Source organism: Pseudomonas sp. CAM1A, assembly GCF_047501685.1.
Lineage (GTDB): Bacteria > Pseudomonadota > Gammaproteobacteria > Pseudomonadales > Pseudomonadaceae > Aquipseudomonas.
This window is the reverse complement of the sequence record NZ_JBFNXP010000003.1, coordinates 626,001-680,217: the sequence shown is the minus strand read 5'-3', so window position 1 is coordinate 680,217 and position 54,217 is coordinate 626,001. Positions and strand designations below refer to the sequence as shown.

The 54,217-nt window shown below is 63.5% G+C and carries 59 protein-coding genes, 3 tRNA genes and 1 pseudogene (2 of these 63 only partly in view); 17 read left to right on the top strand and 46 right to left on the bottom strand.

All coding sequences use genetic code 11. The annotated features are described in order from the left end of the window. The 16 genes from queE to ABZO33_RS11520 all read right to left on the bottom strand — a co-directional run. Window positions 1-154 carry the start of a 7-carboxy-7-deazaguanine synthase QueE gene (queE, locus tag ABZO33_RS11595; protein ID WP_414536127.1) on the bottom strand. Its footprint begins 494 nt before the window's first position, so only the first 154 of its 648 coding nucleotides appear in the window; it begins with the start codon at window positions 152-154; the stop codon falls past the left edge of the window. Window positions 155-319: 165 nt separating this feature from the next. After that, window positions 320-1,129, bottom strand: a complete 810-nt coding sequence (gene ybgF / locus ABZO33_RS11590) for a tol-pal system protein YbgF (RefSeq protein ID WP_414536126.1) — start codon at window positions 1,127-1,129, stop codon at window positions 320-322. A gap of 6 nt (window positions 1,130-1,135) precedes the next feature. Continuing rightward, entirely contained in the window at window positions 1,136-1,633 is a 498-nt protein-coding gene (pal, locus tag ABZO33_RS11585; RefSeq protein WP_008090230.1) for a peptidoglycan-associated lipoprotein Pal, read from the bottom strand. 54 nt (window positions 1,634-1,687) lie between these two features. Continuing rightward, window positions 1,688-2,938, bottom strand: coding sequence for a Tol-Pal system beta propeller repeat protein TolB (gene tolB / locus ABZO33_RS11580; protein WP_046856761.1), 1,251 nt, complete (start codon window positions 2,936-2,938; stop codon window positions 1,688-1,690). A gap of 47 nt (window positions 2,939-2,985) precedes the next feature. Then, the gene (tolA, locus tag ABZO33_RS11575) at window positions 2,986-4,062 is read right to left on the bottom strand and encodes a cell envelope integrity protein TolA (RefSeq protein WP_414536125.1); all 1,077 of its coding nucleotides are present in this window, start codon (window positions 4,060-4,062) and stop codon (window positions 2,986-2,988) included. Further along, window positions 4,062-4,514 (bottom strand): protein TolR, encoded by a 453-nt coding sequence (gene tolR, locus ABZO33_RS11570; RefSeq protein ID WP_046856763.1) that lies wholly within the window; start codon window positions 4,512-4,514, stop codon window positions 4,062-4,064. The genes tolA and tolR overlap by 1 nt, the downstream gene beginning before the upstream one ends. 14 nt (window positions 4,515-4,528) lie before the next feature. Then, entirely contained in the window at window positions 4,529-5,224 is a 696-nt protein-coding gene (gene tolQ / locus ABZO33_RS11565) for a protein TolQ (RefSeq protein ID WP_023628695.1), read from the bottom strand. 2 nt (window positions 5,225-5,226) lie between these two features. After that, the gene (ybgC, locus tag ABZO33_RS11560; protein WP_414536124.1) at window positions 5,227-5,679 is read right to left on the bottom strand and encodes a tol-pal system-associated acyl-CoA thioesterase; all 453 of its coding nucleotides are present in this window, start codon (window positions 5,677-5,679) and stop codon (window positions 5,227-5,229) included. Window positions 5,680-5,804: 125 nt separating this feature from the next. Next, complete coding sequence (gene ruvB, locus ABZO33_RS11555; protein ID WP_414536123.1) at window positions 5,805-6,851, bottom strand: Holliday junction branch migration DNA helicase RuvB; 1,047 nt, start codon at window positions 6,849-6,851, stop codon at window positions 5,805-5,807. Beyond that, window positions 6,848-7,465 (bottom strand): Holliday junction branch migration protein RuvA, encoded by a 618-nt coding sequence (gene ruvA / locus ABZO33_RS11550; protein ID WP_414536122.1) that lies wholly within the window; start codon window positions 7,463-7,465, stop codon window positions 6,848-6,850. Before ruvA ends, ruvB begins: the two co-directional genes overlap by 4 nt. A gap of 108 nt (window positions 7,466-7,573) precedes the next feature. Continuing rightward, window positions 7,574-8,098 carry a crossover junction endodeoxyribonuclease RuvC gene (gene ruvC / locus ABZO33_RS11545; RefSeq protein WP_414536121.1) on the bottom strand — a complete coding sequence of 175 codons (525 nt, stop codon included), beginning with the start codon at window positions 8,096-8,098 and terminating at the stop codon, window positions 7,574-7,576. Between the two features lie 133 nt (window positions 8,099-8,231). Continuing rightward, window positions 8,232-8,984 carry a YebC/PmpR family DNA-binding transcriptional regulator gene (locus ABZO33_RS11540; protein ID WP_414536120.1) on the bottom strand — a complete coding sequence of 251 codons (753 nt, stop codon included), beginning with the start codon at window positions 8,982-8,984 and terminating at the stop codon, window positions 8,232-8,234. Between the two features lie 93 nt (window positions 8,985-9,077). Next, the gene (gene aspS, locus ABZO33_RS11535; RefSeq protein ID WP_414536119.1) at window positions 9,078-10,853 is read right to left on the bottom strand and encodes an aspartate--tRNA ligase; all 1,776 of its coding nucleotides are present in this window, start codon (window positions 10,851-10,853) and stop codon (window positions 9,078-9,080) included. A 94-nt stretch (window positions 10,854-10,947) separates the two neighbouring features. Continuing rightward, window positions 10,948-11,169 (bottom strand): FmdB family zinc ribbon protein, encoded by a 222-nt coding sequence (locus tag ABZO33_RS11530; protein WP_046856766.1) that lies wholly within the window; start codon window positions 11,167-11,169, stop codon window positions 10,948-10,950. Between the two features lie 88 nt (window positions 11,170-11,257). After that, window positions 11,258-11,584, bottom strand: coding sequence for a ribbon-helix-helix domain-containing protein (locus ABZO33_RS11525; protein ID WP_414536345.1), 327 nt, complete (start codon window positions 11,582-11,584; stop codon window positions 11,258-11,260). Between the two features lie 196 nt (window positions 11,585-11,780). Then, window positions 11,781-12,254 (bottom strand): Dps family protein, encoded by a 474-nt coding sequence (locus ABZO33_RS11520; RefSeq protein ID WP_028690591.1) that lies wholly within the window; start codon window positions 12,252-12,254, stop codon window positions 11,781-11,783. A gap of 280 nt (window positions 12,255-12,534) precedes the next feature. On the opposite strand from ABZO33_RS11520, the gene ABZO33_RS11515 reads away from it, so the two are divergent. Continuing rightward, window positions 12,535-13,128 carry a cold shock domain-containing protein membrane protein gene (locus tag ABZO33_RS11515; RefSeq protein ID WP_414536118.1) on the top strand — a complete coding sequence of 198 codons (594 nt, stop codon included), beginning with the start codon at window positions 12,535-12,537 and terminating at the stop codon, window positions 13,126-13,128. Between the two features lie 19 nt (window positions 13,129-13,147). Here ABZO33_RS11515 and ABZO33_RS11510 read toward each other — a convergent pair whose 3' ends face one another. Together ABZO33_RS11510 and ABZO33_RS11505 are read right to left on the bottom strand one after the other, a co-directional pair. Then, complete coding sequence (locus ABZO33_RS11510; protein WP_046856768.1) at window positions 13,148-13,360, bottom strand: SlyX family protein; 213 nt, start codon at window positions 13,358-13,360, stop codon at window positions 13,148-13,150. A 2-nt stretch (window positions 13,361-13,362) separates the two neighbouring features. Beyond that, window positions 13,363-13,782, bottom strand: coding sequence for an HIT family protein (locus tag ABZO33_RS11505; RefSeq protein WP_414536117.1), 420 nt, complete (start codon window positions 13,780-13,782; stop codon window positions 13,363-13,365). 762 nt (window positions 13,783-14,544) lie between these two features. On the opposite strand from ABZO33_RS11505, the gene ABZO33_RS11500 reads away from it, so the two are divergent. The 3 genes from ABZO33_RS11500 (at window position 14,545) to ABZO33_RS11490 (ending at window position 18,675) form a co-directional block, all read left to right on the top strand. After that, a complete protein-coding gene (locus ABZO33_RS11500) occupies window positions 14,545-15,828 on the top strand; it encodes an OprD family porin (protein ID WP_414536116.1) in 1,284 nt (427 codons plus the stop codon). Between the two features lie 156 nt (window positions 15,829-15,984). Beyond that, window positions 15,985-17,700 (top strand): proline--tRNA ligase, encoded by a 1,716-nt coding sequence (locus ABZO33_RS11495; protein WP_414536115.1) that lies wholly within the window; start codon window positions 15,985-15,987, stop codon window positions 17,698-17,700. 21 nt (window positions 17,701-17,721) lie between these two features. Further along, entirely contained in the window at window positions 17,722-18,675 is a 954-nt protein-coding gene (locus ABZO33_RS11490; protein WP_414536114.1) for a hypothetical protein, read from the top strand. A 31-nt stretch (window positions 18,676-18,706) separates the two neighbouring features. Here ABZO33_RS11490 and dinB read toward each other — a convergent pair whose 3' ends face one another. After that, window positions 18,707-19,765 carry a DNA polymerase IV gene (dinB, locus tag ABZO33_RS11485; protein ID WP_414536344.1) on the bottom strand — a complete coding sequence of 353 codons (1,059 nt, stop codon included), beginning with the start codon at window positions 19,763-19,765 and terminating at the stop codon, window positions 18,707-18,709. A gap of 210 nt (window positions 19,766-19,975) precedes the next feature. Between dinB and ABZO33_RS11480 the strand changes: the two genes are divergently transcribed. The 5 genes from ABZO33_RS11480 (at window position 19,976) to ABZO33_RS11460 (ending at window position 24,646) form a co-directional block, all read left to right on the top strand. After that, window positions 19,976-20,052: transfer RNA gene (locus ABZO33_RS11480), tRNA-Met, on the top strand. Between the two features lie 136 nt (window positions 20,053-20,188). Next, window positions 20,189-20,265 (top strand) — tRNA-Met (locus ABZO33_RS11475). Between the two features lie 124 nt (window positions 20,266-20,389). Continuing rightward, window positions 20,390-20,466 (top strand) — tRNA-Met (locus ABZO33_RS11470). A 245-nt stretch (window positions 20,467-20,711) separates the two neighbouring features. After that, window positions 20,712-23,354, top strand: coding sequence for a bifunctional lysylphosphatidylglycerol flippase/synthetase MprF (gene mprF / locus ABZO33_RS11465; protein WP_414536113.1), 2,643 nt, complete (start codon window positions 20,712-20,714; stop codon window positions 23,352-23,354). Continuing rightward, window positions 23,354-24,646, top strand: coding sequence for a virulence factor family protein (locus ABZO33_RS11460; RefSeq protein ID WP_414536112.1), 1,293 nt, complete (start codon window positions 23,354-23,356; stop codon window positions 24,644-24,646). Before mprF ends, ABZO33_RS11460 begins: the two co-directional genes overlap by 1 nt. A gap of 101 nt (window positions 24,647-24,747) precedes the next feature. On the opposite strand, the gene ABZO33_RS11455 is transcribed toward ABZO33_RS11460, so the two are convergent. After that, window positions 24,748-26,658: a potassium transporter Kup gene (locus tag ABZO33_RS11455; protein WP_023631037.1), complete on the bottom strand. Its 1,911-nt coding sequence runs from the start codon at window positions 26,656-26,658 to the stop codon at window positions 24,748-24,750. Between the two features lie 235 nt (window positions 26,659-26,893). Between ABZO33_RS11455 and rimO the strand changes: the two genes are divergently transcribed. The 5 genes from rimO to tsaA all read left to right on the top strand — a co-directional run bounded on the left by rimO (window position 26,894) and on the right by tsaA (window position 30,955). Next, on the top strand, window positions 26,894-28,225 hold the full coding sequence (rimO, locus tag ABZO33_RS11450; RefSeq protein ID WP_414536111.1) for a 30S ribosomal protein S12 methylthiotransferase RimO: 1,332 nt from the start codon (window positions 26,894-26,896) through the stop codon (window positions 28,223-28,225). An 85-nt stretch (window positions 28,226-28,310) separates the two neighbouring features. Then, window positions 28,311-28,769 (top strand): GNAT family N-acetyltransferase, encoded by a 459-nt coding sequence (locus ABZO33_RS11445; RefSeq protein WP_414536110.1) that lies wholly within the window; start codon window positions 28,311-28,313, stop codon window positions 28,767-28,769. A 264-nt stretch (window positions 28,770-29,033) separates the two neighbouring features. After that, the gene (locus ABZO33_RS11440) at window positions 29,034-29,744 is read left to right on the top strand and encodes an rRNA pseudouridine synthase (RefSeq protein ID WP_414536109.1); all 711 of its coding nucleotides are present in this window, start codon (window positions 29,034-29,036) and stop codon (window positions 29,742-29,744) included. 50 nt (window positions 29,745-29,794) lie between these two features. After that, window positions 29,795-30,256, top strand: coding sequence for a DUF1456 family protein (locus ABZO33_RS11435; RefSeq protein WP_094010097.1), 462 nt, complete (start codon window positions 29,795-29,797; stop codon window positions 30,254-30,256). 6 nt (window positions 30,257-30,262) lie between these two features. After that, window positions 30,263-30,955, top strand: a complete 693-nt coding sequence (tsaA, locus tag ABZO33_RS11430) for a tRNA (N6-threonylcarbamoyladenosine(37)-N6)-methyltransferase TrmO (RefSeq protein WP_414536108.1) — start codon at window positions 30,263-30,265, stop codon at window positions 30,953-30,955. Between the two features lie 173 nt (window positions 30,956-31,128). Here tsaA and fpr read toward each other — a convergent pair whose 3' ends face one another. Beyond that, window positions 31,129-31,908, bottom strand: a complete 780-nt coding sequence (gene fpr, locus ABZO33_RS11425) for a ferredoxin-NADP reductase (protein ID WP_046856781.1) — start codon at window positions 31,906-31,908, stop codon at window positions 31,129-31,131. Window positions 31,909-32,028: 120 nt separating this feature from the next. Between fpr and finR the strand changes: the two genes are divergently transcribed. Beyond that, window positions 32,029-32,955 carry a LysR family transcriptional regulator FinR gene (finR, locus tag ABZO33_RS11420; RefSeq protein WP_414536107.1) on the top strand — a complete coding sequence of 309 codons (927 nt, stop codon included), beginning with the start codon at window positions 32,029-32,031 and terminating at the stop codon, window positions 32,953-32,955. 3 nt (window positions 32,956-32,958) lie between these two features. Here the strand turns inward: finR and ABZO33_RS11415 are convergent, their stop codons facing one another. The 3 genes from ABZO33_RS11415 to ABZO33_RS11405 all read right to left on the bottom strand — a co-directional run bounded on the left by ABZO33_RS11415 (window position 32,959) and on the right by ABZO33_RS11405 (window position 35,020). After that, window positions 32,959-33,324 carry a diacylglycerol kinase gene (locus ABZO33_RS11415; protein ID WP_023631044.1) on the bottom strand — a complete coding sequence of 122 codons (366 nt, stop codon included), beginning with the start codon at window positions 33,322-33,324 and terminating at the stop codon, window positions 32,959-32,961. Between the two features lie 77 nt (window positions 33,325-33,401). Further along, window positions 33,402-34,052, bottom strand: a complete 651-nt coding sequence (erdR, locus tag ABZO33_RS11410; RefSeq protein WP_023631045.1) for a response regulator transcription factor ErdR — start codon at window positions 34,050-34,052, stop codon at window positions 33,402-33,404. 257 nt (window positions 34,053-34,309) lie between these two features. Continuing rightward, window positions 34,310-35,020, bottom strand: a complete 711-nt coding sequence (locus tag ABZO33_RS11405; protein WP_414536106.1) for a tRNA-uridine aminocarboxypropyltransferase — start codon at window positions 35,018-35,020, stop codon at window positions 34,310-34,312. A 213-nt stretch (window positions 35,021-35,233) separates the two neighbouring features. On the opposite strand from ABZO33_RS11405, the gene ABZO33_RS11400 reads away from it, so the two are divergent. Then, window positions 35,234-35,653: a quorum-sensing-regulated virulence factor family protein gene (locus tag ABZO33_RS11400; RefSeq protein WP_414536105.1), complete on the top strand. Its 420-nt coding sequence runs from the start codon at window positions 35,234-35,236 to the stop codon at window positions 35,651-35,653. Window position 35,654: 1 nt separating this feature from the next. Here ABZO33_RS11400 and ABZO33_RS11395 read toward each other — a convergent pair whose 3' ends face one another. Next, window positions 35,655-35,861 carry a hypothetical protein gene (locus ABZO33_RS11395; RefSeq protein ID WP_414536104.1) on the bottom strand — a complete coding sequence of 69 codons (207 nt, stop codon included), beginning with the start codon at window positions 35,859-35,861 and terminating at the stop codon, window positions 35,655-35,657. A 305-nt stretch (window positions 35,862-36,166) separates the two neighbouring features. Between ABZO33_RS11395 and ABZO33_RS11390 the strand changes: the two genes are divergently transcribed. Next, a complete protein-coding gene (locus tag ABZO33_RS11390) occupies window positions 36,167-37,285 on the top strand; it encodes an LOG family protein (RefSeq protein ID WP_414536103.1) in 1,119 nt (372 codons plus the stop codon). 52 nt (window positions 37,286-37,337) lie between these two features. On the opposite strand, the gene recX is transcribed toward ABZO33_RS11390, so the two are convergent. The 21 genes and pseudogenes from recX to ABZO33_RS11285 form a co-directional block, all read right to left on the bottom strand. Beyond that, complete coding sequence (gene recX, locus ABZO33_RS11385; RefSeq protein WP_414536102.1) at window positions 37,338-37,808, bottom strand: recombination regulator RecX; 471 nt, start codon at window positions 37,806-37,808, stop codon at window positions 37,338-37,340. 8 nt (window positions 37,809-37,816) lie between these two features. Continuing rightward, the gene (gene recA, locus ABZO33_RS11380; protein WP_028690616.1) at window positions 37,817-38,893 is read right to left on the bottom strand and encodes a recombinase RecA; all 1,077 of its coding nucleotides are present in this window, start codon (window positions 38,891-38,893) and stop codon (window positions 37,817-37,819) included. Window positions 38,894-38,997: 104 nt separating this feature from the next. After that, a complete protein-coding gene (locus ABZO33_RS11375; protein WP_414536101.1) occupies window positions 38,998-39,480 on the bottom strand; it encodes a CinA family protein in 483 nt (160 codons plus the stop codon). 61 nt (window positions 39,481-39,541) lie between these two features. Further along, window positions 39,542-40,003 (bottom strand): lysis system i-spanin subunit Rz, encoded by a 462-nt coding sequence (locus ABZO33_RS11370; RefSeq protein WP_414536343.1) that lies wholly within the window; start codon window positions 40,001-40,003, stop codon window positions 39,542-39,544. 32 nt (window positions 40,004-40,035) lie between these two features. Then, a complete protein-coding gene (locus tag ABZO33_RS11365; protein WP_414536100.1) occupies window positions 40,036-40,587 on the bottom strand; it encodes a glycoside hydrolase family 19 protein in 552 nt (183 codons plus the stop codon). Between the two features lie 218 nt (window positions 40,588-40,805). Beyond that, entirely contained in the window at window positions 40,806-41,840 is a 1,035-nt protein-coding gene (locus ABZO33_RS11360; protein ID WP_414536099.1) for a phage late control D family protein, read from the bottom strand. A 16-nt stretch (window positions 41,841-41,856) separates the two neighbouring features. Beyond that, entirely contained in the window at window positions 41,857-42,063 is a 207-nt protein-coding gene (locus tag ABZO33_RS11355) for a tail protein X (RefSeq protein WP_414536098.1), read from the bottom strand. Next, window positions 42,038-42,883 (bottom strand): phage tail protein, encoded by an 846-nt coding sequence (locus ABZO33_RS11350; protein WP_414536097.1) that lies wholly within the window; start codon window positions 42,881-42,883, stop codon window positions 42,038-42,040. Before ABZO33_RS11350 ends, ABZO33_RS11355 begins: the two co-directional genes overlap by 26 nt. A gap of 9 nt (window positions 42,884-42,892) precedes the next feature. After that, complete coding sequence (locus ABZO33_RS11345; RefSeq protein WP_414536096.1) at window positions 42,893-45,187, bottom strand: hypothetical protein; 2,295 nt, start codon at window positions 45,185-45,187, stop codon at window positions 42,893-42,895. Window positions 45,188-45,312: 125 nt separating this feature from the next. Further along, window positions 45,313-45,615 carry a phage tail assembly protein gene (locus ABZO33_RS11340; RefSeq protein ID WP_414536095.1) on the bottom strand — a complete coding sequence of 101 codons (303 nt, stop codon included), beginning with the start codon at window positions 45,613-45,615 and terminating at the stop codon, window positions 45,313-45,315. A gap of 12 nt (window positions 45,616-45,627) precedes the next feature. After that, the gene (locus ABZO33_RS11335; RefSeq protein ID WP_023628885.1) at window positions 45,628-46,137 is read right to left on the bottom strand and encodes a phage major tail tube protein; all 510 of its coding nucleotides are present in this window, start codon (window positions 46,135-46,137) and stop codon (window positions 45,628-45,630) included. A gap of 13 nt (window positions 46,138-46,150) precedes the next feature. After that, window positions 46,151-47,317, bottom strand: coding sequence for a phage tail sheath subtilisin-like domain-containing protein (locus ABZO33_RS11330; RefSeq protein ID WP_414536094.1), 1,167 nt, complete (start codon window positions 47,315-47,317; stop codon window positions 46,151-46,153). 83 nt (window positions 47,318-47,400) lie between these two features. Then, window positions 47,401-47,832 (bottom strand): phage tail protein, encoded by a 432-nt coding sequence (locus tag ABZO33_RS11325; protein ID WP_414536093.1) that lies wholly within the window; start codon window positions 47,830-47,832, stop codon window positions 47,401-47,403. Window positions 47,833-49,217: 1,385 nt separating this feature from the next. Continuing rightward, a pseudogene (locus tag ABZO33_RS11320) lies at window positions 49,218-50,285 on the bottom strand (phage tail protein); the annotation flags it as partial. Further along, a complete protein-coding gene (locus ABZO33_RS11315; protein ID WP_028690639.1) occupies window positions 50,278-50,886 on the bottom strand; it encodes a phage tail protein I in 609 nt (202 codons plus the stop codon). The pseudogene ABZO33_RS11320 and the gene ABZO33_RS11315, both read right to left, overlap by 8 nt. A gap of 1 nt (window position 50,887) precedes the next feature. Next, the gene (locus ABZO33_RS11310) at window positions 50,888-51,769 is read right to left on the bottom strand and encodes a baseplate J/gp47 family protein (RefSeq protein WP_414536092.1); all 882 of its coding nucleotides are present in this window, start codon (window positions 51,767-51,769) and stop codon (window positions 50,888-50,890) included. Continuing rightward, complete coding sequence (locus ABZO33_RS11305; protein WP_414536091.1) at window positions 51,766-52,092, bottom strand: GPW/gp25 family protein; 327 nt, start codon at window positions 52,090-52,092, stop codon at window positions 51,766-51,768. Before ABZO33_RS11305 ends, ABZO33_RS11310 begins: the two co-directional genes overlap by 4 nt. A 104-nt stretch (window positions 52,093-52,196) precedes the next feature. After that, window positions 52,197-52,529: a hypothetical protein gene (locus ABZO33_RS11300; RefSeq protein WP_110738424.1), complete on the bottom strand. Its 333-nt coding sequence runs from the start codon at window positions 52,527-52,529 to the stop codon at window positions 52,197-52,199. Between the two features lie 137 nt (window positions 52,530-52,666). Next, on the bottom strand, window positions 52,667-53,311 hold the full coding sequence (locus ABZO33_RS11295; protein WP_414536090.1) for a hypothetical protein: 645 nt from the start codon (window positions 53,309-53,311) through the stop codon (window positions 52,667-52,669). A gap of 19 nt (window positions 53,312-53,330) precedes the next feature. Further along, on the bottom strand, window positions 53,331-53,891 hold the full coding sequence (locus ABZO33_RS11290) for a phage baseplate assembly protein V (RefSeq protein WP_414536089.1): 561 nt from the start codon (window positions 53,889-53,891) through the stop codon (window positions 53,331-53,333). Next, on the bottom strand, window positions 53,888-54,217 hold the 3' portion of the coding sequence (locus ABZO33_RS11285) for a hypothetical protein (RefSeq protein ID WP_414536088.1). It continues 168 nt past the right edge of the window; only the last 330 of its 498 coding nucleotides appear in the window; its start codon lies off the right edge, out of view; the stop codon is at window positions 53,888-53,890. The genes ABZO33_RS11290 and ABZO33_RS11285 overlap by 4 nt, the downstream gene beginning before the upstream one ends.

The window sequence follows — 54,217 nt, the reverse complement described above, 5'->3', positions numbered from 1 at the left end:
GGATAGTGCCGCCACTGAAGGCATAGGCACTGTCGCAGTACTGGCAGCGCAGGGGGCAACCGGTCAAGCGCACGAAAACCGTGGGCAGGCCGGCCGTTCGCGTTTCACCCTGCAACGAGTAAAACACTTCGGTGATGCGTAATGTGTCTTGCATGATCGCCACGGGCGTGACAGCTAAACAGGCTGTCCGCCTCCTCAGGCACTGGCACGGACTCGACAAAGCGTTATCCGCAGCAGCGTGTTTACGAAAAAAGGGCCGTGATTCTAACGAAAAAACCCGCGACAAGCGCGGGTTTCTTTTAAACGGTACCGCCGAAGCTTAAAGCTTCTGCAAGTCACGTTGCGCCAGTTGCGCGGCGGAAGTGCCGGGGTACTGGGTGATAACCTGCTGCAGGATACCCTTGACCTTGTCGGTGTGGCCCATGCGGCGCTCGACGTCGGCCAGTTTGTACAGCGAATCCGGCACCTTGCTGTGTTTCGGGTACTTCTGGCCGACTTCGGCAAACGCCTGGCTGGCACCTGGCAGGTCGCCCTTGGCCAGGTTGACCTCGCCAAGCCAGTACTGGGCATTGCCGGCGTACTGGCTGTTGGGGTACTTGCGCAGGAAGGCGTTGAAGGCTTGGCTGGCCTTGTCGAAGTCCTTCTGCTTGATCAGGTCGAAAGCGGCGTCGTAATACAGCTTCTCTTTCGCCGGATCACCCGGCTCGCTGCTGGCGGCCGGTGGCTGCGCGGCGCTGGCGCCGGCAGCGGCACCCGTGGCTGCGTTGTTCGCGCCACCGGTGGAGGAATTGTCGGGAGTCGCGGCAGGTGCGGCACCGCTGCTGATGCGGCGGTCGAGATCCTGATAGCGCTCAAGGTTTTCCTGCTTCATGCGCGACACATCGTTCTGCAACTCTTCGATGATGCCTTGCTGGCGGGAAATCTGGTCCTGCATCTGCTGCAGCTGCATGAACAGCTGGCCATTTGCAGAAGCAGGGGCCGAAGCCCCTGCTCCGGCATAGGCGCCGCTCGTGCCATAACCCGCAGGTGGATAACCACCCGCGTTGTCATCTACTACGGGAACCGCAGCCCACGCCGAAAGGGGCAGGCTGAGTGCGAGGACGGTTACAGCACGACGGCACATACGCATAGGAACTTACTTACGCAGTTCTACGCGACGGTTTTGAGCCCAGGACTGCTCGTCGTTGCCGGTGGCAACTGGACGCTCTTCGCCGTAGGAAACCAGTTCCAGCTGAGCAGGGGAAACGCCCTGCAGAACCAGGTAGCGCTGAACGGCCTTGGCACGACGCTCACCCAGAGCCATGTTGTACTCGCGGGTGCCGCGCTCGTCGGTGTTGCCTTCCAGGACAACGCGGTTGCCGTTGGACTTCAGGTCCTTGGCGTGAACGTCCAGAGCGCGCATGGCTTCTGGCTTCAGGTCCGAGCTGTCGTATTCGAAGTAGAAGGTGGTGATTGCGCGCAGGGCGGCTTCTTCGCTCAGGGAACCGTCGACAGCGCCAGTGTTGGCACCGTAGCCAGCGTTCGGATCAACAGCGCCTTCACCAGCGTTGTCACCGCCTTTCGAGGAGCAACCTACAGCTACAGCCATGGCCAGAGCCAGCGCAGCGAATTTACCAAACTTCAGCATTTCCATCGTGAAACTCCTAATGAAACCCCAGTGTGTTAAGCAAAACGTGTTACGCCGCAATCAGTTCAGGTAAGGGGACCAGGACGGTTCTCTGACTTCGCCTTGAGCGGTAGGAAGTGGGAGCCTCACGCGGCCGTTAAGCGACACGAGCATCAAGACTCCCCGGCCCTGCTGGCGGGTGGCGTAGATTAGCATGGTGCCGTTTGGCGCAACAGTGGGAGACTCATCAAGACTGGTCTCGGAGAGAATCTTTACACTTCCACGTTGCAGGTCCTGCGCAGCCACCTTGAAGTTGGTGAAACCCTGCTGGCGATGAATCATCACAAGGGTCTTTTCATCCGCCGACAGTTTCGGGTTGGCATTGTAGTTACCCACGAACGTCACGCGCTCGGCACCACCGCCACCGACCGACTGTTTGTAGATCTGCGGCTTGCCGCCACGGTCGGAGGTGAAGTACAGGGTGTTGCCATCCTTGCCCCAGAACGGCTCGGTATTGATACCTGGGCCGGCGGTGACACGGGTGATCTGGCGCGAAGCCACGTTCATCACATAGATGTCCGGGTTACCGTCTTTCGACAGCACGAACGCCAGGCGCGAGCCGTCAGGCGACCAGGCCGGCGCACCGTTCAGGCCTTCGAAGTTGGTGATCTGCTCGCGGCGACCGGTGTCGATGTGCTGGATGAAGATGCGCGGGCGCTTCTGCTCGAACGAGACATAGGCGATACGCTTGCCATCCGGCGCGAAACGCGGCGACAGGATCGGCTCACGCGACTGCAGCAGGGTCACTGCACGGGCACCGTCATAGTCCGAACGCTGCAGGGTGTAGCGGGTGTTGTTGGTCGAGAAACGCTCGGCGGTCACGTACAGCATGCGGGTCGAGAACGCACCCTTGATGCCAGTGAGCTTCTCGAACGACTGGTCGGCGATGTAGTGCGACATGTCGCGCAACTGGTCGACACCACCGGCGACGCTGCCGGTCAGTACCTGCTGTTCGGTGGCAACGTTGAACAGGGCGTACTGCACCTGAAGGCGACCACCGGCCGGCACGATGCTGCCGACCATGACGTACTGGGCGCCCAGCGCTTTCCAGTCGCGGAAGATCACTTCGCTGGCCTGACTTGGCTGGCTGATCATGTTCTGCCGCGGGATCGGCGCGTAGTAGCCGGAGTTGCGCAGGTCGTTGCCGATGATATCGGCCATGTCTTCCGGCAGCACGCTGCCGCCCTGGACACCGAACGGCACTACCGCAATGGGAGTTGCCCGGTCGCTACCGCTGGTGACCAGGATGTTCTTTTCCTCTGCCATTGCCATGCCTGCCACGCAGCAGAGCAAGACCAGGAGTCCTCTCAGACGTTTAATCACAACGCTAGATCCTCAGGTGTAAATGTCATCTTGAATGAACGATACGGATTGAACTCGTTCGGCTTCAAGCCCTGCATTTCGGTCAACCGACCAATGTTCTTCACTGCGGCCACGGCCGAGCTGTCGAACGGACCGTCGCCACTGGACTTGGCCACACTCACGTTGGTGATGGTGCCGTCCGGCAGCATGTTGATCTGCAGAACTACCGTCATGCCCTTGCGCGCGGATGGCGGACGCGCCCAACCTTCGGCCGCGCGCATGCGAATCAGGTCGTCGAAGTCGCCGGCCACCTGGTCACCCTGCTCGTCGGCCAGCGCCTGCTGCCGTTCGGTGGTGTCGGACAACAGCTCGGCGAGTGCCTGGGCCTTCTTGTCTTCCGCCGCCTTGCGGGCCGCTTCCTGTGCCTTTTTCTTCTGGGCGTCTGCCGCGGCCTTTTTCTTGGCCTCTTCAGCTGCCTTCTTCTTCGCGTCCTCGGCCGCCGATTTTTTCTTGGCGTCCTCGGCTGCTTTTTTCTTCGCGTCTTCGGCGGCTTTCTTCTTCGCCTCTTCCGCGGCCTGTTTCTTGGCTTCTTCCTCGGCCTTCTTCTTGGCCTCGTCCTCAGCCTTCTTCTTGGCGATATCGGCCTGTTGCTTTTCAGCGGCCTTCTTCGCTTCCTCGGCTTTCTTGGCCTCGGCGGCTTTCTTCTGCTCTGCGGCCTTGGCGGCGTCTTCGGCTTTCTTCGCCTCGGCGGCTTCGCGAGCCTCCTCGGCCTTTTGAGCGGCGTCGGCTTTCTTTTGTTCCGCGGCCTTCACGGCCTCCTGCTCGACCTTCTTCTGCTCCAGCTGTTCGACCTCGGTCTGGCGCGAGGCAGTCTTCTTCGCCTCCCCGGCAATCTTCTGATTGGTCTGGGTGGTCGCCTGGCTCTTGGACTTGAGCTGGTACAGCGTGGCCTGGACGATAGGCTTGGAGGGCGGCAGCTCAGGCGTCATGGCAAAGCTGACGAACAGCATGCCGAACACCAGCACGTGCAGCGCAATGGCCCAGACACTGGGCCAGAAGTAGCTTTCCGAGGCGGATGGCTCTCGCTGTTGCATCAGGGCGCCTCGGTAATCAGGCCAACGTTACCGACACCGGCCTTCTGCAACCCGCCCATGGCGCCCATCACCGCACCGTAGTCGACAGCCTTGTCGCCACGGATGAAGACCTGGGTCTGCTTGCCCTGGTCACGGCCGGCGGCGATGATCTTGGTCACCGCGCTGGTCATGTCCGGCAAGGTCATGGCCTTGTCCATCTGCTTGTCGGTGTCGACTTCGCTGCCGAGGTTCCAATAGTAGGTCTTGTCAGCCTTGATCGAGATGGTCAGGACCTGGACGTTGTTGTCCTGCGGCAGGGCTTCGCTGGAAACCTTGGGCAGGTCCACCTTCACGCCCTGGTTGAGCATCGGGGCGGTCACCATGAAGATAACCAGTAGCACCAGCATCACGTCGATGTAGGGCACCACGTTCATCTCGGCGACCGGCTTGCGTTTGTGGCGAACTCGGGCCATGGGTTTCTACCTGATCACTCTTCGCTGGTGTGTACTTTGCGGTGCAGGATCGCCTGGAACTCGTCGGCGAACGTGTAGTAGCGCCCGATCAGCACTTCACTGCGCGCGGCAAAACGGTTGTAGGCGATAACAGCCGGGATCGCGGCGAACAGGCCGATCGCAGTGGCGATCAGGGCCTCGGCAATACCCGGGGCCACGGTGGCCAGGGTGGCCTGCTGGGCGCTGGCCAGGCCGCGGAACGAGTTCATGATGCCCCACACGGTACCGAACAGACCGATGTACGGGCTGGTGGAACCGACGGTGGCCAGGAACGGCAGGCTCTGCTCGAGCTTTTCTTCCTCGCGGGAGATGGCCACGCGCATGGCACGCCCTACCCCTTCCATGACCGCGTCCGGGTCGACACCCGGTTGCTGGCGCAGGCGCGAGAACTCCTTGAAGCCGGCACGGAACACCTGCTCGACACCCGAGTCCGGGTCCGGGTTGCTGCCCGCCTGGCGGTACAGTTTGGACAGGTCGATGCCCGACCAGAAGCGCTCTTCGAAAGCGTCCAGTGCACGACGACCGGCGCGCAGCATGGTGCTGCGCTGGAAGATCATGATCCAAGAGGTCACCGAGGCTGCCACGAGGGTCAGCATTACCAGCTGAACCACGACACTGGCATTGGCGACCAGGCTCCACATGGAGGTATGGTCGACGACGTTTGCTTCCACGCTTATTCTCCTGCGTTCGATTGAGTACCCGTGCCGTCCACCAGGAAGGCGTCGCGCAGTTCTGGGGGAATGGCCCGGGGTTTGAAAGTGTCGGCGCGCACGGCGGCCACCAGGAACTGCCCCTCGCAGAGCAGCACTTCATCCTTTGCTCGCCACACCTGCTGCACGAAGCGCAGGCTGGCACGATTCAATTCAAGTACTTGCGCGGTTACCCGCAACTCGTCGTCCAGGCGGGCCGGCGCGTGATAGCGCGCCTCGCTGGAATGGACCACGAACAACAGGTTGTCCTGCGCCAGCTGGGCCTGGGAGAACCCCAGGTGACGCAGCCGCTCGGTGCGTGCGCGCTCCATGAATTTGAGATAGTTGACGTAATACACCACGCCACCGGCGTCGGTATCCTCGTAATAGACGCGACAGCGGTGTGCGAACGGTTCCAGCCCATTTTGCGCGCGCATACTCTAGTGCTTACTCCTGTGCTTGCCAATCCGCTGCAGCAACTGTTTTTGCATCGATAATGTCGTATTGCCAGCGAGCCCAGGGCATGCCAGCGGTAGGACCACGAAAATGCCGATTCGATCTGTCATTCGTCGTCTTGCGCGGCATATTCCCCGCCCTCGCAGAAACGCCCGGGGATGTTCAGGCCGAAGTGCAGGTAGGCATGCCGGGTGACCACACGGCCCCGCGGGGTTCGCATGATGTAGCCCTGCTGGATGAGATAGGGCTCGAGCACGTCCTCGATGGTGTGGCGCTCCTCGCCGATCGCCGCGGCAATATTGTCGAGCCCAACCGGACCACCGTCGAACTTCTCGATCATGGTCAGCAGCAGACGCCGGTCGGAATGATCGAAGCCACGCTCATCGACATCCAGCAGGTTCAGCGCCATGTCCGCGACCGCCTTGGTGATCTCGCCCTTGCCACGCACTTCGGCAAAGTCGCGCACCCGCCGCAGCAGGCGATTGGCGATCCGCGGCGTGCCACGCGCCCGGCGGGCGATCTCGAATGCGCCCTTGTCGTCCATGGGCAAGCCGAGGATGCCGGCCGAACGGCTGACGATGGTCGCCAGGTCCCTGTCGCTGTAGAACTCCAGGCGCTGGACAATACCGAAGCGATCACGCAGCGGGTTGGTCAGCATGCCGGCACGGGTGGTGGCGCCGACCAGGGTGAACGGCGGCAGGTCGAGCTTGATCGAGCGCGCGGCCGGGCCTTCGCCGATCATGATGTCCAGCTGGAAGTCTTCCATCGCCGGATAGAGCACTTCCTCGACCACCGGCGACAAGCGGTGGATCTCGTCGATGAACAGCACGTCATGCGGCTCGAGATTGGTCAGCATCGCCGCCAGGTCGCCAGGGCGTTCGAGAATCGGGCCGGACGTGCTCTTGACCGACACGCCCATCTCGTGGGCGATGATGTTGGCCAGGGTGGTCTTGCCAAGGCCCGGCGGACCGAAGATCAGGGTGTGATCGAGCGACTCGCCGCGCCCGCGCGCGGCCTGGATGAACAGCGACATCTGCTCGCGCACCACCGGCTGGCCGATGTATTCGTCCAGGCTCAGCGGGCGGATCGCACGATCCTGAACCTCTTCGCGGTCGCGTCCGGAGGCGGTGATCAGGCGGTCGGTCTCGATCACTTGGTAATCATCCCTTTGAGGCTGCGACGGATCAGTTCCTCGCTGCTCAGGCCGGCCTTGTCCTTGATCGCGGCAATCGCCTTGCTTGCTTCTTGTGGCTTGTAGCCCAGGGAGACCAGGGCACTGACCGCGTCAGCCTCGGCCGAGGACTCACTGGCCGCCGGCAGCGGGCCATCGGAGACCAGGGTGAACATCGCCGGGGAGGTTTCCCACGCCTTGAAGCGGTCCTTGAGCTCGACCAGCAGGCGTTCGGCGGTTTTTTTGCCGACACCCGGCACGCGCACCAGGACCGAGGCGTCCTGGGCCTGCACGCAGCGCACCAGCTCGTCCACTTCCAGGCCAGACATCAGCGCCAGCGCCAGCTTCGGCCCCACGCCGTTCAGGCGGATCAGCTCGCGGAACAGCTCGCGCTCGCGTTTTTCGGCGAAACCATAGAGCAGGTGGGCGTCTTCGCGTACTACCAGGTGGGTGTGCACGGTCACTGGCTCGCCGACCTTGGGCAGGCGGTACAGCGTGGTCATCGGCACTTCGAGCTCATAGCCCACGCCGTTGACGTCGATAATCAGGTGCGGCGGCTGTTTCTCCGCCAAAGTGCCACGCAAACGTCCAATCACGTTCCGATCCTTCCTCTCGGGCGCCGGTCGAAAACCGGTCCACCCTATCAGCAAATGCGCCGGGTGAGCGCGTCCCCCGGACAAAATGTGTATCAGCGCATGAAGCGGTTACAGACGCAAGCGCCCGCCGCGTCGTCGCGCCGTCGTCAGGCCATGTGGAATCAGGCTGGAACGGGTATGGGCATGGCACAGGGCGATGGCCAGGGCGTCCGAGGCGTCGACCTGCGGCTTTTGGGTCAGCTTGAGCAGGTGCATCACCATCAGCATCACCTGCTCCTTGTTGGCGCCACCGGTGCCGGCCACGGCCTGCTTGACTTGGCTGGCGCTGTACTCGGCGATCTCCAGGCCGGCCTCGGCCGCGGCGACGATGGCTGCCCCCCGGGCCTGGCCAAGCTTAAGCGCCGAATCGGCGTTGCGCGCCATGAACACCCGCTCGATGCCCATTGTCACCGGTTCATGTTGGCGGATGATCTCGCTGACACCGCGGAAGACCACCAGCAAGCGATCATGCAGCTCGCCATCACCGGTACGGATGCAGCCGGAGGTGACGTACTCGCAGCCGCGTGCAGTCTGGCGGACCACGCCGAAGCCGGTGATGCGCGAGCCGGGGTCGATACCAAGAATGAGAGTCATAGCGCCTACAAAGATGTGCGAATTTGCCGGCCTTATCGCGGGACAAGCCCGCCCCCACAAAGGCTACACCGCAATCTGGCGCAGGCCTTGTAGGAGCGGGCTTGCCCCGCGTTAAAGCCGATTGCCGAAACGATCAGCCCAGCGTTTCCATGATCTCATCGGAAATCTGTGCATTGGAGTAGACGTTCTGCACGTCATCCAGGTCCTCGAGCATATCGATCAGCTTGAGCACCTTCTCCGCACCGTCCTTGTCCAGCTCGGCGCTGGTGGTCGGCTGCATCACGATCTCGGCGTCCGAGGCCTTGAAACCGGCTTCTTCGAGCGCATTGCGCACGGCGTAGAAGTTGTTGAACGAGGTAAACACCTCGAAGGAGCCGTCGTCGTTGGCCACCACGTCGTCGGCATCGGCCTCCATCGCGGCTTCCATCAGCGCATCCTCGTCCACGTTCAGCTCGGCAGCGAAGCTGATCTGCCCCTTGCGCTCGAACAGGTAGGCCACAGAACCGTCGGTACCGAGGTTGCCGCCGCACTTGGTGAAGGCATGGCGCACGGCAGCGGCGGTACGGTTGCGGTTGTCGGTCATGGCTTCGACCATGATCGCCACGCCGCCCGGGCCGTAACCCTCGTAGCTGAGCTCTTCGACGTTGTCGCTTTCGTTGGTGCCGGCACCGCGAGCCACGGCGCGATCGATGATGTCGCGGCTCATGTTGGCACCCAGGGCCTTGTCCAGCGCCAGGCGCAGACGCGGGTTGGACGCCGGATCACCACCACCCTGCTTGGCAGCGACGGTCAGTTCGCGGATCCACTTGGTGAAGATCTTGCCTCTCTTGGCATCCTGGCGTTCTTTGCGGTGCTTGATGTTCGCCCACTTGGAATGACCGGCCATAACGACTCCAAATCCTTGAAACAGAAACAGGTTCCGCCCCGAAGGGCGGAACGCATGAATACGTGGGCGCAGCCAGTGCGCCCGCGGTCGGAGTTACTCGACCTTGGTCTGCTCGCGCAGACGGATGTGCAGCTCGCGCAGTGCCTTGGCGTCGACCATGCCCGGGGCCTGGGTCATGACGCACGCGGCGCTCTGGGTTTTCGGGAAGGCGATCACTTCACGGATCGACTGCGCGCCGGTCATCAGCATGACCAGGCGGTCCAGGCCGAAGGCCAGGCCACCGTGAGGCGGCGCGCCGAACTTCAGGGCGTCGAGCAGGAAGCCGAACTTCTCTTCCTGTTCCGCCGCCTCGATACCCAGCAGGCGGAACACCGCCTGTTGCATCTCTTTGCGGTGGATACGGATCGAACCGCCACCCAGCTCGGTGCCGTTCAGAACCATGTCGTAGGCACGCGACAGCGCGGTGGCCGGGTTGGCTTCCAGCTCTTCGGGGCTGCACTTCGGCGCGGTGAACGGGTGGTGCAGCGCGGTGAAGCTGCCGTCTTCGTTCTCTTCGAACATCGGGAAGTCGACGACCCACATCGGCGCCCACTGGCAGGTCAGCAGTTCGAAGTCGTGACCCAGGCGGATACGCAGTGCGCCCAGGGCTTCGCTGACGACCTTGAACTTGTCGGCACCGAAGAACACGATGTCGCCATCCACGGCGCCTACGCGATCAAGGATGTTGTTGAGGTTGGCCTCGGGGATGTTCTTGACGATCGGCGACTGCAGACCCTCGACACCCTTGGCGCGCTCGTTGACCTTGATGTAGGCCAGGCCCTTGGCACCGTAGATGCCGACGAACTTGGTGTACTCGTCGATCTTGCTGCGCGGCATGCTGGCGCCGCCCGGCAGGCGCAGGGCGGTGACGCGGCACTTCGGATCGTTGGCGGGGCCAGCGAACACCTTGAAGTCGACATCCTTGAGCTGGTCGGCAACGTCGATCAGTTCCAGCGGGATACGCAGGTCCGGCTTGTCGGAACCGTAGCGGCGCATGGCTTCTTCGAAGGTCATGTGCGGGAATTCACCGAACTCCAGGTCCAGGACTTCCTTGAACAGCTTGCGGATCATGCTCTCGGTGAGGCCCATGATCTCGGACTCGTCGAGGAAGCTGGTCTCGATGTCGATCTGGGTGAATTCCGGCTGGCGGTCGGCACGCAGGTCTTCGTCGCGGAAGCACTTGGCGATCTGGTAGTAGCGGTCGAAGCCGGCGACCATCAGCAGCTGTTTGAACAGCTGTGGCGACTGCGGCAGGGCAAAGAAGCTGCCTGCGTGGGTGCGGCTCGGTACCAGGTAGTCGCGGGCGCCTTCCGGGGTGGCACGGGTGAGGATCGGCGTCTCGACGTCGAGGAAGCCGTTCTCGTCGAGGAAACGACGGATGCTGCTGGTAATGCGCGAACGCAGGCGCAGCTTGTCGGCCATTTCTGGGCGACGCAGGTCGATGAAGCGGTAGCGCAGGCGGGTTTCTTCGCCCACGTCGGAGTATTCGTTCAGCGGGAACGGCGGCGTTTCGGCCTCGTTGAGCACGGTCAGCTGGTAACCGAGGATCTCGATGGCGCCGGAGGCCATGTTGGCGTTCACTGCGCCATCCGGGCGCTTGCGTACCTTGCCGGTGACCTGCACGACGTACTCGCTGCGCACGCGGTCGGCGGCAGCGAAGGTTTCGGCGCGATCCGGATCGAACACGACCTGGGCCATGCCTTCGCGGTCACGGATATCGAGGAAAATCACCCCGCCGTGGTCGCGGCGACGATGGACCCAGCCGCAAAGGGTGACTTCCTGGCCGTCCAGGGACTCGTTCAGTTGGCCGCAATAATGGCTGCGCATCATGGTCGTGGTTTCGCTTCTCGTGATTCGTATGTTCGGTGGAGGTCTTGGCCGCCCAAGGGGCTAATACTGCAAGACCTGGTCGGTGCAATTCAACTCAGTCGGCCTTGTCGCCGCCTGCCAGATTCTTTTTCGCCCCGGTCTTGAAGTCGGTCTCGTACCAGCCGTTGCCGCTCAGGCGGAAGCCGGGGACCGACAGCTGCTTCTTCAATGCCGGCGCCTGGCATGCCGGGCAATCGGTCAGCGGCGCGGCACTGATCTTCTGCAACACCTCCATGCGGTGTTCGCAGGATGCACATTGATAGTCGTAAAGGGGCATGGTGTCTCTCGTCAACCACATCGCACGCTGCCCAAGGCAGCAAAGAGCGGGATTATATATGGTTAAGGAGTGCTGTGCAGCCCGGCGATCAGTGTACGTCCCGCGCCTCCTGCAACCAGGTGACGCAGATCACCCGGACCAGCCCGCTGAAATTCCTCACCCCGCCATGGCGCAGGTGCACCTCGCGGTCCACATAGGACAGCACCGCGCTCACCGAGCAGCGGTTGGCCTGGGCGATGCGCTCCAGGATGCGCCAGTACACCACCTCCAGACGCAGGCAGGTGGCAAAACCGTTGAGCCGTACCGAGCGTGACACAGGCCCCGCCTGCGCCATGTCGAAGTCCCGCCTGAACGGATCGACCCGGGGGCTGCCCGCGCCCTGCCTGCGCCTCGCATTGCCATCGATACCACGCATCGGATCGTCCACCGCACCGCTCCATCATCTCGAAACCACACCCCCGCCCGCCTTGCGAACGGATCCATGTGTTTCATGAAGCGCCACCCGATCATGCCGATAGCAGCGGCAAAGCCTTCCCCACAAACGCGCAGGCCCGATACCAGTGAAGGCATCGGGCCTGGTGTGGCTGGGTCAAACGACGGTCAAGCGGCAATCAGTTCCCGTCGAGCAACACGCGCAGCATCCATGCGGTTTTTTCGTGCACCTGCATGCGCTGGGTCAGCAAGTCGGCGGTCGGCTCGTCGCTGACCTTGTCCACCACTGGGAAAATGCTGCGAGCGGTGCGCACCACCGCCTCCTGCCCCTGCACCAGCTGGCGGATCATCTCTTCGGCAGGCGGCACGCCCTCCTCTTCCTTGATCGAGGAGTGACGGGCATAAAAAGCATAGGATCCCGGCGCCGGGAAGCCCAGGGCACGGATGCGCTCGGCAATCGAGTCGACCGCCAGGGCCAGCTCGTTGTATTGCTCTTCGAACATCAGGTGCAGGGTGCGGAACGACGGACCGGTGACGTTCCAATGGAAGTTATGGGTTTTCAGATACAACACATAGGTATCCGACAACAGGCGGGACAAGCCATCGACGATGGACTTGCGATCTTCTTCACTGATACCGATATCAATTGCCATGAAGCTCCCCTTTCCATAAGGCTTGATCATCAAGCGGGCAGCAAACACTCTAACAAGAGTTGCCCGTCGGCGCATGCGGCACAAGGCTGCACGGACAGCCGTCGGCGCCAATCGGTTTGAGAAGCCCCCGCCTTTGCTGTTAAATAGGCAGTGTGCCACCCGTGCGGATTGTCAGTGCCGGGTGCATAGGCTGGCCCGTCACGTTTTCGCGCCTACAGTTCACGCGCACCGTGCGACCAGCTCATCCTGTGATCGGCCTTATCAACGTGAGCCAAACCCAATGTTCAAGATCGTCCATCTGGTGACGGGCGTGGCGGCTTTGCTGCTATCGCTCATACCCACCTTGAAAACTGACGCTACACCCTTCCTGCAGCAACCCGAGGCCGTCTACCTGGCGCTGCTCGGCCTGCTCAACCTGGTGATTGCCCCGGTACTGCCACAGTACTACAAAGGCATGCGCCAGCAGCTGCAACACGCCACCAGCATCCTGCTGGTCGTGGCCGTGGTCCTGCAGACCCTCACCCTGCTGGCCCGCCCGGAGCTCGGCAACCTGCCAGCACTGGCCTGCGCCTTCCTCGCCAGCGTGCTGCACCTGGTGGCCGGCTTCGTTCGCGGCACGCGAAAGGCCCGCGCCAGCCAGGGCAATCCACAGGAGGCCGGCCAGCGCGATACCGGTACCGTGAAGTGGTTCAACACGTCCAAGGGCTTCGGGTTCATCTCCCGCGACTCCGGTGACGATATCTTCGTGCACTTTCGCGCCATCCGCGGCGAGGGCCACCGGGTGCTGGTCGAAGGCCAGCGCGTGGAGTTCTCGGTGATGCACCGCGACAAAGGCCTGCAGGCCGAAGACGTGGTCGCCGTCGCCCGCCGCTGAACCTGTGCCGCCGCCGTGCTCAATAGTGAGGCGGCGGCGCTTCCTCTTCCCCGCCGCCCTGCTGGCCGGCCATCTCTTCGTAGCGCTTGATCAGCTCCGCCATCTGCAATTGCAGGCGTTCGATCACCCGACTCTGCTCGACAATCACATCATTGAGCGCCTGCAAGCTGTCATCCTGAAACGCCTGGCGGGTCTCCAGCTCGATCATGCGCATTTCCAGTTCCTGCGACATCCTCAAGCCTCCTCGAAGCTCTCACCCAGCAGCGCACGCACTTGCTGGCGAATACCGTCGATCTGCTCCTCGGTGTAGCCGGTGGCCGCCACCTTGCCCCAGACCGGGGCGGGCCAGGCGGCGTCACCACGGCGACGCACGATCACATGCATGTGCAACTGACTGACCACGTTACCCAGCGCCGCGACATTCATCTTGTCGGCGGCAAAGGCATCCTTCAACGCTTCGGCCAGGGCCGTAGTTTCGACCCACAGCTGCTGCTGGTCCGCGTCCTCGAGCTCGAACACTTCGGTGATATCGGCGCGGCGCGGTACCAGGATGAACCACGGGTAGTTGGCATCCTTGCTCAGCAGCAGGCGGCACAGCGGCAGGTCGCCCAGTACCAGGGAATCCTCCTGCAGACGCGAATCGAGGGTGAACACGGCAAACCTCCTTACTAGCGATACAGCCCTTCCAACCGGCCGGGCACAGGCGCGCAAGGATACTCCGCTTCGGCATTTGCCACACCCGCCGACGTCGATTCGAGCCATTTGTAGCACGCGAATGACAACATCGACGCCCCGCTTCGGTAACACAGCGCTACTTTTCGCACCAAAATGATGCCGCTCGTCAGACCCCCACCACACATCCGTCACATAAAACAGCCAGGATAAACAATCGTCGGTAACACCTTGACTTGGAAGGCAGCTTCACCCGCACACGCAAGAGGTAACCGTGAACCGCCGCCAAACCGGCCGCAGCCCGTGTTTTCGGAGGTTTTCCGGCCGCTTCCAGAGCCTTTGTGAAAATTTCATCAAAGGTTCGTGATTTTGAGCATGCTTGTTGCATTCGTTACTCGCCAAGTCGGCACGCTCCCTGCAATACCGGGTGAGTGCGACAAATAACAACAGCGGCATCGGATAAACCAGGGAGTTTCACAAGCCGTACTTTGTATTTATACAAACATGACGGTTTCGAGACAGCGCTGGCGTTGTACGCCTCTATAAAACGGGCGTGATTTGCGACATGGAGACAACTGACAGCGACATGGCCATAAAGTTACCGAAAGGTTGTTTCTGCCCATATCGCCAAGAATAGTCCGCGTGATATACATTTTCGCCGACATAACAAGAAAGAGCCGACCCTATAACTAAAACATTTGGGTGCGGCGGTACTCTTCCTAAAAACCAAAGGAGCAAATCACGATGCGCGTGATGAAGTGGAGCATGATCGCCCTGGCCGTAGCGGCAGGGACTTCGCAGATGGCTGTCGCCTCTTCGCAGGATGAGTCCAAGGGCTTCGTCGAAGACAGCAAGCTGAATGTCAAGATGCGTAACCTGTACTTCAGCCGTGACTATCGCAATACCGAATCGGCCACCAATAAAGCCGCCGGCTTGCGTCACGACCAACGCGAATGGGGCCAAGGCTTCATCGGCACCTTCGAGTCGGGGTTCACCCAAGGCACCGTCGGTGTCGGCGTTGACGCCATCGGCATGCTGGGCCTCAAGCTGGACAGCGGCCGTGGCTACTCGGGCTCAGGCCTGTTCCCCACCGGCTCTGATCAACGCTCCCAGGATGACTATTCCAAGGGTGGGGCTGCCGCTAAGTTCCGCATCTCCGACACGGTATTGAAGGTCGGCGACCAGTTCACCGCACTGCCCGTCTTCGCCACCGACGATAGCCGCCTGCTGCCGGAAATCGCACAAGGCGCCTTGGTGACCAGCAACGAAATCAAGGGCCTGACCCTGCATGCCGGTCGCTTCACCAGCCTCACCGCCCAAGCCGAGACCAATCGCGATAGCTTCCGTCTCAAGAAAGCGGATGTTATCGGCGGCACCTATGCCCTTACCGACAGTCTGTCCACCAGCCTGTACTACTCCAAAGTCGAAGACTACTGGCGCAAATACTACGCCAACGTCAACTGGGCGCTGCCGATCTCGGACAAGCAAGGCCTGGTCTTTGACTTCAACATCTATGACACAAAAAGCGACGGCGCAGACCTGTATAAAGCCGCCGCAGACGGTGACAAGCTCGACAACCGGGCCTATAGCTTCTCCGGCGCCTACAACATTGGCGCTCACACCTTCACCCTGGCCTATCAGAAGGTCACTGGTGACGGCGAGTACGCGTATGGCGTCGACGGTGGCGGCACCATCTTCCTGGCGAACTCGGTTGCACGCTCCGACTTCAACGCCGAAGGCGAAAAATCCTGGCAGGTCCGCTACGACCTGAACTTCGCCGAGTTCGGCGTACCAGGCCTGAGCTTCATGACCCGCTACGTCCGCGGCACCGGCGCTCACACTGCCGACACCAACGACGGCAAGGAATGGGAACGCGATGTGGACATCAAGTACGTCCTGCAGGAAGGCCCGGCCAAGGATCTGAGCTTCCGTGTCCGCCAGGCTACCTATCGTTCATCCGACGCAGTCTACTCCAACTCGCTGGACGAACTGCGCCTGATCGTCGAGTACCCGCTGAGCATCCTGTAACCCCAGGTTTGCGACGCCCCAAGATGAAGAAGCCCGGCGCTCGCCGGGCTTTTTCTTGGCTGACAGAACCGTGCCAGTGCTGCATTCTGTACGCTTTCGTTTCGCCCCCGTACAATGCGGGGTCATTTCACATTCAGGCAATCGACACGGCCCACCATGCGCACCAGTCAATATTTGCTCGCCACCCAGAAAGAAACCCCGGCCGATGCAGTGGTCATCAGCCACCAGCTCATGCTGCGTGCCGGCATGATCCGCAAGTTGGCCTCCGGCCTGTACACCTGGCTGCCGATGGGCCTGCGGGTGATGCGCAAGGTCGAAGCCGTGGTGCGCGAGGAAATGACCGCCGCCGGCGCCCTCGAGGTGCTGATGCCGAGCATTCAGCCGGCTGAACTGTGGCAGGAATCCGGCCGCTGGGAGCAGTACGGCCCCGAGCTGCTGCGCCTGAAAGACCGCCACCAGCGCGAATTCTGCGTCGGCCCGACCCACGAAGAAGTCATCACCGACCTGGCGCGCAACGAGCTGTCCAGCTACAAGCAGCTGCCGCTGAACATGTTCCAGATCCAGACCAAGTTCCGTGACGAGATCCGTCCGCGCTTCGGCCTGATGCGCGGCCGCGAGTTCATCATGAAGGACGCCTACTCCTTCCATGCCGACCAGGCTTCCCTGCAGGAAACCTACGACCGCATGCACCTGGCGTACTCCAACATCTTCACCCGCCTGGGCCTGGACTTCCGTCCGGTGCAGGCCGACACCGGCTCGATCGGTGGCAGCTACTCCCACGAATTCCACGTGCTCGCCTCCTCCGGCGAAGACGACGTGATCTTCAGCGACAGCTCCGATTACGCCGCCAACATCGAGAAGGCCGAGGCCATTCCACGCGAAACCGTGCGCCCGGCGCCGACCGAAGAGCTGCGCCTGGTTGACACCCCGAACGCCAAGACCATCGCCGAACTGGTGGAAAACTTCGGCCTGGCGATCGAGAAGACCGTCAAGACCCTGATCGTACATGGTGCCGAGGAAGGCAAGCTGGTTGCACTGATCGTGCGCGGCGACCACGAGCTCAACGAAATCAAGGCTACCAAGCTGGAGCAGGTCGCCGACCCGCTGGTCATGGCTTCCGAGGCCGAGCTGCGCGACGCCATCGGCGCCGGCGCAGGCTCCCTCGGCCCGCTGAACCTGCCACTGGAGTGCATCATCGACCGCTCGGTTGCCCTGATGAGCGACTTTGGCATCGGTGCCAACATCGACGACAAGCACTACTTCGGCGTGAACTGGGAGCGCGACCTGCCGGTTCCACAAGTTGCCGACCTGCGCAACGTGGTCGAGGGCGACCCAAGCCCGGACGGCCAGGGCACCCTGGTGATCAAGCGCGGCATCGAAGTCGGCCACATCTTCCAGCTCGGCACCAAGTACAGCGAGGCGCTCAAGTGCCAGGTACTGGGTGAGAACGGCAAGCCTGTGGTGCTGTCCATGGGCTGCTACGGCATCGGCGTATCCCGCGTGGTTGCCGCCGCCATCGAGCAGAGCTATGACGAAAAAGGCATCATCTGGAACGACGCCCTCGCACCGTTCCAGATCGCCCTGGTGCCGCTGCGCTACGAGACTGACGTGGTCCGCGAAGCCACCGACAAGCTGTACGCCGAACTGACCGCTGCCGGCTTCGAAGTGCTGCTGGACGACCGCGACAAGAAGACCAGCCCCGGCATCAAGTTCGCCGACATGGAGCTGATCGGCATCCCGCACCGCATCGTCGTCAGCGACCGCGGCCTGGCCGATGGCAACCTGGAGTACAAGCACCGCACCGAGTCGGAGGCCCAGGCACTGCCGCTCAATGAGGTGCTGACCTTCCTGCAGGCCCGCATCCGCCGCTGATAACCCGTTACGCGAGTGATCATGTCCAAGCGAAGTACCTACACCCTGGGGGGCGCCGCACTGTGCGGCGCCCTGTTCCTCGGCGGCTGCGCCAACCAGATGTCCCAGCGCAGCGATCATGAGGAGCGCGTCGAGCGCAAACTGCTCGAGCACAGTCTGCAGATCGATGTCGGCGAGCCGAAGGTGATGGAGCTTCCGCAGCGGCGCGTGCGCATTCATGAGCTCAAGCGTTTCGAGGTCACCGAGTTCGAGGTGACCCGCCGCTATGACCGCTACACCCCCTACCAACCCTGGCGGGAGATCTACGAGATCCCGCTGGGCGCGGTGGCGGTGGTGGCCGGCATCGGCGCCAACGTGGCCAACGTGTTCGCCCTGGGCAACCTGCCGGACAGCGTCACCCACGACTGGCTGAGCTATGGCGTGGCGGGCGTCAACCCGTTCATGAACGTACCGTCCAACGGCCGTGCCCAGCAGAACCTGGCGGGCATCGACGAGGTCGAGAAGGGCAAGCGCGAAGAGTCCATCAGCCTGCCGTGGAACGAGCGCCTGGTCGAGGTCAAGGCTGGCAAGATGACCCACGAGCTGACCACCGACAAGCATGGTGTGCTGCGCCTGAACCTGCTCGACAGCCCGTTCTCCGAGCAGAACCTCAACCATATCGGCACCCTGCACCTGCAGGTGGTGGATGAGGAAAACCAGGTACGTGGCGATGCCAGCCTGCTGGTCAGCGGCAACCTGCGCGGCAAGCTGCTCGAGGCCCATGAGCTGATCTTCGATGACCTCGAGGACGACGATGTCGGCCAATGGGTGCACCGGGTCAAGCGCCTGTCGGAGCTGGGGCTGGAAGAAGAAGCCAGCGAACTGGAGCAAAGCCTGATCGAATTGACCCGCAACGATCCGGAGCTGCAACAGGAGTTCCTGCAGACCCTGACCAAGGCCACCGGGCGCCTGGTAGCCGATCCGGGCGTGCAGTAAAACGAAAAGGGGCCGCTTCGCGGCCCCTCTTCTATTTATTCTCGAACAACTCCAACTGTTCATGCGCTCCGCGCAGATCACGCAGTCTCACGCCCACCCCCAGCAAACGCACCGGCTTGCCGCCACGGGCAAATGCCTGGCTGAGCAACTGCCGGTAACTTTCCAGATCCCTCCCCGCCCCCGCCTGCTCCAGGGTGGTCTGGCTGAAGTCATGGAACTTGACCTTGACGAAGGGCTTGTCGGGCCGATAGCTGCTGTCCATCCGCGCTATCCGCTCATTCAGGCTGACCAGCAGCTCCGGCAGTTTTTCCAGGCAGCTGGCCAGGTCGGGCAGGTCATGATCGTAGGTATTCTCGACGCTGACCGACTGCCGTCGACTGTCGTTGTGCACTGCCCGCTCGTCGATCCCCCGCGCCAGCCCCCACAGCCGCTCGCCGAAGCTGCCGAACTCGCGAACCAGCGCCAACCGCGACCAGTCGCGCAGCGACAGGCAGGTGTCGATCCCCAGCCGCGACAGTTTGTCCGCCGTTACCTTGCCGACCCCGTGCAATCGCGCAACCGGCAGATGGGCAACGAATTCCTCCACCTGGTCCGGCGTGATGACGAACAGGCCGTTGGGTTTGCGCCAATCACTGGCGATCTTGGCCAGGAACTTGTTCGGCGCGACCCCGGCGGACACCGTGATATGCAGGTGCTGGGCGACCCGCCGGCGAATGTCCTCGGCAATGCGCGTGGCGCTGCCGGCAAACCACTGGCTGTCACTGACATCCAGGTACGCCTCGTCCAGCGACAGCGGTTCGATCAGCTCGGTGTAGTCCCGAAAGATCGCGTGAATCTCGCGGGACGCCTCACGGTAAGCCTCGAAACGCGGCTTGACGATTTCCAGGTCGGGGCACAGCTTCATGGCATGCCCCGACGCCATGGCCGAACGCACGCCATAGGCACGCGCCTCATAATTGCAGGTGGCAATCACGCCTCGCTGTCCCGGCTGCCCGCCTACCGCCATGGGGCGGCCGACCAGGCGCGGGTCGTCACGCATCTCGATGGCGGCGTAAAAACAGTCACAATCAATGTGGATGATCTTGCGCAGGGACATGGACGACAGCCACTACTGTAAATTCATACAGATAATATCCCATGCCCCCGCCATGAAACAGCCTGTGCGGGAGGATCGGCCTGCAAGCCCCGTCACGACTGAGCTGCCTGCCGATCTGCCACGCTAAGGGTTTGAACAAAAAAGGATTTTTTTGAGTTAATGCTTGACACTGACCAGGAAATCCGTAGAATTCGATCTCACAGGCGCGGGATGGAGCAGCCTGGTAGCTCGTCGGGCTCATAACCCGAAGGTCGTCGGTTCAAATCCGGCTCCCGCAACCAGATTCAAGAAAAGGCCACTGTTTACGCAGTGGCCTTTTTTATTGCCTCTATATTTACACCGAAAGAAAAACCCACGAAAAATCAAGCAGTAACGCTTGACAGCGGTTGGAAAATCCGTAGAATTCGATTCCACAGGCGCGGGATGGAGCAGCCTGGTAGCTCGTCGGGCTCATAACCCGAAGGTCGTCGGTTCAAATCCGGCTCCCGCAACCAGATTCAAGAAAAGGCCACTGTTTACGCAGTGGCCTTTTTTATTGCCTGCTGTCCACCAAATGTCGCTGCAATCATTATTAGGGCTTGACATCGTACGGCGAATCCGTAGAATGCGCCCCTCTGACGCGGGATGGAGCAGCCTGGTAGCTCGTCGGGCTCATAACCCGAAGGTCGTCGGTTCAAATCCGGCTCCCGCAACCAGATTCGTCAGAACAAGCCCCGCCTGTCGCAAGACAGTGCGGGGCTTGTTGCATTCAGCCCCTGCCCTTTTCAACGTCCACGCCCCTTTGCTCCCCAGCCGTGCCTGCCGGCTGAATGAACTATCTTTAACTATCCTGAAACAGATTAAGCCGCCAGCGCGGAGTAATATTCGGATACGTTTTCCAAAGGGACTTTCACTTGGCCGCACCTTGCCTTCACCTCGCGCTGTCCGCACGAGGCACTCCATGACCACCCCCACTCCCGAGCCCCAGGCACCGTTGACCACGGCCTTGCCCACGGCGGCGCAGCGCCTGCCCTGGCTGGAACGCCTGAGCAAGTACCGCCAGCCGCTGGGATTGGCGTTGACGCTGCTGCTGTTCGCCATGGGCCTGATCGCCTGCCGCCATCTGTTGAGCGAACTGGATATCTACGCCCTGCATGATGCGATGCTCAGCGTACCGACCCAGTCGCTGTTCGGCGCGCTGCTGGCCACGCTGGCCGGCTTCGTGATCCTGCTCGGTTACGAATGGTCGGCCAGCCGCTATGCCGCCGTGCAACTGCCACCCCGCACCCTGGTGCTCGGCGGTTTTAGCGCCTTCGCCATTGGCAACGCGATAGGCCTGTCGATGCTGTCGGGTGGCTCGGTGCGTTATCGCCTCTATGCCCGCCAAGGTCTGGGCGCTGCAGAAGTCGCGCGCATGACGGTGTTCGCCAGCCTCTCGCTGGGCTGCGCGCTGCCGCCGCTGGCGGCACTGGCCACCCTGAGCGACCTGCCGGCAGCGGCAACGGCGCTGCGTTTGCCTGCACCGCTGCTGGGCGGTATCGCCATCGCGGTGCTGGTCGCGGCAGCAGCCCTGGTCATGGGCCTGTACCGCCGTCGCCTGCCTGAACAGCCGCTTGCCGACAACCTGCTGGTGCAGTTCGGGCGCCGCACCCTGCGCCTGCCAGGCGCACGCCTGACTGCGTTGCAACTGCTGATCACCGCCCTGGATGTCGCCGCCGCGGCCACCGTGCTTTATTTGCTGCTGCCTGAAGCCCCGCCCTTTGGCGCGTTCGTGCTGGTCTACCTGCTCGCCCTCGCCGCCGGGGTGCTCAGCCATGTACCGGGTGGTGTCGGGGTGTTCGAGGCGATCCTGCTGGCCGCGTTCGCCAACCAGCTGGGCGCGGCACCACTGGCGGCCGCCCTGCTGCTGTACCGGCTGATCTACGTGGTGCTGCCGTTGCTGGTGGCCTGCGTGCTGCTGTTGGCCAACGAGGCCCGCCGGCTGATGGTCGCCCAGCAGGCGATCCGCGCCGCCTCCGGCCTGGCCGCGCCGGTGTTGGCGATCCTGGTGTTCCTCTCCGGCGTGGTGTTGCTGTTCTCCGGCGCCACCCCGGAGATCGACAGCCGTCTGGAGCACATGGGTTTCCTGATCCCACACCGCCTGATCGATGCCTCGCACTTCGGCGCCAGCCTGATCGGCGTGCTCTGCCTGCTGCTCGCCCAGGGCCTGCGCAGGCGCCTGTCGGCCGCCTGGCTGCTGACCACCGTGCTGCTGCTGGTGGGCGCGGTGCTGTCGCTGCTCAAGGGCTTCGACTGGGAAGAAGCCAGCCTGATGTGCTTCACCGCTGCCCTGCTCGCCTTGTTCCGCCGCTCGTTCTACCGCCCCAGCCGCCTGCTGGAGCTGCCGTTCTCGCCGGTGTACCTGGTGGCCAGCGCCTGCGTAGTTGGCGCCTCGGTATGGCTGCTGCTGTTCGCCTACCAGGACGTGCCCTACACCCACAAGCTGTGGTGGCAGTTCACCCTTGATGCCGATGCGCCGCGGGGCTTGCGCGCCGCGCTGGGCAGCGCCGTGCTGCTGGTGATCGTCGCCCTGACCTGGCTGCTGCGCACTGCCCGGCCAGTGATCCACTTGCCCAACGAAGATGAACTGCAGCGCGCCAACCGTATCCTGCTCGCCTCCGACCAGCCCGATGGTGGGTTGGCCCTGACCGGGGACAAGGCGCTGCTGTTCCACCCCAACGACAACGCCTTCCTGATGTATGCCCGTCGCGGCCGCAGCCTGGTAGCCCTGTACGACCCGATCGGCCCGGCCCAGGAACGCGCCGAAATGATCTGGCAGTTCCGCGACCTGTGCGACCTGCACCATGCACGGCCGGTGTTCTACCAGGTGCGTGCGGAGAACCTGCCGTTCTACATGGACATCGGCCTGACCGCGATCAAGCTCGGCGAGGAAGCGCGGGTCGACCTGCGCCGCTTCGATATCGACGCCAAGGGCAAGGAAATGAAGGACCTGCGCTACACCTGGAACCGCGGCGGCCGCGACGGCCTGGCCCTGGAGATCCACGAGCCAGGCCACGCCCCGCTGGAGGCACTCAAGGAGATCTCCGACGCCTGGCTCAGCGGCAAGAACGTGCGCGAAAAAGGCTTCTCCCTCGGACGCTTCAGCCCCGAATACCTGCAGCATTTCCGCATCGCGCTGATCCGCTTCCAGGGCCGCCCGGTGGCCTTCGCCAACCTGTTGGAGACCCACAGCAACGAGCTGGCCAGCCTCGACCTGATGCGCGCGCATCCAGAAGCGCCGAAGCTGACCATGGAGTTCATGATGGTCGGCCTGATCCTCCACTATAAGAGCCACGACTATGGCCGCTTCAGCCTGGGGATGGTCCCCCTCTCCGGCCTGCAGCCGCGGCGTGGCGCCCCCTTGACCCAGCGCCTGGGCTCGATGGTGTTCCAGCGCGGCGAACAGCTCTACAACTTCCAGGGCCTGCGGCGCTTCAAGGACAAGTTCCAGCCGGACTGGGAACCCCGCTACATGGCTGTGCCGGCCGGGCTCGACCCGCTGGTGGCACTGGCTGACACCGCCGCCCTGATCGCTGGCGGCCTGACTGGATTGGTGAAACGTTGATGATCCGACGCTATTGGCTGTACGTACTGATTCCTCTGTTGCTCGCCGTGCTGGCCGGTGGCGCGGCCTTCTGGCTGTGGACCCGCCCTGCCCCCGAGGCACGCCTGGAGCACCTCACACTGGACGACGGCAGCGCCCTGACCCGCGCCACTCCCGGCGTGCACGCCAAGGCCCGGGTGGCCATCGGCGTGCCCCAGGACCAAGCCCTGACCGACAAGCAACTGCTCGACTTGAGCCAGGCCGGCGAGGCCCAGCTGGTGCAGGTGGTCCTGCCGCCGGCCGACTGCGCCAAGCAGCAGGCCGCGATGGACCAGGCCCTGACTCGACTGGCCGATAAACCGACTCTGGTTGCCGGTATCGGCCCAGGCGCCGCCCAGGCCTGGCGCTGGCTGGCCGCGCAAAACGACGACAAGGCGCGAGCCATCTCGGTGGATTTCACCGTCGAGCAGCCCGGCTGCCAGGCCGCCCTGCCCAAGTCCGCGGCCCACGGCCACTGGAACGTGGCCTGGAACGACAACCCGGATGACGCCAGCGCCGCCTTCGTGCGCGACCAGGCCAACGCCGAGACCAGCATCGCCGACTACGACATCCACCTGCCCCAGGTACTCAAGGCCCAGTTGACCCAGGCTCTGGTCGGCCACGATGGCAACGCTCTGGCGATCCCGGTGGTCGAAGTCCCGGCCGGGCAGACCACCGACACCGTGACCCTGTTCCTCTCCGGCGACGGCGGCTGGCGTGACCTGGACCGCGATGTGGCCGGCGAGATGGCCAAGCTTGGCTACCCGGTGGTCGGCATCGACACCCTGCGCTATTACTGGCAGCACAAGACCCCGGAGCAGAGCGCCGCCGACCTGTCCGAGCTGATGCAGCACTACCGCCAGAAATGGGGCACCAAACGCTTCGTGCTGACCGGTTACTCGTTCGGCGCCGATGTGCTGCCGGCTATCTATAACCGCCTGAGCGCGGACGACCAGAAACGCATCGACGCGGTGATCCTGCTGGCGTTCGCCCGCAGCGGCAGCTTTGAGATCGAGGTGGAAGGCTGGTTGGGCAAGGAAGGACAAGAGGCCCCGACCGGGCCGGAAATGGCCAGGTTGCCGGCAGCGAAGGTGGTGTGCATCTATGGCGTGGAAGAAACCGACGAAAGCGGCTGCACCGACAAGACCGCCGTGGGCGAGCGCATGAAACTGCCGGGCGGCCATCACTTCGACGAGAACTACCCGGCACTGGCCAAGCGCCTGATTGGCGAGATCGAGACCCGCCAGGGAAAGGCCAACGTCGCTGAGAAATGATGTGAAAGGGGCCGCTTTGCGGCCCACCGCGGGGCAAGCCCGCTCCCACGAGGATTACCTGGGCCTTGTGGGAGCGGGCTTGCCCCGCGATGTTTGTGCCATCAGATCTCGACCTGCGTCCCCAGCTCGATCACCCGATTGAGCGGCAGGTTGAAGAACCGCAGATTGCCGTTGGCGTTCTTCAGCAAGAATGCGAACAGGTTCCCGCGCCAGCGCGACATCCCTTCCAGGCGCGAGGCAATCACCGTCTCCCGACTAAGGAAGTAGGTTGTGCGCATCGGGCTGAAGTCCAGCTCGTCAAGGTGACACAGCTTGAGCGCCGCCGGCACGTCTGGCTCATCCATGAAGCCGAAGTGCAGCAGCACCCGGAAGAACCCGTCGCCATAGGCCTCCACTTCAAATCGCTCATGCTCCGGCACCCGCGGCCGGTCCTCGCTGACCACCGTCAGCAGCACCACCTGGCTGTGCAGCACCTGGTTGTGCAGCATGTTGTGCAGCAGCGCGTGCGGAACGGCATCGGAGCGCGCGGTCAGGAACACCGCGGTGCCCTCGACCCGATGCGGTGGCTGCACGCGGATGCTGCTGATGAACAGCGGCAGCGGCAATGCGCCTTCATCGATACGCTCGACCAGGATCTGCTTGCCGCGCTTCCAGGTACTCATCAACACGAACAGCACGATACCGGCCAGCACCGGGAAAGCGCCGCCCTGCACGATCTTCGGCACGTTGGCGGCGAAGAACAGCCCGTCGACGAACAGGAAACCCAGCAGCAGTGGTACCGCCAGTACCGGCGGCCACTTCCACAGCAGCAGCATGACCGCCGAGACCAGGATGGTGGTCATCAGCATGGTGCCGGTCACAGCCACGCCGTAGGCCGCCGCCAGGGCGCCGGAGGACTCGAAGCCGATCACCAGCAGCACCACGCCGACCATCAACGCCCAGTTCACCGCGCCGATATAGATCTGCCCCTGCTCGTCGCTGGAGGTGTGCTGGATCTGCATGCGCGGCACATAGCCCAGCTGGATGGCCTGGCGAGTCAGCGAGAAGGCCCCCGAGATCACCGCCTGCGAGGCGATCACCGTGGCCATCGTGGCCAGGCCCACCAGCGGCAGCAACGCCCAGGACGGCGCCAGCAGGTAGAACGGGTTGCGCGCCGCCTCGGGGTTCTGCAGCAGCATCGCACCCTGGCCGAAGTAGTTGAGCACCAGTGCCGGCAACACCAGGGCGAACCAGGCGCGGGCAATGGGTTTGCGGCCGAAATGGCCCATGTCGGCGTACAGCGCCTCGGCACCGGTCAGCGCCAGCACCACCGCACCAAGAATGGCCACGCCCATGCCGGGGTGAACGATGAAGAAGTTCAAGGCCCAGCCCGGGTTGAACGCCTTCAGCACCTCCGGGCTCTGCGAGATCCCATGCACGCCCAGTGCTGCCAGCACCAGGAACCAGGCGACCATGATCGGGCCGAAGGCCTTGCCGATCTTCTCGGTGCCATGCTTCTGCACCAGGAACAGCGCCACCAGCACCACCAGCGCGATCGGCACCACCCAGTGGTCGATACCCTCGAACGCCAGGCCCATGCCCTCCACCGCCGACAACACCGACACCGCCGGGGTAATCATGCTGTCGCCGTAGAACAGCGAGGCGCCGATCAGCCCGCAGCCGACCATCAGCATGCGCAGCCGCGGATACTGCGCCGTGGCCCGCCGCGCCAGCGCGGTCAGGGCCATGGTGCCGCCCTCGCCCTGGTTGTCGGCGCGCAGGATGAACATCACGTACTTGAACGAAACCACCCACAGCAGCGACCAGAGGATCAACGACAGGATGCCCAGCACCCCGTCATGGTTGACCTGTACGCCATAACCGCCGGTAAAGACCTCTTTGAGGGTGTACAGCGGGCTGGTGCCGATATCGCCATAGACCACCCCAACGGCCGCCACGAGCAGGCCCAGCGGCCGTGCCGCCCCCTGCTTCCCCGCGTGTCCGCCTTCGGCATGACTGCTTGCCTGAACCATCGACCACTCCCGCAGACGGCCTGTTAGACCGGTTGAATGCCTACCCGCGCCGAGCCCTCCCGGAGACCCCGGCGCAACGGCGCGAAGCATAGCGCAGCGTTCGTCGTATTTCTGCTGGTAAAGCGACCTTGTGCTCGCTAGAATTGCGCACTTTTTGATCAGAGGCGCCGAAAGCGCCCGCCAGGATCGCCCCCGTTACCGGCCGGGCGACCTGTATTCAATACCGAGGTTAGCCATGTCCACCACTCCCGCCACCCCAAAGGTCGGCTTCGTCTCCCTGGGTTGCCCCAAGGCCCTGGTCGATTCCGAGCGCATCCTGACCCAGCTGCGCATGGAAGGCTATGAAGTCGTGCCTACCTACGAGGATGCCGACGTGGTGGTGGTCAACACCTGCGGCTTCATCGACAGCGCCAAGGCCGAGTCGCTGGAAGTGATCGGCGAAGCCATCAAGGAGAACGGCAAGGTCATCGTCACCGGCTGCATGGGTGTCGAGGAAGGCAGCATCCGTGACGTGCACCCCAGCGTGCTGTCGGTCACCGGCCCGCAGCAGTACGAGCAGGTGGTCAATGCCGTGCACGAAGTAGTGCCGCCGCGCCAGGACCACAACCCGCTGATCGACCTGGTGCCGCCCCAGGGCGTCAAGCTGACCCCGCGTCACTACGCCTACCTGAAGATTTCCGAAGGCTGCAACCACAGCTGCAGCTTCTGCATCATCCCGTCGATGCGCGGCAAGCTGGTCAGCCGCCCGGTTGGCGAAGTCCTGAGCGAAGCCGAGCGCCTGGTCAAGGCCGGCGTCAAGGAGATCCTGGTGATCTCCCAGGACACCAGCGCCTACGGCGTCGACGTCAAGTACAAGACCGACTTCTGGAACGGCCGCCCGGTCAAGACCCGCATGCTCGAGCTGTGCGAGGCCCTGAGCAGCCTGGGTGCCTGGGTGCGCCTGCACTATGTCTACCCGTACCCGAACGTCGACGACGTGATCCCGCTGATGGCCGCCGGCAAGATCCTGCCGTACCTGGACATCCCGTTCCAGCACGCCAGCCCCAAGGTGCTCAAGTCGATGAAGCGCCCGGCCTTCGAAGACCGCACCCTGGCGCGTATCAAGAACTGGCGTGAACAGTGCCCGCAACTGGTGATCCGCTCGACCTTCATCGTCGGCTTCCCCGGCGAGACCGAGGAAGACTTCCAGTACCTGCTGGATTGGCTGACCGAAGCCCAGCTCGACCGCGTCGGCTGCTTCCAGTACTCGCCGGTCGAAGGCGCCCCGGCCAATGACCTGGGCCTGGATGAAGTGCCGGACGACGTCAAGCAAGACCGCTGGGACCGCTTCATGGCCCACCAGCAGGCGATCAGCGCCGCGCGCCTGCAACAGCGCATCGGCAAGGAAATCGAGGTGTTGATCGACGAAGTCGAGGAACAGGGCTCGGTGGGCCGCAGCTTCTTCGACGCGCCGGAGATCGACGGTAGCGTGTTCATCGACGGCGACCACGGCTTCAAGCCGGGCGACAAGGTCCGTTGCCGTATCGTCGATGCCGACGAATACGACATGTGGGCAGAGCCCATCTGAGCGAAACCCGCCGGAAAATACCCCGCCGGCTGGCGGGGTATTTTTTTGCATCTATGTTTTCCTCAATGGCCCCGAGGATCACAGGATGTCGCCCACCGTCACGCTGCAGACTCCGCATCTGAGCGACTACCCCGAACTGGTCCGGGTGTGGGAGGCTTCGGTCCGCGCTACCCATGACTTCCTGCCCGAGGGCTACATCCTGTTGCTGCGCGAGCACGTGCTGCGCAAATACCTCGATGCCGTGATGCTGGTCTGCTGCAAGGACGCCAGGCGGCGCATCCTCGGCTTTGCCGGGGTGGCAAACGGCCGGGTCGACATGCTCTTCGTCGCGCCCGAACACCGTGGCCAGGGCATCGGACAGCGTCTGCTGCGCCACGCAGTGCTCGAATTGAACGCCGAGCGCCTGGACGTCAACGAACAGAACCCGAAAGCCCTGGGTTTCTACCTGCATGAAGGTTTCGAGATCTATGGCCGCTCGGAAACCGACGGCCTAGGACAGCCCTATCCCCTACTGCATATGAGGCTTGTTCGTACAACACCCTAGGCTTTGTACGGAAAGTGCCTGCGCGACGATCATGCTGCGTTGAAAACAGGCTCGGAATGCTCATTGACAACCAGTCAACTCCGCTTCCTCGCCTGTTTTCGCCTTGCCTGATCGCCGCTCGGCGACTTTCCGTACAAACCCTAGTACACAAACTCAGGAAACCACTACCCGCTCCGAAATGGCGCAAATGACATCGATTTGCAGCCGCTACCTCGTCCAGGCAGGTACAATGAAGGCTTTCCCTACCGCGTGATGCCCGTGTCCATGTCCGAACCCATTCGTCTCTCCAAACGCCTCATCGAACAGCTTGGCTGCTCCCGCCGCGAGGCCGAACTGTACATCGAGGGTGGCTGGGTCACGGTCGATGGCGTGGTGGTCGAACAACCCCAGTTCAAGGTCGCCGAACAGCAGGTCGAGCTGCTCCCGGGTGCTCGTGCCGACTCACTCGAACCGGTCACCCTGCTGCTCAACCAGCAGGCCGGGCAGAACACGGCAAGCGCCCTGGCCGGCATCAGCATGGCCAGCCTCAGCGAAGCGCACCGCGAGGGCGTGCGCCCGTTGCATGGGCATTTCGCCCGCCAGGCCTGCATCGTCCCGCTGCTGCCCGGCGCCAGTGGCCTGCAGCTGTTCACCCAGGACTGGCGGGTAACCCGCAAGCTCGAGGCCGACCTGCGCCGCATGGAGCAGGAATACATCGTCCAAGTCAGTGGTGAGGCCAAACCCGGCGCCCTCGAGCGCCTGGCCCGCGGCGTGGAGCGCAAGGGTGTCGAACTGCCGAAGGCCAAGGCCAGCTGGCAGAACGAGCAACACCTGCGCATCGTGCTGAAGAACCCGCAACCCGGGTTGATCGAACTACTTTGCGAAACCGCCGGCCTCAAGGTGCTGGCGATGCGCCGTATTCGCCTGGGCGGGGTGTCGATGGGCAAGCTGCCCCTGGGCCAGTGGCGCTACGTGGCCGCTACAGAACGCTTCTAGCATTACCGCCGCGCAATGACTGACGCGGCAACAGAACAGGATTCGCTGCAATGAACCACAACGATGTACTGCGCAGCCTGCGCTACATGCTCAAGGCCAACGACCAGAAAATGGCCGAGATCATCAAGCTCTCGGGCCTTGAGGTTTCCGTCGAGGCCATCGCCACCTATGTGAAGAAGGAAGAGGAACCCGGCTTCGTACGCTGCCCGGAAAAGGTCATGGCGCACTTCCTCGACGGCCTGGTGATTCACCGTCGCGGCCGCGACGACAGCCGCCCGCCGCAGCCGATCGAAGTGCCGGTGACCAACAACACCGTGCTCAAGAAGCTGCGGGTGGCCTTCGAGCTGAAGGAGGACGACCTGCATGCGGTGCTCAAGTCCGTCGACTTCCCGGTGTCCAAACCGGAGCTGAGCGCGCTGTTCCGCAAGGTTGGCCACGACAACTACCGCCCCTGCGGCGACCAGTTGCTGCGCAACTTCCTCAAGGGCCTGACCCTTCGCGTACGCGGCTGAGCCAAGATGCAGCATACCGTCTCGCCGGTCGGCATCGTTCGCTCCTGCTTCAAGGAGAAGTTCGCCATCCCGCGCCAGCCCCAGCTGGCGCCGGCCGCCCGTGGCGTGCTGGAGCTACTGCCGCCCTTTGACCAGGGCGATGCCGTCGCAGGCCTGGAGCAGGTCAGCCATGTGTGGTTGCTGTTCCTGTTCCACCAGGCCCTGGAAGACAAGCCACGCCTGAAGGTGCGCCCACCACGCCTGGGCGGCAACAAGAGCATGGGGGTGTTCGCCACCCGGGCCACCCATCGGCCCAACGGCATCGGCCAGTCGGTGGTACGCCTGGAAGGCGTCGAACCGGGGCGCCTGCTGCTGTCGGGGATCGATCTGCTGGACGGCACCCCGGTGCTGGATATCAAGCCTTATGTGCCGTATGCGGACAGCGTCGCCGAGGCATCGAACCTGATGGCCAGTGATGCCCCGGAGCCGATCAGCGTGCAATGGAGCGAGAGCGCGCTACCTCAGGCCCACACCCACGCACTACGCCTGGGCGAACCATTGGTCGAGCTTATCGAGCAGTGCCTCGCCCAGGACCCACGCCCTGCCTACCAGGTACCACCGCCCGAGCGGGTATATGGGGTGAGGTTCTGGGATGTACAGGTGCGCTGGCATTATCCGCAACCGGATGTGATCCGGGTGCTGGAGGTGACACCGGAGTGATCCGGTGTCGATGCGGGCGCTATCGCGGGGCAAGCCCGCTCCCACGCATCGGCCCCTGTGTTTAACCAGCGTGGGAGCGGGCTTGCCCCGCGATGGCGCACACACGGCGAACCTGTTCTGCGGGCATAAAAAAACGCAGGCCAAGCCTGCGTTTTTCATTCATGCCGCTCGCCTTATTTCTCGACGAACGCACGCTCGATCAGGTAGTCGCCCGGCTCGCGCATGCGCGCGGAGATCTTCAGGCCGAAGCTGTCCAGCACTTCGCTGGTCTCGTCGAGCATGCTCGGGCTGCCGCAGATCATCGCACGGTCGTCCTGCGGGTTGATCGGCGGCAGGCCGATATCGCTGAACAGTTTGCCGCTGCGCATCAGATCGGTCAGGCGGCCCTGGTTTTCGAAAGGCTCGCGGGTCACGGTCGGGTAGTAGATCAGTTTGTCGCGCACCGACTCACCGAAGAATTCGTTCTGCGGCAGGTGCTCGGTGATGAACTCGCGATAGGCCACTTCGTTCACGTAGCGCACACCGTGTACCAGGATCACTTTCTCGAAGCGCTCGTAGGTCTCCGGGTCCTGGATGACGCTCATGAACGGCGCCAGGCCAGTGCCGGTGCTAAGCAGGTACAGGTGCTTGCCTGGGTTCAGGTCGTCCAGCACCAGGGTGCCGGTGGGCTTCTTGCTGATGATGATCTCGTCGCCTTCCTTCAGGTGCTGCAGCTGGGAGGTCAGCGGACCATCCGGCACCTTGATGCTGAAGAACTCCAGGTGCTCTTCCCAGTTCGGCGAGGCGATGGAGTAGGCGCGCATGAGCGGACGGCCGCTGTCCTGCTGCAGGCCGATCATCACGAACTGACCGTTCTCGAAGCGCAGGCCCGGATCACGGGTGCACTTGAAGCTGAACAGAGTGTCGTTCCAGTGGTGCACACTGAGGACACGTTCGTGGTTCATGTTGCTCATCGATGGGGCTCCTGAAGGAAAACGCGGCGCGCGCAAGACGCGCAGTTGCGCGATAGTTTAGGGGCAGCGACAATATCTGTTAACTGAATTATCAAGATATGTGTTATCGGTTATATAGATATGCGATTCACACTTCGTCAGCTCCAGGTCTTTGTCGCCGTCGCCCAGCACCAGAGTGTGTCCAGGGCCGCGGGCGTACTGGCCTTGTCGCAATCTGCGGCGAGCACCTCGATCACCGAACTGGAGCGCCAGTCCAGCTGCCAGCTGTTCGACCGTGCCGGTAAACGCCTGAGCCTCAACGCCCTGGGCCATCAACTGTTGCCGCAGGCCGTGGCCCTGCTCGACCAGGCCAAGGAAATCGAAGACCTGCTCAACGGCAAGTCGGGGTTCGGCTCGCTGGCCGTCGGCGCCACCCTGACCATCGGCAACTACCTGGCCACCTTGCTGATCGGCAGCTTCATGCAGCTGCACCCGGAAAGCCAGGTCAAACTGCACGTGCAGAACACTGCGCATATCGTGCAACAGGTTGCCCATTACGAAATTGACCTGGGTCTAATCGAAGGCGACTGCAACCACCCCGACCTGGAGGTGCAGCCTTGGGTGGAGGATGAGCTGGTGGTGTTCTGCGCGCCGCAGCATCCGCTGGCCAAGGCCGGCCATGCCGATATCGAGCAACTGTCCCAGGAAGCCTGGATCCTGCGCGAACAAGGCTCGGGCACGCGCCTGACCTTCGACCAGGCCATGCGTCATCATCGCGCCAACCTGAACATCCGCCTGGAGCTGGAACATACCGAAGCAATCAAGCGGGCCGTGGAGTCGGGGCTGGGCATCGGCTGCATCTCGCGCCTGGCGCTGCGCGACGCTTTCCGCCGCGGCAGCCTGGTGCCGGTGGAAACCCCGGCCCTGGACCTGGCGCGACAGTTCTACTTCATCTGGCACAAGCAGAAGTACCAGACCTCGGCCATGCGCGAGTTCCTCGAGCTGTGCCGCAGTTTCACCGCTGGCGTGCAGCGCAGCGACGAGATCGTGCTGCCGCCGATCGCCTGAAGGTCAGCCGAGCAGGATCACGCCCCAGACCAGCGCGACCATGCTCATGGCCACCAGTTGCGCGGCACTGCCCATGTCCTTGGCGTTCTTCGACAATGGGTGACGATCGAGGGAGATGCGATCGATCGCCGCCTCCACCGCCGAATTGAGCAGCTCGACGATCAGCCCCAGCAGGCACACGGCGATGAGGATCGCCCGTTCGGCGCGGCTCACCGGCAGCCAGAAGGCTGTAGGGATCAACAGCACGTTGACCAGCACCAGCTGGCGAAACGCGGCCTCACCCTTGAACGCGGCGCGCAGGCCGTCCAGCGAGTAGCCGGCGGCATTGAAGATACGTTTGAGGCCGGTCTGGCCCTTGAATGGCGACATGTGTGTCAGTCACTTCACCGAAAAAAGGCCAGCAGGCTAGTTCAACCGCAGTCAAAAAAGCGTGAAGGCGCAGGGATTTAGCTGGCCGAAACCGATTCAAGTTGTTGCAACAACAGCGCGGCCTGGGTCCGGGTACGCACGCCGAGCTTGCGGAAGATCGCCGTGACGTGGGCCTTGATGGTCGCCTCCGAGACACTCAGTTCATAGGCGATCTGCTTGTTCAGCAACCCTTCGCAGACCATGGTCAGCACGCGGAACTGCTGCGGGGTGAGGCTGGCCAGCCCTTCGCTGGCGGCCTTGGCCTCGGCAGACACATCGACCTTCTCGAACGCCTGCGGCGGCCACCAGACGTCGCCGTCGAGCACATTGCGCACGGCTTCCTGGATCTTGCTCAGTTCACTGGACTTGGGGATGAAACCGCTGGCGCCGAACTCGCGGGACTTGACCACGACTGCCGCCTCTTCCTGCGCTGAAACCATCACCACCGGGATCTGCGGGTATTGGCCACGCAGCAGCACCAGCCCGGAGAAACCATAGGCACCGGGCATGTTCAAGTCCAGCAGGACCAGGTCCCAGTCGGCTTTTTCGGTCAGGCTGGTTTCCAGTTCGGCGATGCTCGCCACCTCGACCAAGCGCACATCCGGGCCCAGGCCGAGGGTAACGGCCTGGCGCAGTGCGCTGCGAAACAGCGGGTGGTCATCGGCAATCAGGATTTCGTATGTGGCCATCGATCTAGGGATCCTGTTCTGTACCAGGCGCAGGGGGTACGGGAGACGCCTGGCGGGCAACTCATGGCGCGAACGGCAGGGCCGCCGGCCGGGATGGCACGGCGAAGTCCGGGGTAACAGCAGCTTCGTCGTGCCCGAAGCGGCGCCAAGGATGCCGAGCACGCCCCGGGTGGTCAAGCCAATTGCCCGGTCGTCCCCGCCTACCCTGGCTGCCAGCCCCGACAGTATGTACCAATCCGCCGCGCCTGCCCCTTGGACTATAGGAAGGTATGCAAACGCTGGTGGACCTCGTCCTGCTCATCCAGCGCCAAGCGCCGCTTGCCGCTGAGGTAGTGCAGGCTGAACACATCCAGGTAGGCATCCAGGGCCTGCGAGGCCTGGCTGTCGCCGGCCAGTTCCAGGCACATGGCGGCGACTTCGGCGGTACAGAAGTGGTCGTCACGCTTTGAGCGGCGCAGGCGATAGCGCGACATCTGCTCGGCTTGCAGGCTCAGCACCGGGAAGCGGTCGAGATAAGGGCTCTTGCGGAACATCTTGCGCGCCTCGGTCCAGGTGGCGTCGAGCAGGATGAACAGCGGGCGCTTGCCCGGTTCACGCACCACCTCGCTGACCACACGGTCCTCTTTGACGAATTCGCCGGGGAAAACGATGTAAGGCTGCCAGCGCGGATCGTCCAGCAACGCCAGCAGGCCTTCGTCCACCGAGGTACGCAGCCAGCCAAAGGCCGAGGTATCCTCGATCACGTCGGCAATCAGCCACCCCGTGTTGGTCGGCTTCAGTGGCTCGGTGTCATGCATCAGCAGGCACATGCCGGCGTCTGCCGGCACCCGCGGTTTCCACGCGCACAGGCAGTGCGTGGCGATTACCCGGCAATTCGGGCAGCGTTCGGCACGCGAGCCGCGGGCGACAAAGGGTTTGATGCTGCGCGCCAGGCGCTCGGCGCGCAGCCGCGCTACCGCGTGGCTCATGGCTGCAGGCCTTGGCAGGAGGATGGAAGGGGCACGACGACGACTCGGTAAAAACAAAACGCGAGTCTACCAGAGCGCACGTCATTTGCCGTGCAGCCCTTGCGGCCGCTCCTTTATAATCAGCGGCCCAGGCGGCCGGGAACCCCAGCAGTTTCATGGAACGCCGCCCGCCGGCGCAGGTCAAAGCGCCAGTCATCGAACCAGGAGAGATCCATGCTGCGTCTTATCATCCCGACCCTGAGCCTGTTGCTCGCCCTGCCCCTTGCCGCCCAGGCTGCCTCCAAGCAGGAATACGAGCTGACCCAGATGCTGCAGAAGGTCGCCAAGGAAAGCAGCGTCGGTACCCCCCGGGCCATCAACGAAGACATCCTCGACCAAGGCTATACCGTCGAAGGCAAGGCGCTGGTCAATCACCTGAGCGTGCGCCAGGAGCATGCGCAGGGCATGCAGGCCAACCCCGCGCAGGTACGCAGCCAGCTGGGTGACAGCGTGTGCCGCAACAATGGTTACCGTCAGCTGATGTCCAAGGGCGCCGTGATGGTCTACCGCTTCACTGTGTACAAGACCAACCAACCGGTCATGGACCAGGCGTTCGACGCTGCCAGCTGCGCGGCTGGCAACAAGAAGAAGTGATTCAGGCCAGCTGATCGCTGTCTCTGGCGCGCCGCTGCTCATCATCGGCGCGCAACTCGGCCAACAGGGCCAGCAGGTAAGGCGAGTGCCCCTCGCCCCCCTGCAGCCGACGCAAGCACTCACCCTCCAGGCTCAGGTGATGAACCTTGGCCTGGCGCTCGAGCAACTGCAACAGTTGCGCGTCCACCTCGATCACCAGCCGGTGCATACCGCCACCTCGCTGCTTCGCCCTTCTGCCCCCAGTTAACCAAAGCCCCGCCGCACCTGGATCCCGTCTGACCGGCGGTAACGGCACGCCTGTGGCGGCACGAAGCCGCGCCAGCGTCTAGATTGATAACGAGTACCCATAACAACGACAACGCGATGGAACTGCCACTGCAACAATGGCCTTGAAGGCCTACTGCAACGCTCGGGGGGCACACTCGAGCCACAGCAGCCAGCGACACACGCAGTGTCGCGGCCGGGACCTGCCATCGACCCGGTCAGAGGTTTTGCTGCAGAAGGAGACGTTGAATGCCTTACCAATCGAACGAGCTGCTGTTCAACCATTTCAGGGACCACGGCATCGACCTGAGCAAGATCGACGAGCAACTGCAACTGGTTGCCCCGAACAGCCCCAACCTGCCGCTGTACCGCGACATGCTGCTGACCGTGCTGCGCATGGCCCATGACGATCGCAACCGCTGGAACGCCAAGATCACCCTGCAGGCCCTGCGCGAACTCGACCATTCGTTCCGTACCCTCGAGCGCTACAAGGGGCGGCGCAAAGTCACCGTGTTCGGCTCGGCGCGCACACCAATGGAACACCCCATGTACGCGCTGGCCCGGGAATTGGGTGCGACGCTGGCACGTTCCGACCTGATGGTCATCACAGGCGCCGGTGGCGGCATCATGGCCGCCGCCCATGAAGGCGCCGGTAGCGATCACAGCCTGGGGTTCAACATCACCTTGCCGTTCGAACAGCATGCCAATGCCACGGTCAACGGCACCGACAAACTGCTGCCGTTTCACTTCTTCTTCATCCGCAAGCTGTTCTTCGTCAAGGAAGCCGACGCGCTGGTGCTCTGCCCTGGTGGTTTCGGCACCCTGGACGAGGCACTGGAGGTGCTGACGCTGATCCAGACCGGCAAAAGCCCGCTGGTACCGGTGGTGCTGCTCGACTCGCCCGGTGGCAGCTTCTGGCAGGACGCCCTGGCCTTCATCAGCCGCCAACTCGAAGAGAACCGCTACATCCTGCCCAGCGACCTCAAGCTGGTACGCCTGGTACACAATGCCGACGAAGCGGTCGAGGAAATCAACCAGTTCTACAGCAACTACCACTCCAGCCGCTGGCTGAAGAGCCAGTTCGTGATCCGCATGCACCACCCCTTGAGCGAGGCAGCCTTGCATGATGTGGAGGAAGGCTTCGCCGACCTGCGCCTGAGCGGCAGGTACCACCAGCAACCGGACAGCGGCGCCGAGCACGAGGAAGGCAATTTCAGCCACCTGACGCGCCTGACCTTCGCCTTCAACGGCCGTGACCAGGGCCGCCTGCGCGAGCTGGTGGACTTTATCAACCTGCCGGAGAACTGGGCCAAACCCCAGCCGATGCACACCACCCAGCGCGCCCGGGAAGCGTTGCGGGTCAGCTGAACGCAAAAAGCCCTGTACGGCTGACACGCATGGGCGTCAGCCGTACAGGGCATCAATAATCGTCGAGATCGCGACCGCTGAGCAGCCGGCCGATCATGTCCATGGGGAAACCACGGTAGGCGAGAAAGCGCGTCTGCTGCGCCCGGCTGCGTGGGTCTTGCGGGCGTTGCCCGGCGAACTTGCGCTGCCAGACATCACGCAGTTGCGTCGCCCAGTCCACTTCGCTGTCGCGCAGGGCCTGGTCGATATCGCTACGGTTCAGACCACGCTGACCAAGCTCCTCGCGAATTCGCGCGGGGCCGTAGCCGGCACTGGACCGATAGCGGATGAAACTTTCCAGATAACGGGCTTCACTGAGCAGCCCTTCTTCGGCCAGCCGATCGAGCGCAGGCTCGATCAGCTCATCCGGAGCGCCGCGCTGACGCAGCTTGCGCGTCAGCTCGACGCGACCATGCTCGCGGCGTGCGAGCAGGTCCATGGCTGTCCGCCGAACGGCGACGGGGGTGTCGAGTACGACGGACATGAGGCCAATCAGTAACCGGCGTCGGCGTCAGCCAGGTCGTCGGCATCGGCTTCGGCGGCACCGGCCTTGGCGGCAGCTGCTGCAGCGGCGGCAGCACCAGCGGTCAGCAGTTTGTCGCGAATCTGCTTCTCGATCTCGCTACCAATGGCCGGGTTCTCTTGCAGGTACTTGGCGGCGTTGGCCTTGCCCTGACCGATCTTGTTGCCCTGGTAGCTGTACCAGGCACCGGACTTCTCAACCAGGCCCTGGGAAACACCCAGGTCGATGATCTCGCCGTTGCGGTAGATGCCCTTGCCGTAGAGGATCTGGAATTCAGCCTGGCGGAACGGCGGCGAGACCTTGTTCTTGACGATCTTGACGCGGGTTTCGCTACCGACCACCTCGTCGCCTTCCTTGACCGCGCCAGTACGGCGGATGTCCAGGCGCACCGAGGCGTAGAACTTCAGGGCGTTACCACCGGTGGTGGTTTCCGGGCTGCCGAACATCACGCCGATCTTCATGCGGATCTGGTTGATGAAGATGACCAGACAGTTGGCGTTCTTGATGTTACCGGTGATCTTGCGCAGCGCCTGGGACATCAGGCGGGCCTGCAGGCCGACGTGCATGTCGCCCATCTCGCCTTCGATCTCGGCCTTGGGCACCAGTGCAGCCACGGAGTCGACGATGATCACGTCGACGGCGTTGGAGCGCACCAGCATGTCGGTGATTTCCAGGGCCTGTTCGCCGGTGTCCGGCTGCGAGACCAGCAGGTCGTCGACGTTGACGCCCAGCTTGCCGGCATACTCTGGGTCAAGGGCGTGCTCGGCGTCGACGAAGGCGCAGGTGGCGCCGTTCTTCTGGGCTTCGGCGATGACCGACAGGGTCAGCGTGGTTTTACCCGAAGACTCCGGGCCGTAGATCTCGACGATACGGCCTTTCGGCAGGCCGCCAATGCCCAGGGCGATGTCCAGGCCCAGCGAACCGGTGGAGATGGCGGGGATGGCCTGGCGCTCGTGGTCGCCCATGCGCATGACCGCGCCCTTGCCGAATTGGCGTTCGATTTGACCCAGGGCCGCAGCCAAGGCGCGCTTCTTGTTGTCGTCCATTGAAATCCTCACGTGTTCGACGTGGCCCTGACGGCCGGAATAACTGTATAAGTAGCCAGTATTATTCCACAGCGATTCGTTTCCGCAAACCCCCGTCGGGCGAATTACTCCGCGCCAAGCTGTAACAAGCCGTCTAACGCGGCGATCACCGTCTGTCGGCGCACCGCTTCGCGGTCACCGTCGAAGTGCCGGCGCTCGCTGCTCACGTCGGTGCCATCGGCCCAGGCCAGCCACACCGTGCCCACTGGCTTGGCTGGCGAGCCGCCGTCGGGCCCGGCCACACCGCTGACCGCCACCGCGAAGCGCGCCCCGCTGGCGGCCTGGGCGCCCCGCACCATGGCCTCGACCACTTCCTGGCTGACCGCGCCCGCCTGGGCGAACAACGCCTCGGCGACGCCCAACTGGCGGGTCTTCTGGGCATTGGAGTAGGTCACGTAGCCGGCCTCGAACCAGGCCGAACTGCCGGGGATGCGGGTGATGGCCTCGGCGATGCCGCCGCCGGTGCAGGACTCGGCGGTGGTCACCTGGGCATTGAAGCGCCGCAGGTGTTCGCCCAGGCGGGTGGAGAGAACAGTGATCGGGTCCATGTGGCAAGCTCCTGGCAAGACTGCGCCCTACCCTACCACTCCCGCCCCTTCTGGCAAGCGCTCAGGGGGCAAGGGCACGGATATAGGCCTGGCACGCCCGCAAGGCGATCAGTCCACGGTCGCCGTCGTCGGTGATGGCGATAATTCGTCGAGCATGCGCCGGGTCAAGTCGGGCGCGTACGGGGCCATGATCCACGCTGCCGGCGCCGGCGGCGGCAGGCACTGGGGCACAGGCGGTGTCGCGCTCGACCAGGACCGACAGGCGCAGATCGGCAGTAGCAAGGCGGTCACGCAGGCGAGCCTGAGTCTGTTGGGCATCGGTCAGCTCCTGGAAATGCTTCGTTTCACTGTCGTGCAGGCGTTGTTCGAGGCCCTGGCGCTGATCACGTTCGGCGAGCAGCAGGCCGTGCAGCGCCTCGGCCTGGTCGAGGCGCTGTTGCACCAGCGCCTGTTCCTGCTCGGCCAGCTGACGCCCGAAGCGCCAGCCCTGGAGTTGCCAGGCCAGCGCCGCGGACAACGCCATCAGCCCGAGGCATAGCGCCAACTGCAGGCGGCTCAGCACAACACCTCCCGCGCCCGCGCCCACAGTTCGAGGCGCTCCGACAAGCCGTTCAACCCACCGTTGATATGCCGGGTGATGCGGTTGAACTCGCCCTGGTCGGCCAGGGCGTTGAGCCCACGCGAGTGCCAGAACCAGGCCGCCGATTCGCAGGCCCAGCGCGGTTGCTCGAGCATCTGCGGTTGCGCCAGCAGGCGCTCGTCGCCAAACAGCGCACGGCTGCAGGCCTGGTAGTTGTTGCGCCCGGTCACCTGGATCAGGCCGCGGCCACAGTAGCGCTGGCCGTCGCCGTCGGCTTCGGGCGTGTTGCCCAGGCGCAAGGCCAGGGTGCCGGTGTCGTAGCGGGCCAGGTACTTGTCGTTGCCCAGCTCCTTCACATAGCGCAATTGGCCGGACTCATGGCCGACCTGGGCGAGGAACGCGGCAATGCGCTTGGGGTGGTCGATCTCCCAGTTGGCCATGGCCGTGTTCAGCGCCGGCAGAAACGCGGCGACGCGTTGGCCGGCGAGCGGGTAGATCTGCTTGAGTTGCTGTTCAGTGAGCGGCATCGGTGCATTCTCCATTGCGGTCTGATCGATAGGCGGCCGGTGCCGCCTGTGGCTCGCTCATGGGCGATGGCTCGAAGCGCGTGGCTTTCACAGGGTTCAAGGTGTGGCAACCGCCACACCTGATCTGGAGCTCGGAAACAGGGTGATGCGAACCGGCAAGCCGCGACTATAGGGAGCGCCGCCGCCGACAGGCATCGGGAAGCCCTCACCGCCCTGTCTCAGGCTTTGAGCGAACCCGCCCGCCGGGGCGCGGAACCCTTGGCCCTGGCCTTGCCCTGGCGGCCGCCGTTGCACTGCACGGTGGTGCGCCAGCCGCTGCTGGTGAACACCTGCTCGACCGACTCGATCAGGTAGTGCCCATCGAGCCCGGCGAGGAAGCCCTGGACATCGATGGCGCGCTCAGCGAACAGGTCGGTACGCCCAGGCATATCGAAGCGTACGCTGGCGGTGTCGCGGTTGAAGCTGGCCAGACGGGCACGCGCGGCCTGCTCCGCCGCCGCACGGTTGGGGTACAGATGACGGTCGGTGTAGACCGGCTGCAGGCCGTCCGGAGCATCGCCATTGACCAGTTCCACCGCCTGCAGGCGCCCGCTGGCGCTGTCCTGGTGGCGGGTCCTGACGGCCTTGTGGGTGCTCTTGTCGGCCAGGCGGAACTGCCACTGGCTGACCTGATTGCGTGTAATGCCCACCACGTCCAGAGGCTTGCCACTGGCGCTATGCCCGCCCTGACGCGGCAGCACCAGCAGTTGCCCATTGGCGAGCTTGGCGGTGCAATCGTGCTGGCGCGCCAGGCGGGTGACGAAGTTGAAGTCCGACTCGCTGTACTGATCGACCCGCGGCACCTGCACGGTGACCGGGCACACCGCCTGCCAGCCATTGCGGGCACCGATCTCGGCGACGATGCGCTGCAGCGCCGTGTTCTCCCAGCTGCCGCTGCGGACGGTCTTGCCACTGCCGCGCAGGTCGCTGGCCTTGCCGCGGATCACCAGGGTATCCGGTGGGCCCGACAGCTCGACCTCATCGACGGTGTAGCGGCCAAGTCGGCTCAAAGGCTGGCCGGCATAGCCCAGGTGCACCTCCAGCAGCGCGCCCCTGGCCGGCAGCGCGACGTTGCCGTCACGGGCATCGATGCGCAGTTCGAACTCGTCCGACTCCAGGCCAGGTTTATCGGTGGTGCGCAGCAGCAGCAGACGGTCGTTGATCAGGTTGGTGATGTCGTTGCCGTCGGCGGTGATACGGAATTGGGGTTGCACGATTGAGGCTCCGATGTCAGTCCCACAGTTGCAAGGTTTCGCTCGTCGTCATCGGCAGTTCCGGCAACAGGATCCTCACCCCGGCGCGAAACGCCTGCGCCTCGTCCGCCAGCCCCTGGTTGGCATCCAGCACGGCCTCGACCGTGCCGGCCAGGTGACCGTAGTAGTGGTGGCAGAGGGTATCGAGCAGGTCACCCTCAGACGTTGTGCAGGTCTTGGCCATAGCTCACGAACTCCAGTGAAAACCCTTGTTTGCGTGGAATGCCGCCGGCCAGCAGGACGCTCTGCTCCTCTTCGATGCTGGTCAGGCACCAGGTGCCGAGCACCTCGCCGTAGCCGGTGGTCAGCGACAGCGGCAGCAACTGGCGGCCGATGCTGCGCAGCGTCTGCAACTGGCCGAGGCCGCCCTTGAAGCCGGGGAAGATCGCGCCACGGATGTTGATGCTCTCTTCGCCCAGACTGACCGCCTGCTGGGCGCTTTCGCGGCTCAGGCGCTCCTGGCCGGCCCAGCGAAAACGCGTCTGCCGGCGCAGCTGGTCGAAGGCGGCGGTGTCGAGGTTGAAGTAATACGGCGCCGCGCCCGCCTTGAGCGGTTGCAACACCAGCAAGTGCGGGAACGGCTTGACCGCTTCGGCAGCCGGTGTCGTCTCGGGCGCGAAGCCCAGCGTCGACAGCACGCCGTTCACGGTCGAACGCACCTCCCCCACCACACGGCGAATCGCTGCCCCGGCCTTGGCGGCGTGGGTGGCGAAACCGTCGATGCGGTCGCGCACCTGGCGCACCACCGCCACCGTCTGGCCGTACTTGGCCACCACTTTGGCAACCCGCGCCTGGGCATTGGTGATCGCGCGCATGGTGCGCTGGAGCTTGGCGCCGATGATTGGGCCGACCACCGGCAAACCTTCCAGCTCACCCACCGCGCCTTGTATGTGGCTGATCGCGTCGTTCATCGGATCGAGCATGGCGTCGGCACGCCGACGCCCTGCCTCTCCCGCCTTGACCAGGGCGTGCAGCGTGGCTTGCAGCTGCTCCAGATAGGTCATGGATCCTCCTTAAAGTGCGATATGTGGGGTGTCGGCCAACTGCACCGAACGGGCCTGACGCATGAGCTCCTCGAGCTGGCGACGGGCGATGGCCTCCAGCTGTTGCAACACCGAAGGGTCATCGAGGCTGTTGCTGAACGTGACTGGCATGTTGGCGTTGAAGGTGAACTGCTGGTTGATCGGCGCGGGTGGGGCCACTGGCGTTGCCGTCGCTACCGATGGCGCGGGTAGCGGCGGCTGTGCTGCGGTGCTATCCATTGCCCGTGCCGCCTCACCCAGGCCCGGCTTGGCGGCGGGCTCTTCCTTGCCCGAACCCAGCGCCTTGCCCAGCCAGCCTCCGATGCTTTCACCTCCCATGCTGCCCAGCACGCCACCGATCAGGCCACCGATCGCGGTGCCGATCACCGGCACCACCGACCCGATGGCGGCACCTGCCGCAGCACCGGCCAGGCCGCCTCCCAGGCCTCCGACGGCGGTGCCGTAACCTTCGAGTTTCTGCTCGGGGGTGGCATCGCTGTTGTAGGTCTCGGCAAGTTGCATCCCTGTGTCGAGCAGGTTGGCACCTAGAATGCGCCTGAACACTCGCCTTGCCACCGAGGCGCCGGCATTGCCGGCCACCGCCCTACCCACCTGGCCCGTGAACGCAGTACCAGCGAGCCCGATAGCGTTGGCTGCCGATGCAGTGGCTGGCGGGCTGTCCGGGACAGCCTCCTGCCCCTCGAAGAAGGCCGCCTCGTCCTCGGCTTCGTCGACCTCTTCTTCCTCCTCCTCTTCCTCCGGCTCCTCGGCATCGTCACCCGCTTTCGGCATGCGAGCGGCAGTCGCGGAAATCTTGGCCTTGTCGGCAGGAGCGTCGTTGGCGGCGGGCTTGTCGGAGAACAATCCATGGAGCGTCTTGCCAGCCAAGCCGCCAAGACCTTCACCGATCATTTCGCCAATCTCACCGCCGTACTTCTGGATCCGCTTGCTCTTGGTCACACCTCCGAGCAGTTCCGCTCCAAGGCTCCCCAGTACACTGCCGAAAGCGGCGCCTACCGCCTCGGCCTGGTCCTCGCTCTTGTCCTTGAGCACGGCCAGTCCAAGCTTGGTAGCGCCCTTGGCGGCGGCCTTGCCACCGTTCTCCCTGAGACCGCTGGTGATCTCGCTGCGTCGCTCGGGAGATTGCCCTTGGTAGGTCCGCGCGCCCCAGGCGGCAAACGCGGTACCGCCCAGTGCGCCTGCCGCGATCAATCCGCCCTTCATGATCTCCCGAGCGCCATTGGCGGGGCCTTCGGGGGGGCGTTCTTGCGTTGCTGCAGCGCTCTCGGGTGCGGCGTTTTGGGCCGCTCCTGGCGGCGTGGCGGTCCCCTCGGGCGCATCGACAGAACGTTGAGCTGAAGCGTCAGCCGCAGCCTTGTCCTTGCCTGGGGCATCGTTGGCGGCGGGCGTATCGGAGAACCAGCCGAAGACCTTCTTGCCAAAAAATCCGCCGACACCTTCGCCGATCATCTCGCCGATCTCACCACCGTACTTCTGGATCTGCTTGTTCTTGGTCAGGCCGCCCAGGAGCTCCGCTCCCAGGTTGCCGAGTACGCCTCCAAGCGCAGCACCTGCAGCCTCGGCCTTGTCCTCGCCCTTGTCCTTGAGCATGACCAAGCCAAGCTTGGTGAGGCCTTTAGCGGCAGCCTTGCCACCGTTTTCCTTCAGGCCCTTGGTAATCTCGCTTTGTCTTTCGGGCGTTCGGCTTTGATAATACGAACGTGCTCCCCAGGCAGTACCAGCGGCTACAGCGACAGTACCGACACCGACCGCTCCAGCCTTGAGCACCGCCAAACCCGCATTCGCCGACTCCAGAGGCACACGCCCCTGCTCCGCGCTGCGCGCCTCGGACGGATCACCCCGGCTCGGCCGTGGCGGGGGGCTCGCCCCCTCCAGCAAAGCCTCCTTGCGCTGCTCCAACGTGGGGACTGGTGATTCCTTGGCGGCGGCCGCGCTCGAGGCCACCACCATCGCACGCAGTTCCAGCGGCCTGCGCCCAAGTGACAGGTAAAGCCTGCGCAAACGCTCGACCTCGTTCCCCTCACGGCGCAATCGGTCGATCTGCGCCTCATGTGCCAATACCAGGTCATTGTCCAGCTGCCTTTCGGCCTGCCTAACCTTGTCTAGCTCGAGCCCCAGGCGGATGACCTCGCCGATCAACCGCCCGAGCCGGGTACCGTCTGCTTGCCTGCGCAGGCGCTCGACCTGGCCACGCAAGCTGTCGACGGACCTGCCCAATGCCTGGTCGCTGGTGACGCCGAGGGTGAACACCTGTGTGTTCGCCATGGGTTCCTCCTTGTCATTCCGCCAGCCACCAGACCATGTCGCTGTATGACATGGTCATGATTTCGCTGGCGGAAAAGTTCAGCTCCTTGGCCAGCCGCCTGGCGGCGGCCTTTTGCCGGGCAGGGTCAAAGCTCGTCGTCCTGCACCAGGCGAAAATAGCCGGTCTGCAGGCGGCTGTAGTCCTTCAGGGCCAGGCCTTCGAGGTCCTTGACGCCGACTTCAGCGAGCGAGGCGAACAGATTCAGTTCGCGCTGCTCGTCGTCGCCCACGCCACCGGCCTGGGCATTGCGGATGTCACGCACGGTCGGTGCGCGCAGCGACAGGCTGTCGACCTGCACGCCGTTCGCCTCGCTGGGGCGCGACAGGCGCACGATCACGCGCTCGGCGTTGACGGTCAGCCATTGCGGCAGTTTTTTCGCTTGAGCCATCGAGCGTTCTCCTTAAAGACCCAGGGCGGCGCGCTGGGCGGCCAGTTGGTCGACGCCGTCGATCACCCGCTTCATGCCCAGTGCGTCGATTTCGTAGACCAGGCGGCCATCGACTTCGAGCTTGTAGTAGGTCACGGCGACGCTGTGCTTGATCTCGGCCTTGTCGCCGGACTTCCAGTCGCCCATGTCGATCTCTTTCAGCGAACCGCGCAGGGTGACGATGACCGGGTTGATCTTGCCCTTGAGGCCCTTGAAGGCGCCGCGGAAGGTGCCGTTGAAGGCGGTGCCGTCGGCCAGGCCGAAGAACTTCAGCGACTCGCGGCGCACGCCGGTGGTGGTGAAGGCGGCTTCCTGCTTCTCCATGCCCTGGTCCATCTCGACCGGCATGTCCATGCCGCCGGGGCGGTGCTCTTCCATCTTCAGGGTGAGCTTGGGCAGGGTCAGGCTGGGCACGTCGCCCTGGAAGCTGACGCCATCGACGAACAGGTTCAGGTTGGCCAGTGTTTCGGGAATCATTGCCATGTAGGTGCGCTCCTTAAGCGGCGGAATCGAGGACTTCGGTCAGCCACTGGTTGGTGACTTCGACGCGGAAATTGGGGTTTTCGGCAGGCGGCACATCGGTGAAGCGGATGTTCCAGTACACCTTGCCCTGCTCCAGCTGGCTGGCAGTGTTCAGCTCCGGGTCGGCGAAGACCTCGAAGTTGATGATCGCGCCCTGGTTCTTCAGGTCGCGCATGAAGGCCTGCAGGCCCTCGGTGACATCCTTGACGTAGGTGGCAGTGATGGAGCGATCGACGGCCCACTTGTGGCCGTAGAGGATCGCGTCCATGACGATGTCCATGGTCCGCACGCGGGTGACGAAGGCCCATTTCGGGTCGCTCGACAGGGTGCGGTTGCCCCACAGGCGGAAGCCATCGTCGCGGATGATGGTGGCGATGTTGGCGTTGTTCAGCAGGTTGGCGCGGCAGGTGTCATCGCCATCGAGGAACTCCACGGCGCGGGTGGTGCCGGTGATGCCAACGAACTCTTTGTTCGAAGGCGAGGCCCAGAAGCCGTACTCGCGGTCGGTGTAGGCGAACAGGCCGGCGACCCAGGCCGAACCCGGCGCGTCGACGGTGGCCTCCTCGGCGTTGTCCCAGTAGCGCACGCCCGGGTCGACCAGGAAGGCGCGCTTGGCGCCGAAGTTCTTGGCGTAGGCGATGGCCGCTTCGTCGGTGGTGTTGGGGCCGTCGATGATGGCGATGGCGCGCAGCTTGTCGGCCAGGGCCACCAGGGCGGTGCCGACGGCCTGGGTGGCGCTGTGCTTGGGGGTGACCAGCAAGCGCGGCTGGGCGTTGAAACGGCTCTTGCCGTCGAGCAGCGCCTGCAGGCCGGTGCGCTTGCCATCAGCCAGCACGTTGCCGATGATCGCCGAGGTCTGCCCGGCGGCGTCTTCGAGCTTGGCCACGCCGCAGGCGACAATGACTGCCTTGGCGCGGCTGTAGATGGCGCGGCAGGCCTTGGTGATCGCCGCGTCCTGGCCGAACGCCGCGACCGCTTCGCGCTCGCTGGTGATCAGTACCAAGTCATTGGCCTTGGCGGTGACGCCCGGACCTTCGGTGAAGGTGTCGACCAGGCCGATGATCGAGGACGATGGCAGCGCGATGCTGCGGGCGCCGGTGTCGACGTTAGTTACGGTGACGCCGTGGAAAAAACCACTCATAAGTACTCCTGATATGAAAAGCCCCGCTTGGCGGGGCTGAAATAGAGTGCAGCAGATAAGAAAACGCCCTGATTGACAGGGCGTTATAGAAGACCACCAGATAGCCAAGACGGGGCGGGAGGACGATGCTCGATCAGTGGGAACTGACCAGACTCGGGCCAAGAACGGAGGGTTCTGCGATAAGCCTGCAGCTCGGTGTACTGGGCAGAGGTCACCGTGGTTTCAGTGCCACTCTCCAGCTCATCGCGGTGGCGTGACACCAAACCGTCAGTCGCAGCAAGTTGCGCGTCACGCCATTCTCGCTCGGCGGATGCCAAAGACCCTGAGTTCACTCGAGGGGCCGAGATCAACGGTAAACCATTGCTATCAGGAACCAGCACGTTCCCTTCGGCTGCAGCTGATATCAGAGCCAGATACTCCTCTTCACTGATTTCCATCACATCAGCCGGCATAGTCGTGCCATTGATGTCATGAACGTAAAGCCCGCCAGTTACTGCTGAATAAAAAAACATCATTCCTCCTATCTTCCGATAGCGAACCAATAAACTGTTTGATACCCACCGACACCTACCGGCACGGCGCTTTCAACTCGGATCGTGGAAGTATTCAGATATCCAGCACCACACCGACCTGCAGCGCCCCCCAGGCCATACGTATAGGAGCAAACAACCGCGATCCCTTGATTTGGAAAAGTAACCGGAAGCGTTACATCCAAAGTCCCGACTGCCGGTACCAAGGCAACGCCCCACTGCTGAATCAATCCATTGGGATTTTTAGCCCATCCGTTAGCTGAAAGCTGAGAGCTATAGTCAGCTGTATTTGAAAGGCCGCCAGAGATCACCGCATAGGTATGATCAGCATTGCAGATCAGCATCAAGGGGGGCTCGTTGGAACGAATCGTCACAGTGTCATAGGACCTGGAACCTATCGCGATATAGCCTCCAGCCACAGCGGGTTTATGAACAGTGATAGTGCCATTCCCCGAACCTACGGAGAGACAGAACACAGACCCCCTTGGGATACCCGAGGATGGAAGTACTACGCTGCCACTCCATGTCTGGGCACCTCCGCCATCCATGTACACCATTCGCCCTACCTCGGCCATGGTCAACGTGGAACCTGATGGGAAACCGACGGAGCTGGAAGGGAACGTAAAGCCCATTTCTTTAACGAACTGGGTGGTCGCCAACTGGGTCGAGATGTTGCCACGCGCAGGTGTCGGAGCAGTTGGATTTCCGGTGAACACCGGATTATCGGAGGGTGCCAGGATTCGCCATGCAGACCACTTGGACTCATTGGACATGGATCGAATGGCGCGCAATACAGGATCGTCCGCCAGACCTGACTGCCCTGAAGTCAGTGTTTGCGTCAGATAGTTCTTATCGTTGTACCCATCCACGACCAGAGAGTAACGTCGTGATCCGCTTATCCAGCCAGCCGGAAGATTCAGCACGCCCGCCATAGGTGTCAGGAAATTACCAGGCACGGTGTATTTATTTAGGTCCACCTCTGCACTGGCAATGGCCATACCCAGGCCATAGGCACCAGACGTCACCATCCGCCCGGACACTCGGTCCAGCGGCGAATCCATTTTTGGCGTGTTGAGGCCGTCCCACAGTTGTCCCCAGGCACTCCATTTACCGTTGAGCAGGCGCGACCGCTTAAAGGTAAGACCACCCGGTGTTTCGCCCACTCCACTGGTAACCGTTTCCCAGAGTTGCAATGCCGACTTCTCTGCATCGCGCTCCAAGTGAAACAGCATGCCGCCCACCAGTGACTCTCCCGCGTACACAGGAAAAGCCCCAGTGGTGACAGTAGTCGATAGGTAGAGTCCTGTTTCGGTAATCTCGTCGATACTCCCTGCCCAGATGGAGGCGACATTAGTCGCCAGACCATACCGGGCAAGCACATTGCGTACAAACGCAGTAGTAGCGATAGAGGTATCGCTATCCGTTGTGGCCGGGGTCGGAGCTCGAGGGTCACCGCTAAACGAAGGACTTGCCAGCGGAGCCTTGAGCGCGAGCGCAGTATCCACTTGACCTTTGGTGTACACATCGGTCAATCCGTACCCGGCTACCGTGGTCGGGTTGGTCGCGGCAATCACTCGTCCGTACTTGTCTACCGTGACACTACGGTAGGTTCCTGCCGACACTCCGCTACGGCCGAAAGCCATTTCATAACCCTGGGCACTGACACCCAGGTTGATCGGTCCATCGCTGACCAACTGCCAAGCACTGTCACCGTTGACCGTGCCCTTCTCGACCAGCACCAACAGGCCAGGCGTAACCTTGGCATCGCTGTCGGCATCGCTGCTGCGCGTCCATGCGCCTGCAGCCACCAGGTAGAGACCATTGTCCTTGGCCGCCGTCTGATCCTTGACCAGTACCCGGGTCCCCGCCTGCAATGCAACTCCATCGACGGTCTGCAGTCCGCTCAGGGTAATGGCAGCTGTGGTCGCGACCTGCACCGAGTGCTTGAAGTCCTGCCGAGCCAGCTCCTCGGTGACCCATTCACGGGTGGCCAGGACCACCGCCGGATCGATCTTCAACTGCACGTTACTGGCGCTGCTGACGATCAAGTTCATGCGCACCACCTGGGTGCGTCCCGAGCCCTGGCTCAACAGCGGCTTGTAGGTCGGCGCGCAGTTGGCCACGGCAACCATGTCGCCATCGGCGTCGTACAGCGCGATCTCGCGGATCCACTTGCCGCCGACATCCGCCGGGATGACCTGCTCGGCGACAATGATCGCGCTGTTCTTGTCGTCCACCTTCAGCTGGTTCAGCGGCGCCCGGCGCCATTCGTTGATCAGACTGGTCTGGGTGGCGTTGGGGGTGGGGTCGGCGCCGTTGGCGTCGCCCACGCCCATCTGGGTGATTTTCCACGGGATGCCCAAGGCATCCGCGTTGGCCTGTTTCGCCGCGCCCACGTTGGTGAGGATGGCGTAGAACTGGGAATTCTGGTCAACCATGTGCAATGTCCAAGGTATCGATTGTGTGTTCCCGGCCGCCGCGACCAATGGCGCCACTGACGATCAGGTCAGGAGGTGCCGGCGGGTAGACGTCGAGTTCATCGCCGTCCTGCAGCGCGCAGCCGAAATAGAGACCGCCACGGCTTTCGAGACTGATCGCAAGGCCGGTCATGTGGCGGCTGACCGGCCGGGCGTCGTCGATCAGCGACGACAGTTCGTTGTAGGTTTCCTCGCTGATGCCGGTGTCGGTCACCCCGACCTTCAGGGCAAAGGTCCCCGGCACCCCGGCAGGCTGGGTCTGCCACCACTCCTGCACCTCGATCAGGTAGCCGAACGGCTCGACCACCCGCCTGAGGGCGCCGAGGGTGCCCTTGTGGGCGTGGACGAAGAACGCCGAGCGGATCACCGAGCGCTTGATCGCCTCGCTCCAGCTGTCGTCCCAGCGGTCCACCGACCAGGCCCAGGCCAGTTGGTAAAGCAGGTGCGCCGGGCAGGTGTCGGGGTTGTAGAGGGTGCGCAACGTGACCTTGAGGTCTTCGTCGGCGGCCACCTCGATGGCCCGTTCCAGTGGCGTGCGGTTGAGCGGCAGAAGACTCTGCATGTCAGCCACCCCGTCGCAGTTCGATGTCCGTGCACCAGGCGGCCTGGGCCTTGCTCGGGCGGATATCGCTCCAACCGACCAGCTCGACACGGCTCACGCCGTCGATGTGCAGTTGCGCGTCGATCCCCGAACGGGCGACTTCGACGCCCAGGCGTCGGCGCGGGTTGACCCAAGCCTGCAGACGGCGCCGGCATTCGCTGAGGATCGCCTCGAACTCCGGGCCGTTGTCGGCCATGTGCAACACCGCCTCGACGCGGTACGGCAACACCTCGGCGCTGCGCACATTGACCCGGTCGGCGACCGGGCGGATATCGTCGTCGTTGAGGTAGGCGTTTACCTGCGCCAGCAGCTCGGGGCTGGCCACGCCGTCGTTGTCCAGGCTCAGCACAGTGACGTCCACCACCGCCGGCGACGGGCTTTCGGCGGTCGCGTCGGCGACCCGCCCCGAAGCGTTGCGGGCATGGAGGATGTAGCTGTTGCGCGGGCCGGCGGTGGTCAGGCCTTCGTAGACCAGCTGCACGCGTTCGCGCAGGGCGTCGTCGGATTCGAGCACGGCCTCGGTCGCTGGGATCGTGCTCGGGTCGGCGGCCTGGATCACCAGGCGCTGCAAGCTGACGTTGGCCGCGAGTTGATCGAGGTCGCTGCCTTGGGCGTAGGCCAGCAGCAGCGCCTTGGCCGCGTCATTGATGCGCGCCCGGTTGAGCAGCTTGCGGTAGGCGCCCACTTCGAGCAGTTTGGTCACCGGGTCGCTTTCCAGGTTGGCGGTCCAGCCTTCACCCATCTGGGTGCGGAAGCTGGTCAGGTCCTCCTGGTAGAGCGCCTCGAAATCAAGGTCTTCGAGCAGTTGTGGCGCGGGCAGTTTCGACAGGTCGACCTGGCTCATACGGTCACCTCCACCATGGCGTCATCGCCCAGGTAACGGCCGCTCAGGGCCAGGCTGACCTGGCCGTCGAGCACGGCCACCACTTTGACCCGCTCCAGTTGCAGGCGCGGCTCCCAGCGCCCCAGGGCGCGGGCCACCTCGGCCTGCACCGCGCTCTTCCAGCCTTCGTTGACCGGCAGGTCCACGTAGCGGCGCAGTTGGCTGCCGTAGTCCGGGCGCATGCGCCGGCTGCCCAGCGGGGTGGTGAGGATGTCTTCGATGGATTGACGCAGGTGGCCCACGCCCGACAGGGGCTGGCCGGTGCGGCGGTCCATGCCGATCATGGGGCACCTCCTGGAATTGAGGCTCCAGGTAGCCTGTTCGGATAGCGCATGGTTATCACCTCGCAGGCAGGAATGAGTTGCCCGGCACTGCCGGGCAACCGGCCTCAGGACACGAAGTCGTAGGTCAGGGCGATGGCCGCCGTGGCGTTGTTGGCAACGGTCCACAGGCCGTAGCCCGCCGGGATGAACAGTGGATAAGGCAGGGTGTACTGCGAATCGATGCCGCCATTGATCCCGCCCATGATCGCGTGGACGCTCATGTCGCCGATGTAGGCCGGCGCCTTCGGGCCGGTGTACAGGTTGAGGATGCCGCCGCCGGTGCACAGGGTGGCGGTGCGCAGGTACACGCCATCCTTGTTGTCCGCGGCGCTGAAGACCTGGCTGACAGCGGTTGGGTGGGCGTTGAAGAAATGCTTGCCGACTTTTACTGCTTCCATGTTGCTTTACCTTTTGAGTCGAATGATCAGATGCGCACCATTGCGCAAGACATGTCGCTCACAGGCGATCGCGTTTCGCTGGAGGCGCCCTGCGCGATGACGCAGGCGCACGTTCAGGCACTGCTCGGTGGCAGAAATCAGTTGGTGATCAGCAGATCCAGACTGGTGGCGTCACAGGCATTGCTGGTCTTCTTGTCGATGACCAGATAGAGCATCGAGGTGGCGCTCACTTCGATATCGTTGGCCTTGATGACCGCACTGCCACCATTGGCCAGGTCGCCCGACTGCACCACGCGGTCACCCAGGTTGAGTGACCAGGCGACACCATCGCCGCAGGCGCTGTGCAGATCGTTGACCCGGCCCAGCACGTTGATCCGGCCACTGATCGGGCTGGCCCAGCGCACGATGCTCTGGCTGTCGCCGCCGGGATGGGTGGCAACATCGCCCTGCTTGAAGACGAAGCTGCCACCCGAGCCGCTGAAGGTGAAGCTCTTCTTGATGACACTCACATACGCGTTGTTGGCGTCATCGCGCCAGCAAGTGACGTTGGCGCCACTGCAGTTATCGGCAACGAACGTCGGTAGCAGCGTGTAGTTGGCCGGTACGTTGACCCCAGTCCTGTTCTGCAAGAACGTCCAGGGGGAATCGGCTGCGGCACTCTGGGTCGCGATATACATGTCCCGGGCCAGGTTCCACGACTGGGCAGTTGCCGCCCAGGCACCTGGGGCCATGACGCTGCACAGCAGGGTGAGCGCGACTAGCGTGGGTTTGAACTTCTTCATTGTCTGATCAGATCCTTGTTCAGTGCTTGTGATTGGCGGTGTTACCGGCCGTGTCGATGATCCGACCGCCGCCGTTGATGTCGCCGCTGACCGTCAGCGGGCCGTTGATGGCGACCGTCCCGCTCAGGGTGATCGACGCGGCGTCGAGGGTGATGGCGTTGTCGCTGACCACCAGGGTGCTGGCGCCGACCTTGACTGTTGCCTGGCCGCTGGGCAGCTGGATGTCATAGCGTCTGGCCTGCCAGTCGTAGGCCAGCGAGCCGCCGTCGTCGAAGCGCCAGACCTCGACATGGTCGCGGTTGTCCGGCGCCGTCCCGGCATTGCCGTACAACCCCGGGACGAAGGTGCCCAGGGCCGGTTCGCCGCTGGGGCTGATCAGCACACCCTGCTCGTCCAGGCTCGGTACCCGCCAGTGGCGGGCCTTGCCGGCAGCCTGGGCATGCCAGCGCACCCAGGCGCTGGTCCAGCCGCCGCCGTCGGACACCCGCACCCGGGCCGCGGCCAGGTCCACCGCGACCACCCGACAGGGGATCACCAGGCTGGCCAGCATGCGATCGTGCATGGCACTGGCGTAGCTCATGCCAGGTCCTCCGGTGACAGGTACTTGCCCTCGTTGCCTGGCCCGGTGTCCGGGGCGAAGCCCAGCATCAGGCTGCCCGGCGGCTGGTCGGGCCAGGGCCAATGGACATTCCCCAGCAGGACCGGTTGTTCCCATTGCACCCGCCAGGTGGTGCCCTCGGCTTCGGCGAGGATGTCCCGTGCGCCCTCGACGTAATCGAGCCCCCAGGACTGCTGGCGCAGCACATCGATCAGCTGCGCCGCCAGCACGCCGGCCTGCGTCCGTGCCTGCGCGGGGGTGCCCTGGGCGGTGACGCGTGCCTCGAAGGTCGCCATCAGCAATGAGCG

Excerpts from the sequence above, each read along its gene's own strand:
- ABZO33_RS11390 (WP_414536103.1), top strand. The coding sequence starts at position 36,167 with ATGCCTTACCAATCGAACGAGCTGCTGTTCAACCATTTCAGGGACCAC.
- mprF (WP_414536113.1), top strand. The coding sequence starts at position 20,712 with ATGACCACCCCCACTCCCGAGCCCCAGGCACCGTTGACCACGGCCTTG.
- pal (WP_008090230.1), bottom strand. The coding sequence starts at position 1,633 with ATGGAAATGCTGAAGTTTGGTAAATTCGCTGCGCTGGCTCTGGCCATG.
- ybgC (WP_414536124.1), bottom strand. The coding sequence starts at position 5,679 with ATGCGCGCGCAAAATGGGCTGGAACCGTTCGCACACCGCTGTCGCGTC.
- tsaA (WP_414536108.1), top strand. The coding sequence starts at position 30,263 with ATGCAGCATACCGTCTCGCCGGTCGGCATCGTTCGCTCCTGCTTCAAG.
- ABZO33_RS11315 (WP_028690639.1), bottom strand. The coding sequence starts at position 50,886 with ATGCAGAGTCTTCTGCCGCTCAACCGCACGCCACTGGAACGGGCCATC.
- ABZO33_RS11335 (WP_023628885.1), bottom strand. The coding sequence starts at position 46,137 with ATGGCAATGATTCCCGAAACACTGGCCAACCTGAACCTGTTCGTCGAT.
- ABZO33_RS11435 (WP_094010097.1), top strand. The coding sequence starts at position 29,795 with ATGAACCACAACGATGTACTGCGCAGCCTGCGCTACATGCTCAAGGCC.
- ABZO33_RS11400 (WP_414536105.1), top strand. The coding sequence starts at position 35,234 with ATGCTGCGTCTTATCATCCCGACCCTGAGCCTGTTGCTCGCCCTGCCC.
- finR (WP_414536107.1), top strand. The coding sequence starts at position 32,029 with ATGCGATTCACACTTCGTCAGCTCCAGGTCTTTGTCGCCGTCGCCCAG.
- ABZO33_RS11295 (WP_414536090.1), bottom strand. The coding sequence starts at position 53,311 with ATGAAGAAGTTCAAACCCACGCTAGTCGCGCTCACCCTGCTGTGCAGC.
- ABZO33_RS11500 (WP_414536116.1), top strand. The coding sequence starts at position 14,545 with ATGCGCGTGATGAAGTGGAGCATGATCGCCCTGGCCGTAGCGGCAGGG.
- ABZO33_RS11345 (WP_414536096.1), bottom strand. The coding sequence starts at position 45,187 with ATGGCGAACACACAGGTGTTCACCCTCGGCGTCACCAGCGACCAGGCA.
- tolA (WP_414536125.1), bottom strand. The coding sequence starts at position 4,062 with ATGCAACAGCGAGAGCCATCCGCCTCGGAAAGCTACTTCTGGCCCAGT.
- ABZO33_RS11520 (WP_028690591.1), bottom strand. The coding sequence starts at position 12,254 with ATGGCAATTGATATCGGTATCAGTGAAGAAGATCGCAAGTCCATCGTC.
- ABZO33_RS11455 (WP_023631037.1), bottom strand. The coding sequence starts at position 26,658 with ATGGTTCAGGCAAGCAGTCATGCCGAAGGCGGACACGCGGGGAAGCAG.
- rimO (WP_414536111.1), top strand. The coding sequence starts at position 26,894 with ATGTCCACCACTCCCGCCACCCCAAAGGTCGGCTTCGTCTCCCTGGGT.
- ABZO33_RS11515 (WP_414536118.1), top strand. The coding sequence starts at position 12,535 with ATGTTCAAGATCGTCCATCTGGTGACGGGCGTGGCGGCTTTGCTGCTA.
- ABZO33_RS11365 (WP_414536100.1), bottom strand. The coding sequence starts at position 40,587 with ATGCCGCTCACTGAACAGCAACTCAAGCAGATCTACCCGCTCGCCGGC.
- ABZO33_RS11540 (WP_414536120.1), bottom strand. The coding sequence starts at position 8,984 with ATGGCCGGTCATTCCAAGTGGGCGAACATCAAGCACCGCAAAGAACGC.
- ABZO33_RS11305 (WP_414536091.1), bottom strand. The coding sequence starts at position 52,092 with ATGATCGGCATGGACCGCCGCACCGGCCAGCCCCTGTCGGGCGTGGGC.
- ABZO33_RS11495 (WP_414536115.1), top strand. The coding sequence starts at position 15,985 with ATGCGCACCAGTCAATATTTGCTCGCCACCCAGAAAGAAACCCCGGCC.
- aspS (WP_414536119.1), bottom strand. The coding sequence starts at position 10,853 with ATGATGCGCAGCCATTATTGCGGCCAACTGAACGAGTCCCTGGACGGC.
- tolR (WP_046856763.1), bottom strand. The coding sequence starts at position 4,514 with ATGGCCCGAGTTCGCCACAAACGCAAGCCGGTCGCCGAGATGAACGTG.
- ABZO33_RS11525 (WP_414536345.1), bottom strand. The coding sequence starts at position 11,584 with ATGCGTGGTATCGATGGCAATGCGAGGCGCAGGCAGGGCGCGGGCAGC.
- ABZO33_RS11510 (WP_046856768.1), bottom strand. The coding sequence starts at position 13,360 with ATGTCGCAGGAACTGGAAATGCGCATGATCGAGCTGGAGACCCGCCAG.
- ABZO33_RS11370 (WP_414536343.1), bottom strand. The coding sequence starts at position 40,003 with ATGGCGTTGTCCGCGGCGCTGGCCTGGCAACTCCAGGGCTGGCGCTTC.
- ABZO33_RS11300 (WP_110738424.1), bottom strand. The coding sequence starts at position 52,529 with ATGGAAGCAGTAAAAGTCGGCAAGCATTTCTTCAACGCCCACCCAACC.
- ABZO33_RS11310 (WP_414536092.1), bottom strand. The coding sequence starts at position 51,769 with ATGAGCCAGGTCGACCTGTCGAAACTGCCCGCGCCACAACTGCTCGAA.
- ABZO33_RS11460 (WP_414536112.1), top strand. The coding sequence starts at position 23,354 with ATGATCCGACGCTATTGGCTGTACGTACTGATTCCTCTGTTGCTCGCC.
- ABZO33_RS11440 (WP_414536109.1), top strand. The coding sequence starts at position 29,034 with ATGTCCGAACCCATTCGTCTCTCCAAACGCCTCATCGAACAGCTTGGC.
- fpr (WP_046856781.1), bottom strand. The coding sequence starts at position 31,908 with ATGAGCAACATGAACCACGAACGTGTCCTCAGTGTGCACCACTGGAAC.
- ABZO33_RS11405 (WP_414536106.1), bottom strand. The coding sequence starts at position 35,020 with ATGAGCCACGCGGTAGCGCGGCTGCGCGCCGAGCGCCTGGCGCGCAGC.
- ABZO33_RS11350 (WP_414536097.1), bottom strand. The coding sequence starts at position 42,883 with ATGACCTATCTGGAGCAGCTGCAAGCCACGCTGCACGCCCTGGTCAAG.
- ABZO33_RS11325 (WP_414536093.1), bottom strand. The coding sequence starts at position 47,832 with ATGATGTTTTTTTATTCAGCAGTAACTGGCGGGCTTTACGTTCATGAC.
- ABZO33_RS11490 (WP_414536114.1), top strand. The coding sequence starts at position 17,722 with ATGTCCAAGCGAAGTACCTACACCCTGGGGGGCGCCGCACTGTGCGGC.
- ABZO33_RS11415 (WP_023631044.1), bottom strand. The coding sequence starts at position 33,324 with ATGTCGCCATTCAAGGGCCAGACCGGCCTCAAACGTATCTTCAATGCC.
- ruvC (WP_414536121.1), bottom strand. The coding sequence starts at position 8,098 with ATGACTCTCATTCTTGGTATCGACCCCGGCTCGCGCATCACCGGCTTC.
- tolB (WP_046856761.1), bottom strand. The coding sequence starts at position 2,938 with ATGGCAATGGCAGAGGAAAAGAACATCCTGGTCACCAGCGGTAGCGAC.
- ABZO33_RS11530 (WP_046856766.1), bottom strand. The coding sequence starts at position 11,169 with ATGCCCCTTTACGACTATCAATGTGCATCCTGCGAACACCGCATGGAG.
- ABZO33_RS11290 (WP_414536089.1), bottom strand. The coding sequence starts at position 53,891 with ATGAGCTACGCCAGTGCCATGCACGATCGCATGCTGGCCAGCCTGGTG.
- ABZO33_RS11395 (WP_414536104.1), bottom strand. The coding sequence starts at position 35,861 with ATGCACCGGCTGGTGATCGAGGTGGACGCGCAACTGTTGCAGTTGCTC.
- ABZO33_RS11375 (WP_414536101.1), bottom strand. The coding sequence starts at position 39,480 with ATGGACCCGATCACTGTTCTCTCCACCCGCCTGGGCGAACACCTGCGG.
- ABZO33_RS11340 (WP_414536095.1), bottom strand. The coding sequence starts at position 45,615 with ATGGCTCAAGCGAAAAAACTGCCGCAATGGCTGACCGTCAACGCCGAG.
- erdR (WP_023631045.1), bottom strand. The coding sequence starts at position 34,052 with ATGGCCACATACGAAATCCTGATTGCCGATGACCACCCGCTGTTTCGC.
- recA (WP_028690616.1), bottom strand. The coding sequence starts at position 38,893 with ATGGACGACAACAAGAAGCGCGCCTTGGCTGCGGCCCTGGGTCAAATC.
- ABZO33_RS11355 (WP_414536098.1), bottom strand. The coding sequence starts at position 42,063 with ATGGCCAAGACCTGCACAACGTCTGAGGGTGACCTGCTCGATACCCTC.
- ABZO33_RS11330 (WP_414536094.1), bottom strand. The coding sequence starts at position 47,317 with ATGAGTGGTTTTTTCCACGGCGTCACCGTAACTAACGTCGACACCGGC.
- ybgF (WP_414536126.1), bottom strand. The coding sequence starts at position 1,129 with ATGCGTATGTGCCGTCGTGCTGTAACCGTCCTCGCACTCAGCCTGCCC.
- recX (WP_414536102.1), bottom strand. The coding sequence starts at position 37,808 with ATGTCCGTCGTACTCGACACCCCCGTCGCCGTTCGGCGGACAGCCATG.
- ABZO33_RS11445 (WP_414536110.1), top strand. The coding sequence starts at position 28,311 with ATGTCGCCCACCGTCACGCTGCAGACTCCGCATCTGAGCGACTACCCC.